Source organism: Burkholderia sp. FW306-1C-G01B, assembly GCF_058781685.1.
The window spans coordinates 1-56,889 of record NZ_JBYSWZ010000020.1; the positions used below are offsets into that span (position 1 = coordinate 1).

The 56,889-nt window shown below is 66.9% G+C and carries 51 protein-coding genes, 1 other RNA gene and 1 pseudogene (1 of these 53 only partly in view); 12 read left to right on the forward strand and 41 right to left on the reverse strand.

Annotated features, from left to right (window positions below):
* From AC3WLY_RS30985 to AC3WLY_RS31000, 4 genes are all read right to left on the reverse strand, one after another.
* Window positions 1-119 (reverse strand): thiolase family protein (locus tag AC3WLY_RS30985; protein WP_457766415.1); only part of this gene is annotated, 119 nt, incomplete at its 3' end.
* 100 nt (window positions 120-219) lie between these two features.
* A complete protein-coding gene (gene phaC / locus AC3WLY_RS30990; RefSeq protein WP_492308735.1) occupies window positions 220-2,085 on the reverse strand; it encodes a class I poly(R)-hydroxyalkanoic acid synthase in 1,866 nt (621 codons plus the stop codon).
* A gap of 359 nt (window positions 2,086-2,444) precedes the next feature.
* The gene (gene pgeF, locus AC3WLY_RS30995) at window positions 2,445-3,272 is read right to left on the reverse strand and encodes a peptidoglycan editing factor PgeF (RefSeq protein WP_175960890.1); all 828 of its coding nucleotides are present in this window, start codon (window positions 3,270-3,272) and stop codon (window positions 2,445-2,447) included.
* Window positions 3,273-3,278: 6 nt separating this feature from the next.
* Entirely contained in the window at window positions 3,279-4,487 is a 1,209-nt protein-coding gene (locus tag AC3WLY_RS31000; protein ID WP_492308736.1) for an RluA family pseudouridine synthase, read from the reverse strand.
* 41 nt (window positions 4,488-4,528) lie between these two features.
* On the opposite strand from AC3WLY_RS31000, the gene AC3WLY_RS31005 reads away from it, so the two are divergent.
* Window positions 4,529-5,353: an outer membrane protein assembly factor BamD gene (locus AC3WLY_RS31005; protein ID WP_021163132.1), complete on the forward strand. Its 825-nt coding sequence runs from the start codon at window positions 4,529-4,531 to the stop codon at window positions 5,351-5,353.
* Between the two features lie 121 nt (window positions 5,354-5,474).
* On the opposite strand, the gene yoaA is transcribed toward AC3WLY_RS31005, so the two are convergent.
* From yoaA to AC3WLY_RS31020, 3 genes are all read right to left on the reverse strand, one after another.
* Complete coding sequence (gene yoaA / locus AC3WLY_RS31010; RefSeq protein ID WP_492308737.1) at window positions 5,475-7,724, reverse strand: DNA repair helicase YoaA; 2,250 nt, start codon at window positions 7,722-7,724, stop codon at window positions 5,475-5,477.
* A gap of 55 nt (window positions 7,725-7,779) precedes the next feature.
* A complete protein-coding gene (locus tag AC3WLY_RS31015) occupies window positions 7,780-7,995 on the reverse strand; it encodes a YdcH family protein (protein WP_034181296.1) in 216 nt (71 codons plus the stop codon).
* Between the two features lie 76 nt (window positions 7,996-8,071).
* Window positions 8,072-8,821: a hypothetical protein gene (locus tag AC3WLY_RS31020; protein WP_492308738.1), complete on the reverse strand. Its 750-nt coding sequence runs from the start codon at window positions 8,819-8,821 to the stop codon at window positions 8,072-8,074.
* Between the two features lie 160 nt (window positions 8,822-8,981).
* On the opposite strand from AC3WLY_RS31020, the gene AC3WLY_RS31025 reads away from it, so the two are divergent.
* Complete coding sequence (locus AC3WLY_RS31025; RefSeq protein ID WP_072437239.1) at window positions 8,982-11,306, forward strand: Tex family protein; 2,325 nt, start codon at window positions 8,982-8,984, stop codon at window positions 11,304-11,306.
* A gap of 265 nt (window positions 11,307-11,571) precedes the next feature.
* Here AC3WLY_RS31025 and AC3WLY_RS31030 read toward each other — a convergent pair whose 3' ends face one another.
* From AC3WLY_RS31030 to ndk, 17 genes are all read right to left on the reverse strand, one after another.
* The gene (locus AC3WLY_RS31030; protein WP_034181293.1) at window positions 11,572-13,488 is read right to left on the reverse strand and encodes a potassium transporter Kup; all 1,917 of its coding nucleotides are present in this window, start codon (window positions 13,486-13,488) and stop codon (window positions 11,572-11,574) included.
* A 274-nt stretch (window positions 13,489-13,762) separates the two neighbouring features.
* Complete coding sequence (locus AC3WLY_RS31035; protein WP_175960899.1) at window positions 13,763-14,359, reverse strand: phosphoribosyltransferase; 597 nt, start codon at window positions 14,357-14,359, stop codon at window positions 13,763-13,765.
* A gap of 6 nt (window positions 14,360-14,365) precedes the next feature.
* A complete protein-coding gene (locus AC3WLY_RS31040; RefSeq protein ID WP_072437237.1) occupies window positions 14,366-15,712 on the reverse strand; it encodes an adenylosuccinate synthase in 1,347 nt (448 codons plus the stop codon).
* A gap of 113 nt (window positions 15,713-15,825) precedes the next feature.
* Window positions 15,826-16,974: an ATP phosphoribosyltransferase regulatory subunit gene (locus AC3WLY_RS31045; protein WP_175960900.1), complete on the reverse strand. Its 1,149-nt coding sequence runs from the start codon at window positions 16,972-16,974 to the stop codon at window positions 15,826-15,828.
* Window positions 16,975-17,087: 113 nt separating this feature from the next.
* Window positions 17,088-17,279 carry a DUF2065 domain-containing protein gene (locus AC3WLY_RS31050; RefSeq protein WP_006478685.1) on the reverse strand — a complete coding sequence of 64 codons (192 nt, stop codon included), beginning with the start codon at window positions 17,277-17,279 and terminating at the stop codon, window positions 17,088-17,090.
* A 36-nt stretch (window positions 17,280-17,315) separates the two neighbouring features.
* A complete protein-coding gene (gene hflC, locus AC3WLY_RS31055) occupies window positions 17,316-18,215 on the reverse strand; it encodes a protease modulator HflC (protein WP_175960901.1) in 900 nt (299 codons plus the stop codon).
* Between the two features lie 14 nt (window positions 18,216-18,229).
* The gene (gene hflK, locus AC3WLY_RS31060; protein WP_175960902.1) at window positions 18,230-19,570 is read right to left on the reverse strand and encodes an FtsH protease activity modulator HflK; all 1,341 of its coding nucleotides are present in this window, start codon (window positions 19,568-19,570) and stop codon (window positions 18,230-18,232) included.
* A 47-nt stretch (window positions 19,571-19,617) separates the two neighbouring features.
* Complete coding sequence (gene hflX, locus AC3WLY_RS31065) at window positions 19,618-20,793, reverse strand: GTPase HflX (RefSeq protein ID WP_175961293.1); 1,176 nt, start codon at window positions 20,791-20,793, stop codon at window positions 19,618-19,620.
* A 72-nt stretch (window positions 20,794-20,865) separates the two neighbouring features.
* A complete protein-coding gene (gene hfq, locus AC3WLY_RS31070) occupies window positions 20,866-21,105 on the reverse strand; it encodes an RNA chaperone Hfq (RefSeq protein WP_006399927.1) in 240 nt (79 codons plus the stop codon).
* 142 nt (window positions 21,106-21,247) lie between these two features.
* On the reverse strand, window positions 21,248-22,585 hold the full coding sequence (der, locus tag AC3WLY_RS31075; protein ID WP_051983718.1) for a ribosome biogenesis GTPase Der: 1,338 nt from the start codon (window positions 22,583-22,585) through the stop codon (window positions 21,248-21,250).
* A 246-nt stretch (window positions 22,586-22,831) separates the two neighbouring features.
* Window positions 22,832-23,977: an outer membrane protein assembly factor BamB gene (gene bamB / locus AC3WLY_RS31080; protein WP_175960903.1), complete on the reverse strand. Its 1,146-nt coding sequence runs from the start codon at window positions 23,975-23,977 to the stop codon at window positions 22,832-22,834.
* 41 nt (window positions 23,978-24,018) lie between these two features.
* Window positions 24,019-24,648, reverse strand: a complete 630-nt coding sequence (locus AC3WLY_RS31085; RefSeq protein ID WP_152857461.1) for a tetratricopeptide repeat protein — start codon at window positions 24,646-24,648, stop codon at window positions 24,019-24,021.
* A gap of 55 nt (window positions 24,649-24,703) precedes the next feature.
* Window positions 24,704-26,044: a histidine--tRNA ligase gene (gene hisS, locus AC3WLY_RS31090; RefSeq protein WP_152857462.1), complete on the reverse strand. Its 1,341-nt coding sequence runs from the start codon at window positions 26,042-26,044 to the stop codon at window positions 24,704-24,706.
* 16 nt (window positions 26,045-26,060) lie between these two features.
* On the reverse strand, window positions 26,061-27,368 hold the full coding sequence (gene ispG, locus AC3WLY_RS31095) for a flavodoxin-dependent (E)-4-hydroxy-3-methylbut-2-enyl-diphosphate synthase (RefSeq protein ID WP_072437264.1): 1,308 nt from the start codon (window positions 27,366-27,368) through the stop codon (window positions 26,061-26,063).
* A 112-nt stretch (window positions 27,369-27,480) separates the two neighbouring features.
* The gene (locus AC3WLY_RS31100; RefSeq protein ID WP_492308739.1) at window positions 27,481-28,497 is read right to left on the reverse strand and encodes a helix-turn-helix domain-containing protein; all 1,017 of its coding nucleotides are present in this window, start codon (window positions 28,495-28,497) and stop codon (window positions 27,481-27,483) included.
* A 179-nt stretch (window positions 28,498-28,676) separates the two neighbouring features.
* Window positions 28,677-29,816, reverse strand: coding sequence for a dual-specificity RNA methyltransferase RlmN (gene rlmN / locus AC3WLY_RS31105; protein WP_034181281.1), 1,140 nt, complete (start codon window positions 29,814-29,816; stop codon window positions 28,677-28,679).
* Window positions 29,817-29,871: 55 nt separating this feature from the next.
* Entirely contained in the window at window positions 29,872-30,297 is a 426-nt protein-coding gene (gene ndk, locus AC3WLY_RS31110) for a nucleoside-diphosphate kinase (protein ID WP_006478674.1), read from the reverse strand.
* 249 nt (window positions 30,298-30,546) lie between these two features.
* Here ndk and AC3WLY_RS31115 point away from each other — a divergent pair, with 249 nt between their 5' ends.
* Window positions 30,547-31,245 (forward strand): Bax inhibitor-1/YccA family protein, encoded by a 699-nt coding sequence (locus tag AC3WLY_RS31115; protein WP_006761414.1) that lies wholly within the window; start codon window positions 30,547-30,549, stop codon window positions 31,243-31,245.
* 63 nt (window positions 31,246-31,308) lie between these two features.
* Here the strand turns inward: AC3WLY_RS31115 and rlmD are convergent, their stop codons facing one another.
* Window positions 31,309-32,706, reverse strand: coding sequence for a 23S rRNA (uracil(1939)-C(5))-methyltransferase RlmD (gene rlmD, locus AC3WLY_RS31120; protein WP_175960905.1), 1,398 nt, complete (start codon window positions 32,704-32,706; stop codon window positions 31,309-31,311).
* Window positions 32,707-32,924: 218 nt separating this feature from the next.
* Between rlmD and AC3WLY_RS31125 the strand changes: the two genes are divergently transcribed.
* Window positions 32,925-33,779: an endonuclease/exonuclease/phosphatase family protein gene (locus AC3WLY_RS31125; protein ID WP_492308740.1), complete on the forward strand. Its 855-nt coding sequence runs from the start codon at window positions 32,925-32,927 to the stop codon at window positions 33,777-33,779.
* A gap of 15 nt (window positions 33,780-33,794) precedes the next feature.
* Here the strand turns inward: AC3WLY_RS31125 and AC3WLY_RS31130 are convergent, their stop codons facing one another.
* From AC3WLY_RS31130 to ffs, 10 genes are all read right to left on the reverse strand, one after another.
* Window positions 33,795-34,571, reverse strand: coding sequence for a 3'-5' exonuclease (locus AC3WLY_RS31130; RefSeq protein WP_034181277.1), 777 nt, complete (start codon window positions 34,569-34,571; stop codon window positions 33,795-33,797).
* Window positions 34,572-34,574: 3 nt separating this feature from the next.
* Window positions 34,575-35,663 (reverse strand): RNA polymerase sigma factor RpoS, encoded by a 1,089-nt coding sequence (rpoS, locus tag AC3WLY_RS31135; RefSeq protein WP_034181276.1) that lies wholly within the window; start codon window positions 35,661-35,663, stop codon window positions 34,575-34,577.
* 11 nt (window positions 35,664-35,674) lie between these two features.
* Window positions 35,675-36,565 (reverse strand): peptidoglycan DD-metalloendopeptidase family protein, encoded by an 891-nt coding sequence (locus tag AC3WLY_RS31140; RefSeq protein ID WP_310141390.1) that lies wholly within the window; start codon window positions 36,563-36,565, stop codon window positions 35,675-35,677.
* A gap of 5 nt (window positions 36,566-36,570) precedes the next feature.
* Entirely contained in the window at window positions 36,571-37,503 is a 933-nt protein-coding gene (locus AC3WLY_RS31145) for a protein-L-isoaspartate(D-aspartate) O-methyltransferase (protein ID WP_175960909.1), read from the reverse strand.
* Window positions 37,500-38,261, reverse strand: coding sequence for a 5'/3'-nucleotidase SurE (gene surE, locus AC3WLY_RS31150; RefSeq protein WP_072437226.1), 762 nt, complete (start codon window positions 38,259-38,261; stop codon window positions 37,500-37,502). The genes AC3WLY_RS31145 and surE overlap by 4 nt, the downstream gene beginning before the upstream one ends.
* Window positions 38,262-38,367: 106 nt before the next feature.
* The gene (locus tag AC3WLY_RS31155; protein WP_310141382.1) at window positions 38,368-39,573 is read right to left on the reverse strand and encodes a CoA transferase; all 1,206 of its coding nucleotides are present in this window, start codon (window positions 39,571-39,573) and stop codon (window positions 38,368-38,370) included.
* A gap of 48 nt (window positions 39,574-39,621) precedes the next feature.
* The gene (gene recR, locus AC3WLY_RS31160) at window positions 39,622-40,218 is read right to left on the reverse strand and encodes a recombination mediator RecR (protein ID WP_034181272.1); all 597 of its coding nucleotides are present in this window, start codon (window positions 40,216-40,218) and stop codon (window positions 39,622-39,624) included.
* Window positions 40,219-40,249: 31 nt separating this feature from the next.
* Window positions 40,250-40,576, reverse strand: coding sequence for a YbaB/EbfC family nucleoid-associated protein (locus tag AC3WLY_RS31165; protein ID WP_006482124.1), 327 nt, complete (start codon window positions 40,574-40,576; stop codon window positions 40,250-40,252).
* 98 nt (window positions 40,577-40,674) lie between these two features.
* On the reverse strand, window positions 40,675-43,032 hold the full coding sequence (locus tag AC3WLY_RS31170; protein ID WP_492308741.1) for a DNA polymerase III subunit gamma/tau: 2,358 nt from the start codon (window positions 43,030-43,032) through the stop codon (window positions 40,675-40,677).
* 127 nt (window positions 43,033-43,159) lie between these two features.
* Window positions 43,160-43,258: signal recognition particle sRNA small type (gene ffs, locus AC3WLY_RS31175), an RNA gene on the reverse strand.
* Window positions 43,259-43,648: 390 nt separating this feature from the next.
* Here ffs and trxA point away from each other — a divergent pair.
* From trxA to AC3WLY_RS31215, 8 genes are all read left to right on the forward strand, one after another.
* Window positions 43,649-43,975, forward strand: a complete 327-nt coding sequence (trxA, locus tag AC3WLY_RS31180; protein WP_006402348.1) for a thioredoxin TrxA — start codon at window positions 43,649-43,651, stop codon at window positions 43,973-43,975.
* Between the two features lie 194 nt (window positions 43,976-44,169).
* Window positions 44,170-45,432 (forward strand): transcription termination factor Rho, encoded by a 1,263-nt coding sequence (gene rho / locus AC3WLY_RS31185; protein WP_006753675.1) that lies wholly within the window; start codon window positions 44,170-44,172, stop codon window positions 45,430-45,432.
* A 131-nt stretch (window positions 45,433-45,563) separates the two neighbouring features.
* Window positions 45,564-46,064: a MerR family transcriptional regulator gene (locus AC3WLY_RS31190; protein ID WP_492308742.1), complete on the forward strand. Its 501-nt coding sequence runs from the start codon at window positions 45,564-45,566 to the stop codon at window positions 46,062-46,064.
* Complete coding sequence (locus AC3WLY_RS31195) at window positions 46,061-47,617, forward strand: MFS transporter (protein WP_425130751.1); 1,557 nt, start codon at window positions 46,061-46,063, stop codon at window positions 47,615-47,617. The genes AC3WLY_RS31190 and AC3WLY_RS31195 overlap by 4 nt, the downstream gene beginning before the upstream one ends.
* A 38-nt stretch (window positions 47,618-47,655) precedes the next feature.
* On the forward strand, window positions 47,656-48,489 hold the full coding sequence (locus tag AC3WLY_RS31200; protein ID WP_492308743.1) for a M90 family metallopeptidase: 834 nt from the start codon (window positions 47,656-47,658) through the stop codon (window positions 48,487-48,489).
* A gap of 157 nt (window positions 48,490-48,646) precedes the next feature.
* Window positions 48,647-48,907, forward strand: coding sequence for a type B 50S ribosomal protein L31 (locus tag AC3WLY_RS31205; protein ID WP_006753671.1), 261 nt, complete (start codon window positions 48,647-48,649; stop codon window positions 48,905-48,907).
* 145 nt (window positions 48,908-49,052) lie between these two features.
* Entirely contained in the window at window positions 49,053-50,885 is a 1,833-nt protein-coding gene (locus AC3WLY_RS31210) for an ArnT family glycosyltransferase (protein WP_175960917.1), read from the forward strand.
* Between the two features lie 2 nt (window positions 50,886-50,887).
* The gene (locus AC3WLY_RS31215; protein ID WP_492308744.1) at window positions 50,888-52,243 is read left to right on the forward strand and encodes an MATE family efflux transporter; all 1,356 of its coding nucleotides are present in this window, start codon (window positions 50,888-50,890) and stop codon (window positions 52,241-52,243) included.
* Between the two features lie 11 nt (window positions 52,244-52,254).
* On the opposite strand, the gene lipA is transcribed toward AC3WLY_RS31215, so the two are convergent.
* The 6 genes and pseudogenes from lipA to AC3WLY_RS31245 all read right to left on the reverse strand — a co-directional run.
* Window positions 52,255-53,220 (reverse strand): lipoyl synthase, encoded by a 966-nt coding sequence (gene lipA / locus AC3WLY_RS31220; protein WP_492308745.1) that lies wholly within the window; start codon window positions 53,218-53,220, stop codon window positions 52,255-52,257.
* 2 nt (window positions 53,221-53,222) lie between these two features.
* Window positions 53,223-54,338 carry an acetoin dehydrogenase dihydrolipoyllysine-residue acetyltransferase subunit gene (locus AC3WLY_RS31225; RefSeq protein WP_175960920.1) on the reverse strand — a complete coding sequence of 372 codons (1,116 nt, stop codon included), beginning with the start codon at window positions 54,336-54,338 and terminating at the stop codon, window positions 53,223-53,225.
* A 4-nt stretch (window positions 54,339-54,342) separates the two neighbouring features.
* Entirely contained in the window at window positions 54,343-55,347 is a 1,005-nt protein-coding gene (locus tag AC3WLY_RS31230; protein WP_072437216.1) for an alpha-ketoacid dehydrogenase subunit beta, read from the reverse strand.
* A 54-nt stretch (window positions 55,348-55,401) separates the two neighbouring features.
* On the reverse strand, window positions 55,402-56,385 hold the full coding sequence (locus AC3WLY_RS31235) for a thiamine pyrophosphate-dependent dehydrogenase E1 component subunit alpha (RefSeq protein ID WP_492308746.1): 984 nt from the start codon (window positions 56,383-56,385) through the stop codon (window positions 55,402-55,404).
* Window positions 56,386-56,486: 101 nt separating this feature from the next.
* Window positions 56,487-56,693, reverse strand: a pseudogene (locus AC3WLY_RS31240) (SDR family NAD(P)-dependent oxidoreductase); the annotation flags it as partial.
* Window positions 56,694-56,752: 59 nt separating this feature from the next.
* Window positions 56,753-56,889: the end of an ATP-NAD kinase family protein gene (locus AC3WLY_RS31245; protein ID WP_492308747.1), read on the reverse strand. 922 nt of this gene lie beyond the right edge of the window; 137 of the gene's 1,059 nt are visible here — the last part of the coding sequence; its start codon lies beyond the right edge, outside the window; it ends in the stop codon at window positions 56,753-56,755.

A 56,889-nucleotide genomic window follows, 5' to 3' on the forward strand; every position in this document is an offset into this window, starting at 1 on the left:
CGCTCCAGCACCGCGCGGATCACCGTCGCGCCCAGCTCGGGCGCCGCAATCTTCGCAAGCGAGCCGCCGAATTTGCCGACCGCGGTCCGCGCGGCCGATACGATCACTACGTCCGTCATTTCCCTTTCCTCCAGGCCCGCACGACACGGCGCATCGTTACCGGCCCTGTTAAAAAAAACTGCGGTGCATCGGACAGCGTGCGCCGCTGTCCGGTTTTCGTCAATCGCGCTGCAATACGTAGCGCCCCGGCGCCGGCTCGATCACCGGGAACTGGGCGGAACCCGGCTTGGCGGGCGGCGCCACCTTGCGGCCGCCGTACTGGTCGAGCCACTCGACCCAGGTCGTCCACCAGCTTCCCGGCTGCTCGGCCGCACCGGCGAACCAGTCGTCCGCGGCTTCGGGTAGGTCGCTGTCGTTGACCCAGTAGCTGCGTTTCTTCTTCGCCGGCGGATTGATCACGCCCGCGATGTGACCCGACGCGCCGAGCACGAACTTCAGCGGGCCCGACAGGATCGACGTCGACGCGTAGGCCGTCTGCCACGGCACGATGTGATCCTCGCGCGAGCCATAGATGAAGGTCGGCACGTCGATCAGCGACAGGTCGACGGATTCGCCGCACACGGTCAGCGCGCCCGGCTCGCGCAGCTTGTTCTCGAGATAGGTATTGCGCAGGTACCACGCGTACATCGGGCCCGGCAGGCTCGTCGAGTCGCTGTTCCAGTACAGCAGATCGAACGGCGCGGGCGTGCGGCCCTTCAGGTAGTTGTCGACGACGTAGTTCCACACGAGGTCGTTCGGCCGCAGGAACGAGAACGTGTTCGCGAACTCCACGCCGCGCATCAGCCCCGGTTGCGTGCCGTTCTTGCCGCCGATGGTCTGCTCACGCATCTGCACGTGCGCCTCGTCGACGAACACGTCGAGAATGCCCGTGTCGGTGAAGTCGAGCATCGCGGTGAGCAGCGTCATCGACGCGGCCGGGTGTTCGCCGCGCGCGGCGAGCACCGCCAGCGCGGTCGCGAGCATCGTGCCGCCGACGCAGAAGCCGAACGTGTTGATCTGTTCGCGGCCGCTGACCTGCTGCACGGCATCGATCGCCGCGAGCAGCCCTTCGTTCATGTAGTCGTCCCACGTCTTGTGCGCGACCGATGCATCCGCATTGCGCCACGACACGAGGAACACCTGATGGCCGCTCGACAGCGCGTGCGCGACGAGCGAATTCTCGGGCTGCAGGTCGAGGATGTAGAACTTGTTGATGCACGGCGGGACGATCAGCAGCGGCCGCTCGAACACCTTGTCCGTCTTCGGCGCGTACTGGATCAACTGGATCAGGTCGTTCTCGTAGACGACGGAGCCTTCAGTACACCCGAGGTTCTTGCCGACCACGAACTGCGATTCGTCGGTCTGCGAAATCTTGCCGCGCTGCAGGTCGCCGAGCAGGTTCATCATCCCCTGCCGCAGGCTTTCGCCCTGCGTCTCGAGAATCGATTTCTGCGCGTCGGGATTGAGTGCGAGGAAGTTGCTCGGCGCGGCGGCGGCCGTCCATTGCTGGACCGTGAACCGGATGCGCTCGCGCGTCTTCGCATCGGTCTGCAGCGCGTCGGCCAGTTCCTGCAGATAGCGCGCGTTGAGCAGATACCAGGCAGCCGCAAACGCATGCGCCGGCGACGCCTTCCACGCATCGCCGCTGAAGCGGCGGTCCTTCAGTTCGGGCGATTCGAGCTTCGCGGCGGCCGCCTGCTGCATCAGCGTCATGCAATCGCGCGCGTAGTCGGCCTGCAGCGTCTGCAGCCGTTCGGGCGGAATCGCCGCAACCGGCAGCTTCAGCCCCGCGAACGGCGACGCCATGCTGCCCAGATCGGGCATCGACGGCACCTGGAACGGAAACGAAGTCGGGAACTGGAATGTCGCGAACGGATTGACGGTGGCCGACGCAGTCGCGGCGCGCGCCGGATCTGCAAAGCCGCGCCACGCGCTCAACCACGACTCGAACATCTGCTGCATCGGCTGGGCGGCCGGATCGAAACCGGCGCTGCCTGCGGAAGTGCCCGCCTGAGCGGACGTCGACGAATTTTTCGATGCTGTCATTACCTGCCTTACCGGTGATTCGTGAGCGTCTATCGTGAAATCCTGCTCGCGCGCGGCGTGCCGGCTGCGAGCCGGGCCGTCATGCTCTGGAGAGGCGTCTCCAGATTCTGCCGCAGTGCGGTATTTTTATCATTATCGTTTTCCCCATGTGAAGTGCCATGTCAAACCGCTGAACATTTCCGCGCGGAGATAATCCGTGCGCAACAGACGGGACAAGGGTTTCGGCGAAACATAAACCATTTTGGTCGACTTGACTTCGGGATTTTTCATTCGACTGCGCATGCTACGCCGCATTGCCGTCTAAATAGCGAGATAACCGATTTCGCGACGCAACAAAACCATGCGCGCATACGTATGCGTCAATCTGCCAGCCAGATCGCCGCCGCCATGCGGCCCGTCACGCGGTCGCGACGGTACGAATAGAAGCGCGCGCGTTCGGTGACCGTACAGGCGGTCCCGCCGCTCACGTGCGCCACGCCCGCACGCGCGAGGCGCAGGCGCGCGAGCGCATGGAGATCGGCGAGAAACTTGCCGGGCACGCCGTCGATCGCGACGAACGCATGACGGGTTTCATCATGCTCCGACTGCGGGGCCGTGTCGAGAAACGCGTCGCGCACGTCGGCGCCGACCTCGAACGCCTGCGGGCCGATCGCCGGCCCGAGGTACGCATGAAGCGTGTCCGTCGCGCCGCCCGCGAGTGCCGCGACGCGCGCCGCGGTCTGCTCGACGATGCCGGCCGCGAGCCCGCGCCAGCCCGCATGCGCGGCGCCGACCGCGCGGCCCTGCGCGTCGCACAGCAGCACGGGCAGGCAGTCGGCCACCATCACGACGCAGACGGCGCCCGTCCGGTCCGTGACGCTCGCGTCGGCCTGCACCGGCACCGCGGCCGCGATTACCTCGTCGGCGCGCACGATCTGCGCGCCATGAACCTGCTCGAGCCATGCCGCGCTCGACTGGCCTGCCAGCGCGAGCAAGCGCGCGCGATTCCCGGCGACATGGGCCGGATCGTCACCGGTATGCAGGCCGAGATTCATCCCGCCCGCCATCGCGGCACCGTCCTGCCAGCGCCCGTACGGGCCTTCGCTCACACCGCCGTCGCGCGTCGTGATCAGCGCGCGCACGCGCGGCGACACCTGCCAGTCGGGCTGCACGCAGTCCTGCCACGTCAACGGCGCCAGGTTCGTCATCGGCACTCACTCCTCCTCATCGTCCAGGTACGGCTCATCGTCGTGATACTCGCCGCCGAAATCGTCATCGTCGTAGACACCGTCGTCGTCGTCGAATTCCTCGTCGCCCTGCCCGAAGCCGAGCGCCGCGACGAGTGCGTTCATGTCGTCCGGCAACGGGCAGCGCCACTGCATCGCCTTGCCCATGACCGGATGCACGAGGCCGAGCCGCCATGCATGCAGCGCCTGCCGCGCGAACCCGTCCGGCAGCGGCGCGACCGAGCGCTTGCCGCGCGCGCGTCCGTAGACGGGGTCGCCGAGCAGCGGGTGCCCGGCATGCGCGCAGTGCACGCGGATCTGATGCGTGCGGCCGGTTTCGAGGTCGCACTGGATGGCCGAAACCGGCTGACGTTGCCACACGCATGTGTCAACCGTGCGGAAATGCGTGCGCGCGGGCTTGCCCGACGCACCCGTGACGACGGCCATGCGCGTGCGCTCGCGCGGATCGCGGCCGATCGGCGCGTCGATCGTGCCTTCCTCGGGCATCGTGCCCCACACGAGCGCGAAATAGCGGCGCTTCACCGTGCGGGCCTGCAGCTGGCGCACGAGGTCCGTCTGCGCGGCCAGCGTGCGTGCCACCACCATCAGGCCGGAGGTTTCCTTGTCGAGCCGGTGGACGATCCCCGCGCGCGGCAGGCCGGCCGCCGCGTCGCCGTAACGATGCAGCAGGCCGTTCAGGATCGTGCCGCTCCAGTTGCCGGCCGCCGGGTGCACGACGAGGCCGGCCGGCTTGTTGATGACGACGAGCGCGTCGTCCTCGTAGATGACGTCGAGCGGCACGGGTTCCGGCGTGAACGCGAGCTGCTCGGGAAGCAGGTCGGGCACGAGCTCGATCTTCGCGCCGAGCGGCACCGGCTGGCGGATCTTCGCGGGCGCGCCGTCGACCAGCACGCGCTGCGCCTCGATCCAGCTCTGCAGGCGGCTGCGGGAGAATTCGGGGAACAGTTGGGCGAGCGCCTTGTCGAGGCGTTCGCCCGCGAGCGGCAGCGGCACTTCGACGACGCGCGGCGCGTCGTCGCCCGCCGCTGACGGCACTACGGGCGGTTGCAATACGTCGCCGGTCAGATCGTCATCGAGGGAATCCCCCGAGGCAGCGTCGGCGGGCCGACCGCTTGGGCTATAATCTTCGCGATTTGGTGTGCCCGGCTGGGCATTCTGCGAACTTGAACGGGTCATTTAGACTGGGTCACCGAGACTTGAAGCTAGGACATGCGAGCATGATGAATTCGACCAAACGTACGGCCAGAACCGTCGCCGCCCGGGCTGCGGCGGTAGCGGCCGCGGCCCTCATCGCCGGCTGCCACGGCTTGCCGCAGAAGCAGGACGAGACGGCTACCTGGTCGAACAACAAATTATACTCAGAGGCCCAGGATGCACTGTCCGGCGGCGACTGGGGCAAGTGCGCGAAATATTTCGAATCGCTGCAAGGTCGCGATCCGTTCGGCCATTTCGCGCAACAGGCGCAGATCAACGTTGCATACTGCAACTGGAAGGATAACGAAGCGGCAGCCGCCGACCAGGCCGTCGACCGCTTCATCCAGCTCCACCCCGATCATCCGGATATCCCGTACGCGTACTACCTGAAGGGGATGATCCACTTCAACGACGATCTGGGCCTGTTCGGCCGCTTCTCCGGCCAGGACATGAGCGAACGCGATCCGCAGGCGCTGCGCGAATCGTACGATGCGTTCAAGGTCGTCGTCGACCGCTTCCCGAAGAGCAAGTACGCGCCCGACGCAGCCGCACGGATGCGCTACATCGTCAACGCGCTCGCGTCGCACGAAGTGCACGCGGCCGACTACTACTACCGCCGTGGCGCGTATGTCGCGGCAATCAACCGCGCGCAGCTCGCGATCAAGGACTACAAGGGCGCACCGGCGATCGAGGACGCGCTGCACATCATGATCCTGTCGTACGGCAAGCTGAACCAGCCGCAACTCGCCGAGGACACGAAGCGCGTGCTCGCGGGCACGTTCCCCGACAGCCCGTACGTGACCGGCCATTCGCGCCCCGGTGCGAAGAAGTCGTGGTGGCAGTTCTAAAGCGCTGCGCGACGCAACACCAGTTGCACGAACAAAAAACCCGGCCATCGAGCCGGGTTTTTTGTTGGCGCCGCATTCCGGCGGCACAGGTGCGGTCGCGCGGCGGTCGCCGCGCGTGCCGTCACGTGCGTTTTTCCGAGCGGTGCTCGTCGAAGAAGTCCTGGACGACCGCGATCTCGCGAGTCCGCTTGAACGGCGGCAGACTCTGCCAGATCCGGCGCCCGTAAGGCTTGTCGACGAGCCGCGTGTCGCAGATCATCAGCACGCCGCGATCCGTCTCCGCACGAATCAGCCGGCCCGCGCCCTGCTTCAGCGTAATCACGGCCTGCGGCAACTGGTGCACGGCGAACGGGCTCAAGCCCTTCTTCGTCAGCGCGTCGAGCCGCGCGGCCAGCACCGGATCGTCGGGCGGCGCGAACGGCAGCTTGTCGATCACGACGAGCGACAGCGCGTCGCCGCGCACGTCGACGCCTTCCCAGAAACTCTGGCTGCCGACCAGGATCGCGTTGCCGTACGCGCGGAAGCGATCGAGCAGCTCGGTGCGGCTCGCATCGCCCTGCACGAGCAGCGGCGTATTCCAGCCGCGCGACTCGATCACGTCGCGCAGCTTCGACGCGATCCGGTCGACCGCGCGCAACGTCGTGCACAGCATGAACACGCCGCCGCCGGACGCCTCGATCGCCGGCAGCGCGGCATCGAAGACAGCATCGGTAAATGCGGGCGAAGACGGCTGCGGCAGGTTGCGCGGCACGTACAGCAGCCCCTGCGACTGGTAGTCGAACGGGCTCGCGAGCGTCATCGAACGACGCGAGCTGAGGCCCATCTGCGCCGCGTAGTGCGTGAAATCGCCGCGCACCGACAACGTGGCCGACGTGAACACCCATGCACGCGGCACGCCCGCGCGCTGCTTCGCAAAGATCGGCGCAACCGACAGCGGCGTCTCGTGCAACTGGACGGTATGCGCGAACACCTCGACCCAGCGAACCTTCTCGTTTGGATCGCCGTCGGACGCCGCCTTGTCGCCGGCCGCTGCCTCATCGGCCTTCGCGGCCGCTTCCGCCGCGCCGGGCGCGACCCAGCCGGCCAGCAGATCCTGCAATTCGCGAGCGCGCCGCAGGCATGCGCCGAGCGATTCCGCCCGCTCGGCCTGGCTCGCGAGTGCCGACGCGAGCGCGTCGAGCGCCGCTTCGAGCGCGTCGAGCGCACCGAACATCGGGTGATCGTCGCCAAGCTGGGCGAGCGACATGCGGACGATCTGGTCGTTCGCGAACGCGAGGCGCAAGTCGCGCGCCGCGCGTTCGAGATCGCCGCCGACCTTCACCCACTCGACTGCGTCACGCGCATGGCTCAGGCCTTCGGCCACCGTGTCGCGCGCGAGTTCGAGAATCTGCGTCGTAGACAGCGTCTCGCCGAAGAACAGCGTCGCCGTCTCCGGCAACTGGTGCGCTTCGTCGAAGATGATCGTGTTCGCGTTCGGCAGCAGTTCGGCCATTCCCGTGTCGCGCAGCATGATGTCCGCGAAGAACAGGTGGTGGTTGACGACGACGACGTCAGCCTGCTGTGCCTCGCGCCGCGCCTGCATCACGAAGCATTCCTTGTAGTGCGGGCACTCCTGGCCGAGGCAGTTGTCGCGCGTCGACGTGACCATCGACCATACGGGCGCCGTTTCCGGCACGCTGGCGAGTTCGGCCTTGTCGCCACTCTTCGTGAGCTTCGCGAAGCGGACGATTTCCTGCAGGTAAGCCGTGTCCTGCCGCGACGGCAGGCGGCCGTTGTCGGCCGTGCGTTGCAGGTAGTAGTGGCACAGGTAGTTTGCGCGGCCCTTGAGCATCGCGACCGTCACCGGCACCGCGAGCGCGTTGCGCACGGTCGGGATGTCGCGCTGGAACAACTGGTCCTGCAGGTGCTTCGTGCCGGTCGACACGATTACCTTGCCGCCCCACAGCATCGCGGGCACGAGATACGCATAGGTCTTGCCGGTACCCGTGCCGGCCTCGACGATCAGCGTGTTGTCGCCTGCGTCGTTATCGGACTCGGCGGCCGCGGCATCGTCCGCCGCCGGCCCGGCCGTCTTGTCGCCGTCGCCAAGGCGGCGCGCCGGCCGCTTGCGGGTTTCGAAGATCTCGGGTTCGGGCATCCGGCGCGCGGACGCTTCCATCGCGGACGCAACCGCACGCGCCATCTCGATCTGCGACGTACGCGGCCGATAGCCGTCGAGCGCGCGCGCCAGCAACCCGCCAACGCCGAAGATCGTGTCGAGTTCGTCGACGCGTTTGCGGCTCAGCTCGAAGGTGCCTTCGGGCGCACGAACGCGCCCGGCGGACGATGTGTCTCGCCGGGCATCGGGGGTGGCTTCAAGCGGTGAATTCAAGGCAAGCGTTCCTGTGTCCAGCGCCCGAGCGGCGCCGGCGCTTGCCAGGCCGCGCTCAGGCGCGCTTATCCGGTTCCAGCTGCGATTGCAGCAAAATGATTTTGTCCTTGGCTGCCAGCTTTTCCTTCTTCAGCCGGTGCAGCGTGATGTCGTCGATGTCGGAGTGCCCTTCCTTCAGCTCGATCTCCCGAGCGAGCTGCTGGTGCTGCTCCTGCAATGCAGCCAAACGGTTGTGCAATTCCTGCTGCTGTTCCGTGAGACGGTTTTGCATGTTTGCCTCCTCATCGAAGCAGCGCGCCGGCTGGCGTGCCAACGCGCACGAGACTGATCCCGATCAATCCAACACGTTACTGCCCCTGCTGTTGCTGCTTGGCCTTCTCGGCCGCTTCCTGCTGACGCCGCTCGACATCGGCCTTGTGCTGCGCGGCTTCCTTCTGCTTCTGCTCGTAGCGCACGGCGTTGTCCGCCCGCTCCTGCGCCTTCTGCGCCGCCTGCTGGTGCGCCTGGTCGAGCTTGCGCTGGAAGTCGGCCTGCTTCTGGTCGTATGCCTGCTTGCTCGCCGCGCGCTGCGGCCCTTCCGCGCCGCGCTGTGCCTGCTTCAGCGCATTCTGCTCCTGCTTGTCGCGGAACGCAGCCGCGTTCGCCGCGTCGTTCGCCGCGCGCTGCGGCGCTTCCGCCGCGTTCTGCGCCTGCTTTAGCGCCTGTTGCTGGTCGCGCTGCTGCGCGCGCACCGCGCGCTGCTCGTCGTCGAGCGCGAGCTGTTCCTGGCGGATGCTCGCGCGCTCGTCGCGCATCTGGTCGCGTGCCTTGCCGAGACAGTGATTGACGAAGAACTTGCTGTAGCAATCGTGCTCGGCCACCGCATAACGATAATCGTTTTCCGCGGAGCGCTGATTGAGCACTTTTTGACGGGCGTCGAAATCCGGTGCGGCCGTGGACGTAACGGGCGCGGTTGCTGCGGCGGCCGGCACGGTTGTGCCAGAAGCCTGCGCGAACGCACCGGAAGGCCCGGCAGACAAAGCCGCGGCGAGCGCTGCGCCGAGCGCGACGAGAGAAATGCGGGAAGTTGGCAACGTCGTAGGAAAGCTGCGGGACATGTGTCAAATTCTATCACCCCCGGCTGGACGCTCCGTCATTTATGGCAAAATGCCCCGCTTCACCCACCCGCGGCATCTGGCCCGTCGGGCCCGCCATGCAGCCCGCCGTGCCGGGCCTGCCGGCCCGCGCCGCGATTTCAGCAGGCACATCATCCACGACATGACGGAAACCGTAGCACTCAAGATCGTACAGCGCATCGCCACCGAACTGTCCGTCCAGCCGCGCCAGGTCGCGGCGGCCGTGCAACTCCTCGACGAAGGCTCGACCGTTCCGTTCATTGCCCGGTACCGCAAGGAAGTGACCGGCAACCTGGACGACACGCAGCTGCGCCAGCTCGAGGAACGCCTCCTGTATCTGCGCGAACTCGAGGATCGCCGCGCGGCGATCCTGTCGAGCATCGACGAACAGGGCAAGCTGACCGACGAACTGCGCGCCGCGATCGACGCGGCCGACAGCAAGCAGGTGCTCGAAGACCTTTATCTGCCGTACAAGCCGAAGCGCCGCACGCGCGCGCAAATCGCCCGCGAAGCCGGCCTCGAGCCGCTCGCGCAGGCGCTGCTCGCGAACCCGCTGCTCGACCCGCAGGCCGAGGCGGCCGCGTATGTCGACGCCGACAAGGGCGTCGCCGACGTGAAGGCCGCGCTCGACGGCGCGCGCGACATCCTGTCCGAACAGTTCGGCGAGACGGCCGAGCTGCTCGGCAAGCTGCGCGACTACCTGCACAACCAGGGCGTCGTGTCGTCGGCTGTCGTCGAGGGCAAGGAAAACGAGGAAGGCGAGAAATTCCGCGACTATTACGACTACGCGGAAACGATCAAGACCGTGCCGTCGCACCGCGCACTCGCGCTGTTCCGCGGCCGCAACGCGGGCGTGCTGACGGTCAAGCTCGGCCTCGGCGAAGAGCTCGACGCGCAGGTGCCGCATCCCGGCGAGGCGATGATCGCGCGCCATTTCGGCATCGCGAACCAGAACCGCCCGGCCGACAAATGGCTGTCCGACGTATGCCGCTGGTGCTGGCGCGTGAAGGTGCAGCCGCATATCGAGAACGAGCTGCTCACGCAACTGCGCGAAACGGCCGAAACCGAAGCGATCCGCGTGTTCGCGCGCAACCTGAACGACCTGCTGCTCGCGGCGCCGGCCGGCCCGAAGGCCGTGATCGGTCTCGACCCCGGCCTGCGCACCGGCGTGAAGGTCGCAGTCGTCGACCGCACCGGCAAGGTACTCGCGACCGACACGATCTACCCGCACGAGCCGCGCCGCGACTGGGACGGCTCGATCGCGAAACTCGCGCGCATCGCCGCGCAGACGCAGGCCGAACTGATCAGCATCGGCAACGGCACCGCGTCGCGCGAAACCGACAAGCTCGCGAGCGAACTGATCGCGAAACACCCCGAGCTGCGCCTGCAGAAGATCGTCGTGTCGGAAGCCGGCGCGTCGGTCTACTCGGCGTCCGAGCTCGCGGCGAAGGAATTCCCGGAGCTCGACGTGTCGCTGCGCGGCGCCGTGTCGATCGCGCGCCGCCTGCAGGATCCGCTCGCCGAACTCGTGAAGATCGAACCGAAGGCGATCGGCGTCGGCCAGTACCAGCACGACGTGAACCAGCGTGAACTCGCCCGCTCGCTCGATGCGGTCGTCGAGGATTGCGTGAACGCGGTCGGCGTCGACGCGAACACGGCATCGGCCCCGCTGCTCGCACGCGTGTCGGGCCTGAACGCGACGCTCGCGCGCAACATCGTCGACTACCGCGATGCGAACGGCCCGTTCCCGTCGCGCGAGCACCTGCGCAAGGTGCCGCGCCTCGGCGACAAGACGTTCGAACAGGCCGCCGGCTTCCTGCGCATCAACGGCGGCGAAAATCCGCTCGACCGCTCGTCGGTGCACCCGGAAGCCTATCCGGTCGTCGAGCGGATGCTCGCGAAGATCAGCAAGCGCATCGACGACGTGCTCGGCAACCGCGAAGCGCTGTCGGGCCTGTCTCCTGCGGAATTTGTCGACGAACGTTTCGGCCTGCCGACCGTGCGCGACATCCTGTCCGAACTGGAGAAGCCGGGCCGCGATCCGCGCCCGGAATTCAAGACCGCGACGTTCCGCGAAGGCGTCGAGAAGGTGTCGGATCTCGTGCCGGGCATGACGCTCGAAGGGGTCGTGACGAACGTCGCCGCGTTCGGCGCGTTCGTGGATATCGGCGTCCATCAGGACGGCCTCGTCCACGTGTCCGCGATGTCGACGAAATTCATCAAGGACCCGCACGAAGTCGTGAAGGCCGGCCAGGTCGTCAAGGTGAAGGTGCTCGACGTCGACGTGAAGCGCCAGCGCATTGCGCTGACGATGCGCCTCGACGACGATGCGGCAGCCCCCGGCATGTCGTCGCGCGGCAGCCAGGATCGCGGCAACGCGGGACGTGGCGCCGCCCGCCCGCCGCGTTCGCGCGAGCCGGAACCGGCCGGCGCGATGGCCGCGGCATTCGCGAAGCTGAAGCGCTGAGCACGCGAAAGCCGTCGACGCGAGAAAAGCCCGCCGCAAGGCGGGCTTTTCTATTGCTGCCGCGAACGCACACGGCTCGACGCTCACTGGCGTCTGCGCGCACGCAGTCGGCTATCTGATTGGATGGTTTGGCCAGTGCGGAACACGCAGCGCGATGCGGCTGCGTTGGCTCTCACGGTGACGGCCGGCGATGCGAACGATCGCGGCCAGTCCGGGCGGTCGACAGACGCGGCGTGCGGCCGTCAGGCCCGCGCGCCGCACCTGGTCAGATCTCGATCTTCGTGCCGAGCTCGACGACGCGGTTCGCCGGAATCGAGAAGAAGTCGGTCGGCTTCGCGGCATTCTGATGCATCCACGCGAACACGCGCTCGCGCCAGATCGACATCCCGGGCAGATGCGTCGGCACGACCGTTTCGCGCGCGAGGAAGAACGACGTGTCCATCAGCTCGAACGTCATGTCGTGCGCGCGGCCGAATTCCTCGAGCACGGCCTTCACGTCCGGCGTCTCGTTGAAACCGTACTCGGCCTTGACGATGTACAGCCCGCCGCCCGCATCGCGCGAGCTCAGGCGCTTGTCGTCGCGCACGTAAGGAAAGTCGCGCGTGACGAACGTCAGGAAAATGGTTCGCTCGTGCAGCACCTTGTTGTGCTTCAGGTTGTGCAGCAGGCTGACGGGCACGAGCTTGTCGTTGCCGGTCAGGTAGATCGCGGTGCCCGACACGCGATGCGGCGGATGCGCGAGCAGCCCTTGCAGGAACGGCTCGAGCGGAATGCCGTCGGCTGCCGTGCGCTCCTTGACGATGTGGCGCCCCTTGTACCAGGTCATCAGCAGGAAGAACAGCAGCGCGCCGATGCCGAGCGGCAGCCAGCCGCCCTGCGCGACCTTCAGCAGGTTTGCGCCGAAAAAGCCGAGGTCGATCGCGAGGAACACCGCGATGATCGCGCCGACCAGCAACCGGTTCCAGTTCCACACCTTCACCATCACGACGCATGCGAGCACGGTCGTGATCACCATCGTCGCCGTCACCGCAATGCCGTACGCAGCCGCGAGGTTGTCGGAGCTCTTGAAGCCGACCACGATGCAGAGGATCACGAACAGCAGCAGCCAGTTCACGACCGGCACGTAGATCTGGCCGATCGCGAGTTCCGACGTATGCAGCACCTTCATGCGCGGCACGTAGCCGAGCTGGATCGCCTGCGACGTCAGCGAATACGCACCCGAGATCACGGCCTGCGACGCGATCACGGTCGCAACCGTCGACAGCACGACGAGCGGCAGCAGCCCCCATTCGGGCGCCAGCAGGAAGAACGGGTTCTCGATCGCCTTCGGGTTCTGGATCAGCAGCGCGCCCTGGCCGAAGTAGTTCAGCACGAGCGACGGCATCACGAGCCCGTATGCAGCGAGGCGAATCGGCTTCGCGCCGAAGTGACCCATGTCCGCGTAGAGCGCTTCCGCGCCGGTCAGCACCAGCACGACCGAGCCGAGCACGACGTAGGCCTGCAGCAGGTGATCGGCCATGAACGACGCTGCGTAGTACGGATTGATTGCCGCGATGATGCCGGGCACGCGCACGATGTGGTACACGCCGAGCGCCGCGATCACGACGAACCACAGCACCATGATCGGGCCGAACAGCTTGCCGACCAACGCGGTGCCGTGGCGCTGGATCCAGAACAGCGCGATCAGGATCACGATCGTGATCGGCAGCACGAGGTGCGACAGGTGCGGCGTCGCGATTTCGAGACCTTCGACGGCCGACATCACCGAGATCGCCGGCGTGATCACCGCGTCCCCGTAGAACATGCATGCGCCGAATATCCCGAGCGCCATCAGCGCCCCCGCGACGCGGGTTTTCGAGTCGAGCGGCCGCAGCGACAGCGCCATCAGCGCGAGCACGCCGCCTTCGCCGTTGTTGTCTGCCCGCATCACGAACAGCAGGTACTTGACGCCGACCACCAGGATGATCGCCCAGAACAGCAGCGAGATCACGCCGAGAATCGAGCTTTCGGTCAGCGGAATGCCATGCGCGGGGCTGAACGCCTCCTTGAGCGAATACAGCGGGCTGGTGCCGATGTCGCCGAACACGACGCCGATGGCTGCTATCGCTAGCGCCCGCATCGAGTGTTGTTGCGTCGAGTGCGGCGCGTGTGCTGCGTCGGTCGCGTGGATCGTGTCGTTCATATGAAGCGTAATAATCGGGTCCGGGTCGGACAAAACGAGCGCTATTCTACTCGCGCCCCCGTGAAACGCCGCCCTGCTCTGTTGCCGTGAAGCCACGTGATCCACGCTGCGCATGCAATCCGGCGCGAGCTGTGGCAGGGCTGCCATCATAGCCGGGGCGACTCCGTCTGCCTACCGGATACGCAGAGAACGCCGCGGCGCGCAAACGGTGCCGCAACGAAAAACGGCGCCGCAAGCGGCGCCGTACAAGGCTTTCCTTCGATCGGCCGGCCGCTTACGCGCCCGAACCGTCGCGCTGCGCGCGACCGCGCTTGATCCATGCCGCGAGGTTGTGCGGGCGAACCGTGTCCCACTCCTCGAACGGCTGATGAATCCACGGATTCGTCGGCAGATATTGCGTGTGATAGTCGGGCTTGACCTTCGAGCAACCCTTGTACCAGAGCACGGCCGAACGCACGGCCGTCACGGCCGGATAGCGCTCCTTCAGGTGCTCCTGCACGCGCGCGAGCGTGACGCCCGAATCGACGAGATCGTCGACCAGCAGCACGTTGCCCGCGAGGTTGCCGCGCGTCATCGTGATGTACTGCGCGATGTCGAGGTCGCCCTGCTCGGTGCCGGCTGCTTCCCGGTACGAACTCGTCGCAAGGATCGCGAGCGGCACGTCGTAGATGCGCGACAGCTGATCGCCGACGCGCAGGCCGCCGCGCGCGAGACACAGGATCTGGTCGAACTTCCAGCCCGATGCGTGCACCTCGAGCGCGAGCAGCTCGATCAAACGATGATATTCGTCCCAACCTACCCACAGGTTCTTGTCGTCGTTGCGCGGATCGGTCATCAAGTCTGCCGCCGTCATCGTGATTTGCTGCGTCATCTGGGGTTACACCTTGAACGGATGGCGGAGCAGGATCGTTTCGTCGCGGTCCGGGCCCGTCGACACCATGTCGACCGGCACGCCAGCCACTTCCTGGACGCGGGTCAGGTAGGCCTGCGCGTTCGCCGGCAGTGCTTCCCACGTCTTGATGCCGACCGTGCTTTCCTTCCAGCCGGAGAAGGTTTCGTACACGGGCTCGCAACGGGCCACATCGGCCGCGCCGCGCGGCAGGATGTCCACATCCTTGCCGTCGATCTTGTAGCCGACGCACAGCTTGACTTCGTCGAGGCCGTCGAGCACATCGAGCTTCGTCATGCACAGGCCCGACACGCCGTTGATCTGGATCGAGCGGCGCAGCGCGGCCGCATCGAGCCAGCCCGTGCGGCGCGGACGGCCGGTGACGGAACCGAATTCCTTGCCGACGTTCGCGAGCGTGACGCCGACCTGGTCCTGGCGCTGCGGGTTGTCCGCATCGTACAGTTCGCTCGGGAACGGGCCCGAACCGACGCGCGTGCAATACGCCTTCGTGATGCCGAGGATGTAGTTGAGCTTCTGCGGACCGACGCCCGCGCCGGCCGACGCCGCACCCGCGACGCAGTTGCTCGACGTGACGAACGGATAGGTGCCGTGATCGATGTCGAGCAGCGTGCCTTGCGCGCCTTCGAACAGCAGGTTCTGGCCCGCGTTGTTCGCGTCGTACAGGCGGCGCGACACGTCGGCCACCATCGGCTTCAGGCGGTCGGCATAGCCGAGCATCGTGTCGAGCGTGGCCTGGAAGTCGACGGCCGCGCCACCCAGGTACTGGGTCAGCACGAAGTTGTGGAAATCGAGGTTTTCGCGCAGGCGGTCGGCGAAAGTCTTCGCGTCGAACAGGTCCTGCACGCGCAGCGCGCGACGGCCGACCTTGTCTTCGTACGCGGGGCCGATGCCGCGGCCCGTCGTGCCGATCTTGCCCGCGCCCTTGCGCGCCTCGCGCGCCTGGTCGATCGCGATGTGGTACGGCAGGATCAGCGTCGTGGCTTCGGAAATGAACAGACGGTCGCGCACGTTCACGCCGGCTTCTTCGAGCTCGCCGATTTCCTTGAACAGTGCTTCGGGGGACAGGACGACGCCGTTGCCGATGTAGCAGGCGACGCCTTCACGCATGATGCCCGACGGAATGAGGCGCAAGATCGTTTTCTTGCCGCCGATGATGAGGGTGTGGCCGGCGTTGTGGCCGCCCTGGAAACGCACGACGCCCTGAGCGTGGTCCGTCAGCCAGTCGACGATCTTGCCCTTGCCTTCATCACCCCATTGAGTTCCCACAACGACGACATTGCGCCCGGGAGTCACGTTCACTGCGCTGGCAGACATGTTGATTCGTTAGCTGGTTAAAAACGTATTCTACCTATGTTCGCGGGCGTTTCCGAATTTTTCCGTTTCGCTTCAACGATATGCACGCCGAAGCACGGCCCGCGAACGCCTGTTTATCGGGGTTCGACCACCCATGCGCCGTTGCGCTCGACGAGCGAACGGTCGCAGGCGAACTCGTCGAGCACGTGGTCGTGGCCCGGCAGTGCCTGGATCACGACCTCGCCCGCATCGCGCAGCGCCGCGACGGCCGCGCCCAGCGCGTCGTCCTGCGCCCACGGCGCGAGAATCGCGGTGCCGCGCGCCTCGACCGGCGAAATCCGCGCGAGCTCGCGCAGGTCGAGCGAGAAGCCCGTGGCCGGACGGGCACGGCCATATGCCTGGCCCACGTGGTCGTAGCGGCCGCCGCGCGCGATCGCGTTCGGCACGCCGTCGATGTACGCGCTGAACATCGCGCCGCTGTGGTATGCGTAGCCGCGCAGGTCGGCGAGGTCGATCGCCACTTCGGCGCCCTTCGCCTGCGCGGCGAGCTGCGCCAGATCGTCGAGCGCCCGCGTGATTTCGGGCAGCACCGGCAGCCGTGCGCGCGCCTCGGCGAGTACGTTCGCGTCGCCGTAAAGGTTCGGCAGCGCGCGCAGCGCTGCCCGCGTATCGGCACCGAGATCGTCGGTGAGCTCGTTCAGCAGCGGCACGTCCTTGCCCGACAGCGCGTCGTACAGGGACTCGCCGCGCTCGGCGGCCTGCGCATCGCGCGCCAGCAGCGCCGCGAGCACGCCCGCGTGGCCGAGGTCGAGACGGATGCGCGACAGGCCCGCGAGATGCAGTGCGTCGAGCATCAGTTGCTGGATCTCGAGATCGGCTTCCAGCCCGGCATGCCCGTAGATTTCGGCGCCGATCTGGATCTGCTCGCGCGTCGCATGCAGGCCGCGCGGACGCGTATGCATCACGTGGCCCGCATAGCAGAGGCGCGTCACGCCCTGACGGTTCAACAGGTGCGCGTCGATCCGCGCGACCTGCGGCGTGATGTCCGCGCGCAGGCCGAGCGTGCGGCCCGACAGCTGGTCGACCAGCTTGAAGGTGCGCAGGCGCAGATCGGCGCCGCCGCTCGTCAGCAGCGACTCGAGATACTCGAGCAGCGGCGGCATCACCATTTCGTAGCCGTACGAACGGAAACGGTCGAGCAGCCTGCGGCGCAGCTCCTCGATCTTGCGCGCTTCCGACGGCAGTACGTCGGCGATATTCTCGGGAAGTAACCAGGTCGACATCGGTACGGTCCTACGACGGGAAACAGCGCGCGACACGCGCGCCGCAATATGAATCGAAAATCCGGAATCGGGCGGAACGAACGGCGGATGCGCCGTCCGGATCAGGTCTCCGGTCAGGTGGCGAGTAGCAGCAGCACGAGCCCGAGCACCATCACGATCAGCCCGCCGATCCGGATATGATGCGGCGGCCGCTCAGCTATTCTACGAAACGTGTCGCGCCAGGCGACGGGAAACACGAAGGGAAACGCCCCCTCGATGATCAGCATCAGCGCTACTGCGAGCAACAACGAGCCAGCCAGGTCCATGCGAGCGACGGCGCCGCTCGACGCGGCGCCCCAAGGTCAGTGTTTGCGGGGAGCAGGCGCCGACGGTGCGGCACCGCCCGTCGGGCTGCGCATGAAGCGGAAGAACTCGCTGTCGGGATCGACGACGATGATGTCGTTGCGCTTGAACGTCTTCCGGTAGGCCTGCAGGCTCGCGTAGAACTGATAGAACTGCGGATCGCGGCCGAACGCATCGGCGGCAATCGTCGCGGCCTTCGCGTCGCCCTCGCCCTTGATCGTCTGCGCGGATTTGTACGCGTTCGCGAGCACGGCCTGCTGTTCGCGTTCAGCGTCGGCCTTGATCTGCTCGACGTCGGACGCGCCTTCCGCACGCACCTGTGCCGCCTGATCGCGCAGCGCGCCGATCATCCGCTGATAGACGGCATCCGCCTGCGCAGCCGGCAAGTCGACGCGCGTCAACTGGACGTCGACCACGTCGACGCCGAAACCGGACGCTTTCTCCTTCGCCGCGTCGCGGGCTGCGTCGGCGATCGCGCGCTGGCCGCCGAGGGCGTCGTCGAGCGCACGCTTGCCGAACGCGTCGCCGAGCGCGCTCTTCAGCACACCGGCCAGGCGTTCGGTAGCCGCCGCCGGATCGCCGCCCGTCACCGTGAAATATTTCAGCGGATCGCTGATCCGGTACTTCACTGCATACGCGACGAGCAGGTCGTGCTTGTCTTCCGTTGCCAGTTGCAGCGGATCGGAGGACTCGAGCGATTGCAGGCGCGTGTCGATCAGCGTGGCCGTCTGCAGTGGCGGCGGCAGCTTGAAATGGATACCGGGGCCGGCGAGTTCGGGCTGTGCGCCGTCGCGGCCCGACAGCACGGCCGTATGGCGCGGATCGACGGTCAGGACCGTCGAGGAGGCCGCGAAGGCAACGATCACGATTGCGACGACGAGCGCAATGATTCGGTTCATGTTCTGCGCTCCCGTTACTTCAGATCGTCTTCACGCGACCGGCTGCGGAAACCTTCGCGCGATCGCAGCACGTCGCCGCCCGACGCCGCGGCGGCCGATGCCGCGCTCGCGGGTACGGCTGCCGACGGCACGACAGCCGCCGGTGCGGACGCCGCATCGGGTGCGGTTGCGCCGGTGGACGTCGCGGCGTTTTGCCGCCCCTGCTCGACGAGCTTGTCGAGCGGCAGATACACGACGCTGTTGCCGCCCTTGTTGCCGACGAACACCTTCGTCGCGTTCGAATAGATTTCCTGCATCGTCTCGAGGTACATCCGCTCGCGGATCACCGCCGGCGCCTTCGAGTACTGCGCGTAGACCTGCTTGAAGCGATCGGCATCGCCTTCGGCTTCCGTGACCACGCGATCGGAATACGCCTTCGCTTCGCCGACGAGCTTCGCGGCATCGCCCTGCGCCTTCGGCAGCAGGTCGTTTGCGTACGCCTGCGCGGCGCGCTTCGCGGCCTCGCGCTCGTCGCGCGCCTTCGCGACTTCACCATAGGCGGCCTGCGTCTGCTCGGGCGCGGCGACGCTCTGCATCGTGACGGCCGTCACCTCGAGCCCCGACTGGTAGCGGTCGAGGTCGCGCTGGATCGCGGCGGAAAGCTGCTCGCGCAGCGCGTCGCGGTCCTGGTTCAGCACGTCGGCCGCGCTGCGCGTACCGACGATCGCACGCACCGCGGCCTGCGCGGCCTGCGACACGCTGCGCTCGGGATCGACGCTGCGGAACAGGTAGTCGGTTGCCGAACGAATCCGATACTGGACGATGAAGCGCACGTCGACGATGTCGGCATCGCGCGTCAGCATCGCCGCTTCCTTCACGTTCGCGAGATGCACGACGTTATTGCGGCCGATCTCGATCGATCGGACCTGCGACGTATCGACGATCTCGTGCGACGCGAACGGATACGGCGCGCGCCAGTGCACGCCCTGGCCTACCGTGCCCGACAGCTTGCCGAGCTGCAGTACGACGCCCGTCTGGCCGTCCTGCACGACGAACAGCCCGCTGCCCGCGTAGACCGCGACCAGCACGCCGATCACGATGCCGACGCCGACCCGCGCGGCCCGTCCGTTGTCGGGACGGAAGCCGTTGCCGCCCTTGCCGCCGAAAAGGCCGCTCAGGCGTCGGTTGAAGTTGCGCCACATCTCGTCGAGATCGGGCGGACCTTCGCCGTCGCCGCCTTGCGGACGCTTCGATTCGTTCGCACGGGGACGGGATCCGTCTTTGCCATTGCCTTCGCCGCGTCCCCAGCGGGGATCGTTGATCGACAGCAAGGCGCGCATCCGCCGCCAGGTACTCCGCTCGTTGTATTCGTTCACCAGAGTTTGTTCACCAGATTAGACGCCGGCGAACCGGCCGGGACCGGTTAGCGCCCGTGTTCGGAAATCGTGCGGTCTTCGTGTGATTCAGCGGACGCGCCGTCGAGTGCGCCGTTGGGTAACATCGCGCTGGGAAGGTGTTCCGCGGAGGCAATCTCGGCGATGGCGGCACGCAACGCGTCAAGCCCCTGACCGGTGCGTGCGCTCAAAAAGACGCGCGAAATATTACCATACTCGTCCCGCTCGACCGCGTCGCCGCGGGCCGCCAGCTCGGGCACCGCGTCGATCTTGTTGAACACCAGCACCTGCCGGATCGTGTCCGCGCCGATCTCGTGCAGCACGCCGTTGACCTGCTCGATCTGCTCGAGCCTGACCGCACTCGATGCATCGACCACGTGCAGCAGCAGATCCGCATGGATCGTTTCCTCGAGGGTCGCGCGGAACGCCGCGACGAGCTGGTGAGGCAGCTCGCGGATGAACCCGACCGTATCCGACACGACGATCTGGCCGACCTCGTCGCCGAGGTACACGCGCCGCGACGTCGTATCGAGCGTCGCGAACAGCTGGTCGGCCGCGTAGGCCTGCGCCTTCGTCAGCGCATTGAACAGCGTCGACTTGCCCGCGTTCGTATAGCCGACCAGCGACACCGACATCGTGCCGCTGCGCGCGCGCTGCCGGCGTTGCGTGCTGTGTTGCCGGCGCAGCCGGTCGAGCCGCGACTTCAGCATCTTGATACGCTCGCCGATCAGCCGGCGGTCGGTTTCGAGCTGGGTTTCGCCGGGGCCGCGCAGGCCGATACCACCCTTTTGCCGTTCGAGGTGGGTCCATGCGCGAATGAGCCGCGTCGACAGGTATTGAAGCTGCGCGAGCTCGACCTGCAGCTTGCCTTCATGGCTACGGGCGCGCTGCGCGAAGATATCGAGGATGAGGCTCGTGCGATCGACGACCCGCCTGTTAAGTGCCCGCTCCAGATTGCGTTGCTGGGCCGGCGCCAGTGCGTGGTTGAAGATGACGATTTCGACGTTGTGCGTGTCGCAGGCAAGCCGCAGTTCATCGGCTTTGCCGCTGCCGATGAACATCGCGGCATCGGGACTGGCGCGACGACCTGTGAGGGTGACGGCGGGACGGGCCCCCGCGCTGGAGGCGAGAAGACTGAGTTCTTCGAGACTGGCTTCGAAATCGGTCTTGCCGAAATCGATGCCGACGAGCGCTGCGTTGATCAAATTATCGGGTGTCAAGATAAGGCGGCTGGCATCGGTCGCTCGCGGCGACCGGATGCCGGCCGCTGCGATAGGTTAGGACGAAGCTTCCGCGTCCGGGTGGAAATTCACCGGGCGCGCCGGCACGACCGTCGAGATGGCGTGCTTGTAGACCATCTGGGTCACCGTATTACGGAGCAACACGACGTACTGGTCGAACGATTCAATGTTCCCTTGGAGCTTGATGCCGTTGACGAGGTAGATCGAAACGGGAACGTGCTCTTTGCGCAGTGCGTTCAAAAACGGGTCTTGTAACAATTGCCCTTTGTTGCTCATGGCGTACTCCATCTTTTTTTGCAGGTTGATCTGGATTGGCGGGGAAGAAAAAGAGATCCGGCGCCAATCGCTACACTATAGCCGATTTTGCCTGCCCCGCCCGGGGCATAGGCCTTGCGGCCTATCCCTTGCGGGGCGTGCTTCAGCCCTTGTCCGCGTACGGATTGTTCGACGAACGGAACTCTATGCGCAATGGAGTCCCGGTCAGCGAGAAAGTTTCGCGGAACCGGTTTTCCAGGTAGCGCTTGTACGTTTCCGTCACGGCGTCGAGCGCGTTGCCGTGGATCACGATGATCGGCGGATTCTGGCCGCCCTGGTGCGCGTAGCGCAGCTTCGGACGCACCGGGCCGCGACGGCGCGGCTGCTGGAACTCGACGGCCTCGATCAGCGCGCGCGTGAGCTTCGGCGTCGGCAGCTTCGCCATCGCCGCCGCGTACGCGTCGTCTACCGAGCGCATCAGCGTGCCGATGCCCGTCTTCTTCGCGGCCGAAATGAAGTGCGATTTCGCGAAGTCGAGGAATTTCAGCTTGCGGGTCAAATCCGCTTTCGCGCGATCGCGCGCGTGCTCGTCGAGCCCGTCCCACTTGTTGACGCCGATCACGAGCGCGCGGCCCTGCTCGACGACGAAGCCGGCGATGTGCGCGTCCTGGTCGGAAATGTCCTGCTGCGCATCCAGCAGAAGAATGACGACATTTGCGTCGGAAATCGACTGCAGCGTCTTCACGACCGAGAACTTTTCGATCGCCTCGAACACCTTGCCGCGGCGCCGCAGGCCGGCCGTGTCGATCAGCGTGTATTTCTTGCCGTTGCGCTCGAAGTCGACGTAGATCGAATCGCGCGTGGTGCCCGGCATGTCGAACGCGATCACGCGGTCCTCGCCGATCAGCGCGTTCACGAGCGTCGACTTGCCGACGTTCGGCCGGCCGACGATCGCGATCTTGATGCCGCGCGACGGGTCGTTCTCGTCTTCCTCTTCGGGCTGGTCCCTGTATGCGACTTCCAGCGCCTCGTTGATCATGTCGGTCACGCCGTCGCCGTGCGCGGCCGAGATCGCGCGCGGGTCGCCGAGCCCGAGCTCGTAGAAGTCGGTCGCGACCGCCGTGTACTTCATCCCCTCGGCCTTGTTGACGACGAGGAAGATCGGCCGGCCGGTCTTGCGCAGGTAGTCGGCGATCGACTTGTCCTGCGGCGCGAGCCCGTTGCGGCCGTCGACGATGAACACGACGACGTCGGCCTCTTCAACCGCCTGCCGCGTCTGGCGCGCCATCTCGTGCAGGATGCCGTCCTTCGCGACGGGCTCGAAGCCGCCCGTATCGACGACCAGGTACGGCCGTTCGCCGACGCGCCCTTCGCCGTAATGGCGATCGCGCGTCAGGCCCGGCAGGTCGGCAACCAGCGCATCGCGCGAGCGCGTGAGCCGGTTGAACAGCGTGGATTTCCCCACATTGGGGCGCCCAACGAGGGCAATGACCGGTTTCATCTGTGTTTTCTACGGTGAAGCGCAGCAGCGGGAGGCCCGCTGCTGCGGGCGGCTGCGCTGAATGAAAATATCACGAATTCGCGCCGCGCCCGATGCGCGCGCCAGGCGCGCGTTGCGCGCCGTCGTCTTTCGTCTCAACTGCCTTTCAAATACCGAGCGGCCGGGAACACCGGCCGCCTTCATGTCGCGCGGCCAAGGCGCGCGGGACAAGCCCGTCGCACCGCGGCCGCGCATGTTTCCTGCGCGTCAGCGCGGACGGAACCCGTACAGGCCGCCGTCCTTCGTCTGCACGACGAGCGTATTGCCCGCGAGGACCGGTGCGGCCGTAATCGCGCTGCCATCGGTCTTCATGCGCGCGATGAAGCTGCCGTCTTCGCGCGACAGGAAGTGCACGACGCCCTGGTAGTCGCCCATCACGACCGCATGCCCGAGCAGGTACGGCACACCGACGTCGCGACTCTTGAGCTTGTCGTTGCGCCAGAGCTGATTGCCCGACGCCGCATCGTACGCCGTCACGACCGACCAGTCGTCGCCGCCGGCGACCACCGAATCGTCCTGTGCGAGGCCGCTGCGGCTCGAGAACGGCTTTTCCCACAGCGGGCGGCCCGAATTCGCATCGAAGCAGCCGAGCTGACCCTGGAACGTCACCGCGCAGGCTTCGGCACCAACGAGCGTCGGCGGACCGCTGACGTCGTTGATGCGCTCGACCTCGGTCACGCCCTTCGGGAACGACACGGGCGTCTGCCAGAACGGCTCGCCCGTCTGCAGGTTGATCGCGACGAGACCGCCGCCGGGGAAGCCCGCCAGCACCGCCGCGTCGCCCGCGAACGTCATGCCGGCCGACACGCGCAGGTTCAGCGGCACCGCACGGTTGCGGTAGTTCCACTTCTGTTCGCCCGTCTGCGCGTTGAAGGCGATCACCTGCCCGTCGATCGTGCGGACGACCACGAGGCCATTGCCGACGAGCGGCGGCGAGAAGATCTCGCCCTGCACGCTGGTCTTCCACAGTTGCTTGCCGTCCGGGCCCAGCACGAACACGCCGCCCTTCAGCGCACCGACCGCGGTCAGGTTACCGTCGCTGCCGACGCCGGCCGACAGGTCCGAATCGACCTTCGAGCGCCAGATCGTCTGGCCCGTCTTCGCGTCGATCTTCTCGACCGAACCGTTTTCGCCCGCCGCATAGACGGCGTCGCCCACGGCCACCGGCGAGAACAGGTAGCGTCCGCCCTTGCCGACGCTCGCCTTCCAGACCTGTTGCACGTCCATCACGGGCTTGAACTCGGTGAGCGGCGTCGGCACGCGGCGCGCATCCTTCGACGACGAGCAGGCCGCCAATGCCAGGACAGCCGCCGCGCAGGCAACGGGCACAGCGTAACGTTTCAGCAAATTCATCGGTTAGCGAAGCAGAGTTAAGAGGTTGAGGGGACCGGGGTTCAGCCGCCGAGCGCGTCCAGCTTGAACTGCACGAGCTGGCGCGCGGACTGGTCGTCCTTCGACAGGCCGTCGAGCGCCAGCTTGTAAGCGGCGCGCGCATCGTCGGTCTTGCCTTGCGCGGCAAGCAGATCGCCGCGGCGATCGGCCACGAGGCCCTTGAATGCATCGAGCGGCGTACCCGACAGCAGCGCGAGGCCCGCGTCGTACGCCTTCTCGTCGAGCAGCAGCGACGCGAGACGCAGCTTCGCGATCTGCTTGTACTCGTCGTCCTTGGCGTGATCGACGGCCCATTGCAGCTGCGTCTTCGCGCCTGCGGAGTCGCCGGCCGCGTACAGCACCTTCGCGGCCGCCAGCGCCGTCATCTGCGCATACGGCGTGCTGCCGAACTTGTCTTCCATGTCGGCGGCCGCGCGAGCCATCGTCGCCTTGTCGTTCGCGGCGGCGGCCTTCTGGACCTGCTCGTACAGCCCGGACGCCTCGGCAGCCTGACGGCGCTGCCAGTAGTTCCAGCCGTTGAAACCGGCCGCGACGACGAGCGCCGCCAGCACGATCCACGTGGTGAGGTTGCCCCAGCGGGCCCACCACGCCTTGACACTTTCAATCGATTCTTGTTCGTCGTGATAACTCATCGGCGAGCGATTCCTTCCTGTTCAGGCCTTTCTTGTCGAGCGATTGCCAGCGCGATCAGTCGTCGCCGTCTTCGGCGGATGCAACCATCGCATTGATTAGGAATTCGGTCAAGCTTTCGACCGGTACGGTCTGCTGAACGTTCTTTTCCCCGTCTTCGCCTGCACCGCGCAGCGCTTTCACGCCCACCGTGCCGTTCGCGACCTCTTCTTCGCCGAAGATCACCGCGAATGCCGCGCCGCTTGCATCGGCCCGCTTCATCTGCGACTTGAAGCTCGCCGGCGCGCCGTCGGCGCTGCAGTGGAAGATCACGTCGAGGCCCGTGTCGCGCAGGCGCTCGGCCGCGATGAACGCCTGTTCGCGGGCGGTCTCGCCCTGGTGCACGACGTACACGTCGACGCCTTCCTGCTCGGGCGCCAGATCCTCTTCCTTCAGCAGTTCGAGGATGCGCTCGATGCCCATCGCCCAGCCGCACGCGGCGGTCGGCTTGCCGCCGAGCTGCTCGATCAGCGGATCGTAGCGGCCGCCGGCCGCGACCGTGCCCTGCGCGCCGAGCTTGTCCGTCACCCACTCGAACACGGTCAGGTTGTAGTAGTCGAGGCCGCGCACGAGACGCGGGTTGATCTTGAACGGAATGTTGTTCGCGAGCAGCAGGCGCTGCAGCCCCTCGAAGTGCGCGCGCGATTCGTCGCCGAGGAAATCGATCAGCTTCGGCGCATTCTGCGCGATCTCCTGCAGCGCGGGATTCTTCGTGTCGAGCACGCGCAGCGGGTTCGTATACAGGCGGCGCTTCGCGTCCTCGTCGAGCACGTCGGCGAACTGCTCGAGGTACTTGATCAGTTCGACGCGGTGCGCGGCGCGCTCTTCGGCGAGGCCGAGCGAGTTGATCTCGAGCTTGATGCCGGTCAGGCCGAGGTCGTCCCACAGGCGCTGGCACATCATGATGATCTCGGCATCCGCATCGGGCCCCGCGAAGCCGAGCGCCTCGACGCCGACCTGGTGGAACTGGCGGTAGCGGCCGCGCTGCGGACGCTCGTGACGGAACATCGGGCCGATGTACCACAGGCGCTTCGGGCCGTCGTACAGCATGTTGTGCTCGATCGACGCGCGCACGACGGCCGCGGTGTTTTCCGGGCGCATCGTCAGGTTCTCGCCGTTCAGCGCGTCGGTGAAGCTGTACATCTCCTTCTCGACGATGTCGGTGACTTCGCCGATGCCGCGCGTGAAGAGCTGCGTGTGTTCGACGATCGGCGTGCGGATGTTCTGGTAGCCGTATGCGCGCAGCAGCGATTTCACGGTGGCCTCGAAAAATTCCCACAGGCCGGCATCCTGCGGAAGGATGTCGTTCATGCCCTTGACGCCGGTGAGTTTCTCGATCTTGCGTTTCTGTTCAGTCATCGTGTGTGTTGACGAATTAGTTCACTGCCGCGTCGGCGCGGCCATAGTTGCGTGCGACGTAGTCGCTGACGATCTGCTGGAATTCCTCGGCGATCCGCTCGCCGCGCAGCGTCTTGACCTTCTCGCCGTCGATGAAGACGGGCGCGGCCGGGTTTTCGCCCGAACCCGGCAGGCTGATGCCGATGTTCGCGTGCTTCGATTCGCCCGGGCCGTTGACGATGCAGCCCATCACCGCGACGTTCATCTTCTCGACGCCCGGGTACTCCTTGCGCCAGACCGGCATCTGCTCGCGCAGGTAGGTCTGGATCTGCATCGCGAGTTCCTGGAACAGCGTGCTCGTCGTACGGCCGCAGCCCGGGCACGCGATCACCATCGGCGCGAACGAGCGCAGGCCCATCGTCTGGAGGATTTCCTGGCCGACGATCACCTCGCCCGTGCGCGACGCGCCCGGTTCCGGCGTCAGCGAGATGCGGATCGTGTCGCCGATCCCTTCCTGCAGCAGCACGCCGAGCGCGGCCGTCGATGCGACGATGCCCTTCGAGCCCATGCCTGCCTCGGTCAGCCCGAGATGCAGCGCGAAGCCGCAGCGGCGGCCGAGTTCGCGGTACACGGCAATCAGGTCCTGCACGCCGCTGACCTTGCACGACAGCACGATGCGATCGCGGCCGAGACCCAGCTCGACTGCGCGCTCGGCCGAGCCGATCGCCGACTGGATCAGCGCCTCGTACATCACGCTTTGCGCGTCCCACGGCTGCGAACGCGCGCCGTTCTCGTCCATCATGCGCGCGAGCAGGTCCTGGTCGAGACTGCCCCAGTTCACGCCGATCCGCACCGGCTTGTCGTACTTGGCCGCGGCCTCGATCATCTGCGCGAACTGCGTATCGCGCTTCGCGCCCTGACCGACGTTGCCGGGGTTGATCCGGTACTTCGACAGCGACTCCGCGCAGCCCGGGTAGTCGCGCAGCAGCAGGTGGCCGTTGTAGTGGAAATCGCCGACGAGCGGCACGGTCACGCCCATCCGGTCGAGCTGCTCGCGGATCGCCGGCACGGCGGCCGCGGCCTCCGGCGTGTTCACCGTGATGCGCACCAGCTCGGAGCCCGCGTTCGCGAGTTCCTTGATCTGGATCGCGGTGCCGATCGCGTCGGCCGTGTCGGTATTCGTCATCGACTGCACGCGCACCGGCGCGGCGCCGCCGATCGTCACGAGCTGCCCGCCCCAGCGGACATCCACCGCATGCGACACGCGGCGCGGCTGATGCCCGCCGAACACCGGCTCGGTTGAACAAATCTGACTGCTGCGTGGGGATTGAGCTTCGGATTGCATCGATAGATCCATTTACGCGGAATGCGCCGCAACGCGGCGCATGAATTGAAAAAGCGCCGTGTCCTCACGGCCTGCCGATATCGACGACAGGCCTTCGCCACGGCGCTTGACGTCAGGGCAACGTGAACCGCGCCACATTACCCCGCGCTGCCGAATATTTTGCCGGATCGACAGGTTTTCCGTCGAACGCAACCGCGTCGAGGCCTGCCTTGTTGCCGATCGTGACCTTGAACGGCCCGTCGCCGGCGACCTGCTTCGTCTCGCCGGCCCGCACCAGTGCCGAGAACAGCTCCTTGCCGTTCTTGTCGCGCACGCTGAACCAGCAATCCTGCTTGACCTTCAGTTCCACCATCGACTGGCCTGCCGCGACCACGACGCTCGCCGGCTCGGCCGGCGTAGCGGCACTCGCGGCCGTCGTTGCCACGACGGGCTGCGATGCAGCCGCCGCGACCGGGGCCACGGGCGCCGGGACAGCAGACGCAATCGCCTGTGCCGGGGCGGCAGATGCAGCGGCCGGGGCCGGAACCTCATTAGCGGCTACGGCCGACGCGCCGCTCGCAGCCGCCTCTTCGACGGAAGACGACGATGCCGCCGACGCGCTCGCAGCCGACGCATGTTCCGCGTCGCCGCCCTTGAAGCGCGCGAGCAGGCTCGACGAATCGCCGCCAGTGTGCCACATCAGTACGGCAACCACTGCGACGACGACGATCGCCGTTCCCCACAGCCACGGGTGGTGGTGCGACGAGCCGCCCAGCGGAATCGACACTCGGCCGCGCGGCAGATCCGTCCCCGACGATGCGGGCATCGACAGATCGACTTCCGGCACCCCGCGCTCGCGACGCAGCGCCTGCGCGAACGGTTCCGGATCGACGCCGAGCATCTTCGCGTAGCTGCGCACGACACCGAGCGCGAACGTCACGCCAGGCAAATGACTGATGTCGCCGGCCTCGAGCGCCCGAAGCTTCTGCGGTGCGACCTTGAGCCGCGCCGATACGTCGTCGACCGTCCAGCCCTTCGTCTCCCGAAGCTGCGCCAGCCGGCTGCCGACCGCCGACAGCGATTCCAGTCCCGCCGGTGCCGGTTTTGCGGCATTCGTCTCTGCGCCGTTAGTCGGCTGCGGCTCACTCATCCTTGTCCTCGCGTCGATTCTTCTTCACTGGCGGCCGCCGCCGGCTCCCCGCCGGCCGGCACCCGCAACTGTTCATACCATGCGCGGCGCCGTGGCGCCGCGACCGATCGCTATTCGCGTGTTGTACCGCCAAGAGGTTCGGGCATCCTCGGCTAGGCACCCCCAGCTTAGGCGCCCCGTCAAACCGCCCGAACTTCGATGATTTTTGCTGCTGCGCCCGTTCGTTCCGCGAGGCGCGTGCGGTCCTTCACCGCGCCGGCCAGCTGGCCGCACGCGGCATCGATATCGTCGCCGCGCGTCTTTCGCACGGTCGTGACGACACCCGCGTCGATGAGGACCTGTGCAAAACGCTTGATCTGCTCCGGCTTCGAGCGGATGAGGCCCGATTCCGGAAACGGATTGAACGGGATCAGATTGAACTTGCACGGCACGTCACGCGTGACGGCCAGCAGTTCGCGCGCATGCGCTTCGGTGTCGTTGACGCCGTCGAGCATGCAGTATTCGAACGTAATGAAATCGCGCGGCGCGACTTTCAGATAACGCTGGCACGCGGCCATCAGCTCGCGAAGCGGATACTTCTTGTTGAGCGGCACCAGCTCGTCGCGCAGCGCATCGTTCGGCGCGTGCAGCGAAACGGCCAGCGCGACCGGCAGCTCGGCGCCGAGGCGGTCCATCATCGGCACCACGCCGGACGTCGACAGCGTGACGCGGCGGCGCGACAGGCCGTACGCGTTGTCGTCGAGCATCAGCCGCATCGCGGGCACGACCGCGCTGTAATTCAGGAGCGGCTCGCCCATGCCCATCATCACCACGTTGGTGACGACCCGTTCGGCCTTGCCGTTCGGGCCGGGCGCGCGGCCCAGCGACGCTCGCAATGCAAATTCGGCCATCCGCAGCTGGCCAATGATTTCGGCTGTCGACAGGTTGCGGGAAAAGCCCTGCTTGCCCGTCGAACAGAAGCGGCAGTTGACCGCGCACCCGGCCTGCGACGACACGCACAGCGTGCCGCGCGTCTCTTCCGGGATGAACACGGTTTCGACCGCATTGCCGTTTCCGACGTCGATCAGCCACTTGCGCGTGCCGTCGGTGGAAACGTGATCGCTGGCGATATCCGGCATCACGATCGACGCGCGGCCCTTGAGTTTCTCCCTCAGGGACTTCGCGAGATCGGTCATGCCGTCGAAATCGCCGGCGTTGTACTGATGGATCCAGCGCTGCAACTGCTTGGCGCGGAACGGCTTCTCGCCGAGGCTGCCGCAGTACGCGACAAGACCCTCGGCATCGAAGTCGAGAAGATTGACGGAAGTTTCGCTCGTCATGATGTGCTGCCTTGCCGCGTGCGCTGAATCCTGCCTACCTGCTGCCAGCCAGAGCTTAACGCGAGTAAACGTTCATTTCCGGGAAGAAGAACGCGATTTCGACAGCAGCCGTTTCAGCTGCGTCCGAGCCGTGCACGGCGTTCGCGTCGATGCTGTCGGCGAAGTCGGCGCGGATCGTGCCCTTTTCCGCCTTCTTCGGATCCGTTGCGCCCATCAGGTCGCGGTTCTTCAGGATCGCGCCTTCACCTTCCAGAACCTGGATCATCACCGGGCCCGAGATCATGAAATCGACGAGATCCTTGAAGAACGGACGCGCTGCGTGAACCGCGTAGAACTTCTCTGCGTCAGCACGCGACAGGTGCGCCATGCGCGATGCGACGATCTTCAGGCCGGCGCCTTCGAAACGGCTGTAGATCTGGCCGATCACGTTCTTTGCCACCGCATCCGGCTTGATGATCGACAGGGTGCGCTCGATTGCCATAAAAACTCCAAGAAATTAAGAAGTTACAGGTTCAAATGAATCCGCTATTGTAGCACGATCCCGTGTATCATTGCGATTGAACCCTTACACACGTGAAAGGTTCCGAATCCATATGTTTCGCGCCGCGCAGCCATTGAAACCTCGCGGCGCGGAACGTATCTTAGCCATAGCTGCTCCGGTTTGCTGCGCCGCACACCGCGCGCGCCGAACCGGCCCCGGACGCCCACGCGTTCCATGTTAGGAGAAACCATGAACGACTATCCGTACAATTTCGGTCGCGGCGGTTCCGTCAGCACCGCCGAGGTTCGCAACCGCGTGCTGCGGAACACGTACTGGCTGCTCGCGCTATCGATGGTGCCGACCGTGCTGGGCGCCTGGGTCGGCGTCGCGACGGGCTTCTCGCTGTTCGCGGCCACGAGCCCGATGATGAGCCTGCTCGCGTTCTTCGCGATCGCGTTCGGCTTCATGTTCGCGATCGAGCGGACGAAGAACAGCGCGGCCGGCGTGTTCGTGCTGCTCGGCTTCACGTTCTTCATGGGCCTGATGCTGTCGCGGCTGTTGAGCTTCATCCTCGGTTTCTCGAACGGCCCGTCGCTGATCATGCTTGCGTTCGGCGGCACCGGCATCATCTTCGCCGCGATGGCGACGATCGCCACCGTCAGCAAGCGCGATTTCTCGGGGCTCGGCAAATGGCTGTTCATGGGCGTGATCGTGATCCTGCTCGCGTCGGTCGCGAACATCTTCCTGCAGTTGCCGGCACTGATGCTCACCGTGTCGGTGCTCGCGATCGCGATCTTCTCGGCGTACATGCTGTTCGACGTCCAGCGCGTCGTGAACGGCGGCGAGACGAACTACATCTCGGCGACGCTCGCGATCTACCTCGACCTGTACAACGTGTTCACGAATCTGCTCGCGCTGCTCGGCATCTTCGGCGGCAACCGCAACTGACGTTCGCCACGCACCATGAAAAAACCGGCCCGAGGGCCGGTTTTTTTACGTCCACCGCCCGGCTCAGTCGCGCTCGAACAGCGCGATCGATTCGACGTGCGACGTATTCGGGAACATGTTCACGACACCGGCGCCCTTCAGCCGGTAGCCGGCCTCGTGCACGAGCAGGCCCGCGTCGCGCGCAAGCGTCGACGGGTTGCACGACACGTAGACGATCCGCTTCGGCAGCGGGCCTTCGCCGCTTTGCGCAATCTCGGCCAGCGCCTTCGACACCGCGAGCGCGCCTTCGCGCGGCGGATCGATCAGGAACTTGTCGAATGCGCCGAGCGCGCGGATGTCGTCGCCCGTCACTTCGAACAGGTTCCGGCACGCGAACGTCGTATGGCCGTCGACACCGTTCTCGCGCGCATTCGCGAGCGCGCGCGTCGTCAGCGTTTCGCTGCCCTCGATGCCCATCACCTCGCGCGACAGGCGCGCGAGCGGCAGCGTGAAGTTGCCGATCCCGCAGAACAGGTCGAGCACGCGGTCGTCGCGCGACGGCGCGAGCAGGCGCAGCGCGCGGCCCACCAGCACGCGGTTGATCTGATGGTTGACCTGCGTGAAGTCGGTCGGCTTGAACGGCATGCGGATGCCGAACTCCGGCAGCGTGTAGTCGAGCGACACGTCGAGCGGATAGAACGGCGTCACCGTGTCGGGGCCCTTCGGCTGCAGCCAGAACTGCACCTTGTGCTCGTCCGCGAACGCGCGCAGCAACGCTTCGTCGTCCGCGTTGATCGGCTCCAGCACGCGCAGCACGAGCGCCGTGACCTCCGAGCCGACCGCGAGCTCGATCTGCGGCATCCGATCGCGGATCGACAGCCCCTCGACGAGCCGGCGCAGCGGCACGAGCATCGCCGACACGTGCGGCGGCAGCACCTCGCAGCTCGTCATGTCGGCAACGTAGCTGCTCTTCTTCTCGTGGAACCCTACCAGCACGCCGCCCTTCTTCGCCACGTTGCGCACAGTCAGGCGCGCCCGGTAGCGATAACCCCACGACGGGCCGTGGATCGGCGCGAACATCGTTTCCGCACGCAGCTTCGCCAGGTGCCACAGGTTGTCTTCGAGCACGCGCTGCTTGACCGCCACCTGCGCGCGCATGTCGAGATGCTGCATCGAGCAGCCGCCGCAGGTGCCGAAGAACTTGCATTTCGGCTGCGTGCGCATCACGCTCGGGCGCAGAATATCGACAACCGTCGCCTGCTCGTAGCTCGGCTTGCGGCGGTAGCTCGAATAGGTCACGCGCTCGCCGGGCAGCGCGCCCTCGACGAAGATGACCTTGCCCGGCTCGCCGCCCTCGGTCATCGTGCGGCCGACACCGCGCGCTTCCATGTCGAGCGATTCGATCTCGAGAACCGGGGCGATCCCGGGCGCGACGGGCGCATTTTTCGATTTGCGCGCAGAAGTGGGGACGGCTTCGGACACCAGCTTTTCCTGACAAACGTTGAAGAAGGCGAGATTGTAGACGACGAAGGCCCGCATCGGCCGCTTTGCATCGGGCAAGCGCCGACACTTAAGCATAGACGGCCACGCATTGCGCCGGGACGGCCCGGCGAATAGCCCAGGAACGCCCGCAGCCGGCGGGATGCGAACCAGTCAGGAGAGGCCGGGAACCAGAGATCCGCCCGACAGGAGATTCGACCATGCAACTGATCGACTGGAACATCCAATGGGGTCGGGACGCCAACGGCGTTGTCGACCTTTCGCGCACCGTCGCGGCGATCCGCCGGCTCGGCGATTTCGACGTGCTGTGCCTGCAGGAAGTCACGCGCGGCTTCGGCGCACTGCCCGGCAGGCCCGGCCCCGACCAGTTCGTCGAACTCGCGGCACTGCTGCCCGGCTATACGATCGTCGAAGCCATCGGCGCGGACCTGCCGGCCCTCGAACCGGGCGTACCGCGCCGCCAGTTCGGTAATGCGATCGCGACCCGGCTGCCGGTCGGGCGCGTGCTGCGCCAGTTACTGCCGTGGCCGGCCGACGCCGGCGCGCCGTCGATGCCGCGCATCGCGCTCGACGTCGAGCTGCACGCGCCGTTCGGCCCGCTGCGCGTGGTTACCACGCACCTCGAATACTATTCGGCGCGCCAGCGGCTTGCGCAGGTCGACGCGCTGCGCGCCCGGCATCGCGAGGCCTGCGCGCACGCGGAACGGCCCGCGCCCGCCGAAACTGCCGAGGGACCGTTCAGCGCGACCGGCCAGCCGCGCGATGCGATCGTCTGCGGCGATTTCAACAGCGCGTTCGGCAGCGATGCGTACCGGCGCTTCCTGGAGCCGATCGCCGACGCCCCGCGCTTCGTCGACGCATGGGTCGCGCGGCATCCCGGCAGCACGCCGCCGCCGACAGCCGGCGTCTACGATACGGTGCAATGGTCGGAGGGGCCGCTCGCGTGCGACTTCGTGTTCGTGACGGATACGCTGCTGCCGCGCGTCATGCGCTGCGAGATCGACGGCGACGTGCGCGCGTCGGATCACCAGCCGGCGCTGCTCGAACTCGCTTGATCGCGCCCGCCCGCGCTACGCGGCGAAGCCGGCCAGGTATTCGGCCCAGTGCGACGCCGGTTCCTGCGCGAGCGCGTTCTTCACGAGCAGGATCTCGTCCGCATACTCGCTCTGCGTCAGGCCGCCGCGCATCAACTGGAACCGGCAATACAGCAGGTACGTATTGACGACGTCGGTCTCGCAATAATTACGAATTTCCTCGATCCGCCCGTCCTGGAACGCCGGCCACACCTGGCTGCCGTCCATCCCGAGCTTGCCCGGAAAGCCGCACATCTTCGCGAGCGCGTCGAGCGGCGCGTTCGCGCGCGCCTGATACATCGCGAGCACATCCATCAGGTCGGTATGCCGCGAGTGATAGCGCGAGATGTAGTTGTTCCACTTGAACTCGCGGTCGTCCTCGCCGAGATCCCAATAGCGGGTCGCGGGGATACCGTGCACGAGCGCGCGGTAATGGAGCACCGGAAGATCGAAGCCGCCGCCGTTCCACGACACGAGCTGCGGCGTGTATTTCTCGATCACGCGGTAAAACGACTGGATCAGCGTCGCTTCGTTGTCCTGCGGCGTGCCGAGCGAGCGGACGCGAAAGCCGTTGTTGTCGCGGAACACGCACGAGATCGCCGCGATACGCTGCAGGTGATGCGGCAGGAAATCGCCGCCGGTCTTCTCGCGCCGTGCGGCGAACGCATGTTCGGCCACCGCGGCATCGTCGAGCGTCGCGGGCAGGTCTTCCAGACGGCGAATGCCGTCGACATCGGGAATCGTCTCGATGTCAAAAACAAGAATCGGAGTCATCGGTTACAGAACGGCGTCCTTGCGCACGCCGTTGGAGGCGAAAAACCGCTTGAGGCGCACCAGCGCTTCCTGCTGGATCTGCCGCACGCGCTCGCGCGTGAGCCCCATCTCGTCGGCGAGCTCTTCGAGCGTCGCCGGTTCAATGTGGTTCAGGCCGAAGCGGCGCTCGATCACATGCCGATGCTTGTCGGACAGCCGCGACAGCCACGCGCGCGTCAGCGTCTCGAGCTCGCGGTGCTGCACCTCGGCGTCGGGCGACTGGCTCTGGTCGTCGGGCAGCAGGTCGAGCAGGCTGCTCGCGGGATCGAGGTCGAGCGGTGCGTCGAGCGACGCCGTGTGCTCGTTGAGCGCGAGGATGTCGGTGACTTCCTCGGCGGTCTTGCCGGTGAGATAGGCGATGTCGTCGATGCTGGCTTCGCGGCGCTCGGCCGCCTCGCCCGTCGACATCGAATTCTTTTCGAGGTGGCGCTTCGCGCGCAGCACCTGGTTCAGTTCGCGGATCACGTGCACGGGCAGGCGCACCGTGCGGGCCTGGTTCATGATCGCCCGCTCGATGCTCTGCCGGATCCACCAGGTCGCATAGGTCGAGAAGCGGAAACCGCGCGTCGGGTCGAATTTCTCGATCGCGTGCATCAGGCCGAGGTTGCCCTCCTCGATCAGGTCGAGCAGCGGCACGCCGCGGTTCAGATACCCCTTGGCGATGCTGACGACGAGACGCAGGTTGCGCTCGATCATCACCTGCCGCGCCTCGAATTCGCCAGCCTTGGCGAGCCGGGAATAGCGCTGCTCTTCCTCGACGGTCAGCAGCGGCTTCACGCTGATGCGGTTCAGGTAATGCTGGATCGTGTCGGCCGTGAGCTCGGCCTGCAGCAGCGTGCGGAAATCGTCGACGTCGGGCGCGGCTTCCGCGCGGCCTTCGCGCTCGTCGTCGCCACCGTCCGCCTCGGCGTCGCGTGCCTCGAGATCTCGTTCGTTTTCCGCGACGTCGTCGTCATCGTCCGTCGAAGCGCCAGCTCGCCCCGCCGATGCTTGCGTGGCACGACTGATCTTCTCAGACTCGGCTTGCGGCTCGTGGCGCTTCGATTTCGGCATGGTCGTCTCGGTTATTGAGGCGGCAAATACTTCAGCGGATCGACAGGCTTACCCTGCCGGCGAACCTCGAAATGCAGCATCACGCGGTCGGCATCGCTGTTACCCATCTCGGCGATCTTCTGCCCCTTCGTTACCGCGTCCCCCTCTTTTACCATCAAAGCGCGATTGTGTGCATACGCCGTGAGGTAAGTTGCATCGTGTTTGATGATAATGAGGTTGCCGTAGCCACGCAGGCCGTTGCCCGAATAGACGACGCGGCCGTCGGCCGCCGCCTTCACGGCCTCGCCGGCCGTGCCGCCGATGTTGACACCCTTGTTCTTCGCGTCGTCGAACCCGTTCAGCACGGGGCCGCGCGCGGGCCACGCGAACGTCACGGGGCCGCTCGGGGCCGCCGCCGTGTCGCTCGACCCGGTGGCCGCAGCCGGCGGCGTTGCGAGCGTGGACGACGTGCCGGCGGCCGGCGTCGCGGGACCGCTGCTGAGCGGCGCAGTCGCAACGGCGGCGCCCGCGATCGGAGCGGCGGCCGGTGCGCCCGCAACCGCGCCAGCGCCGCCCGGCGGCGCAACGCGCAGTAACTGGTCGACTTCGATCTGGTTCGGGTTCGTCAGGTTGTTCCACGACGCGATGTCGCGATAGTTCTGCCCGTTCTCGAGCGCGATCCGGTACAGCGTGTCGCCCGGCTTCACCCGGTAGTAACCAGGCGGCGGCGGCCCGAGCGGCACCGCGGGCTGCGCGGCGGCCGTCGTGCCGAGCGACCCGGAGCGGTCGACGACGGGCGCGTTGTCGAGCCGCGTCGCACAGGCGGCCAGTAGCGTGGAGAACGCAGCCACACAGATCGCGCGCTGGGCGAACGTGAGCGGTTCCCTGGATCGGTTGTTTTGCATCGCGCGCAACATACTCATCGGTTTCAAATCACTCCGGATTTTAAAGGGACAAAGAAAACGCGATCAAGCCGGGACTCTCGCCATTGCGCGTGCGCGACGCGCTCGACGAGCGTGAGCACCTGGTGCTGCCCGCTCTGCGCGCCGACCGGCGCGACGAGCCGCCCGCCGATCGCAAGCTGCTCGAGCAGCGCCTGCGGCACGTCGAGCCCCGCCGCCGCGATCACGATCGCGTCGAACGGGGCCGCGGACGGCAGGCCGACACGCCCGTCGCCGTAGTGCAGACGGATGTTCGGCACGCGCAGCGGGCGCAGGTTCAGCTTCGCGCGCTCGTAGAGCGGCTTGATGCGTTCAATCGAATACACGTCGCGTGCCACGTGGCTCAACACGGCTGCCTGGTAGCCGCAGCCCGTGCCGATCTCGAGGACGCGCTCGAGCGTGCGGCCGGCCATCGCGAGCTCGATCATGCGCGCGACGACCGACGGCTTTGAAATTGTTTGCTGATGGCCGATCGGCAACGCCGAATCTTCATAGGCCTGCGTCGCAAGCCCAGGATCCACGAACATGTGGCGCGGCACCGCGGCCATCGCCTCCAGCACGCGCGCGTCGGTCACGCCGTTCGCGCGCAGCCGTTCGACCATCCGCTCGCGCACACGTTCCGACGTGAGCGCGAACGCGCCGGCCGGCGCGACGCTCGGCGCGGCCGGCTTCGGCAGCGCAGGCTTCAACGCGGTCGGCTTCGGCGCGGTCGCAGGCTTCGCGGCGGCGGAACCGGACAGCGGCGCCCGGCCGGCAGCCGGCTTTACCGCAACCGGTTTCAGCACGGCCGCGGGCTTGTCGGTGGCCTTCGGCGCCGCGACCGCCGCATGGCGTTCACCGGCCCGACCTTCCGATTTGCGTGGCGCTCGCTTGAGATCTTCGAGCGCGAGCGGGAACCGCTTCGCGCGCTCGCCGCTCATGAAGCCCGCCCTCCGGCGCGCGCCCATTCGCGCGTCGCGGGCAGCATCTGCGTATGCGTGAGGTCGAGCTGCAGCGGCGTGATCGAAACGAAACCGTTTGCGACGGCGTGGAAATCGGTGCCCTCGCTCGCGTCCAGCGCCGCGCCCGCCGCCCCGATCCAGTAGACCGGCTCGCCGCGCGGGTCGGTCTGGCGAATCACCGGCTGCGACGGATGACGCTTGCCGAGGCGCGTGACCTTCCAGCCCTTCAGTTCGTCGTAAGGCAGGTTCGGAATATTGACGTTCAGCAGCGGCTGGCCCGGCAGCGGATTCGCGAGGAAGTGCTCGACGATTTCCGCGGCGACACGCGCGGCGTCCGCCAGATGGGTCCAGCCCTTGTCGGCCAGCGAGAATGCGATGGCGGGAACGCCGAACATGATGCCTTCGGTGGCCGCTGCAACTGTCCCCGAATAGAGCGTGTCTTCGCCCATGTTCTGGCCGTTGTTGATCCCCGACACGACGAGGTCAGGCTTCGCGTCGGCCATCCCCGTCAACGCGACGTGCACCGAATCGGTCGGCGTGCCGTTCACGTAGAAGAAACCCGTACCCGTCGCGCGCTGCACCGACAGCGGCCGCCACAACGTGAGGGAATTCGATGCGCCGCTGCAGTTCTGCTCGGGCGCGATCACCGTGAGTTCGGCCAGCGGCTGCAGCGCTTCGCTGAGCGCGGCGAGACCGGGGGCGAGATAGCCGTCGTCGTTGCTGAGTAGGATTCGCATCCGGCGATTGTAACCGAGGAAAGATGGCGCGAGAGCGACAGTCCGGCGGCCGCGGACGGGCGATTGCGCACGGTGCGCCGCCGCATCGAGCGGCGGCGTTCTGCGCTCAGATCGCGCCCGCGTCGCGCAGTGCGGCAATCGCCTGCGCGTCGTAGCCGAGGCCGCGCAGCACCTCGTCCGTATGCTCGCCGAGCTCGGGCCCGAGCCAGCGCGTTTCGCCCGGCGTGTCCGACAGCTTCGGCGTGATGTTCGGCAGCGGAATATCGGTGCCGTCGGCGAGCTTGAAGCGCTGGATCATCTGCCGCGCGACGAACTGCGGATCGGTGAACATGTCCGCGGCACTGTAGATGCGCCCGGCCGGCACGTCGGCCGCGTTGAGCACGACGAGCGCATCGTCGATCGTGCGCGGCGCGAGCCACTCGGCAATCGCGTCGTCGATTTCCTGCGTACGCGGCACGCGCCCGTCGTTGCGCGCGAGCGCGGGATCGTCGGCGAGGTCGTCGCGCTCGATCGCCTTCATCAGCCGCTTGAAGATCGGGTCGCTGTTGCCGCCGATCACGATGCTGCCGTCGCGGCACGCATAGGTATTAGACGGAACGATGCCCGGCAGCGACGCGCCGGTGCGCTCGCGCACCATCCCGTACACGCCGTATTCGGGCACGACGCTTTCCATCATGTTGAATACGGCTTCATACAGTGCAACGTCGACCACCTGCCCCGCGCCGCCGTTGACCTTGCGGTGATGGAGCGCCATCAGCGCGCCGATCACGCCGTGCAGCGCGGCGATCGAATCGCCGATCGAGATGCCGATGCGCGGCGGCGGCAGGTCGGGATAGCCGGTGATGTGGCGCAGCCCGCCCATCGATTCGGCGATCGCGCCGAAGCCGGGCCGGTCGCGGTACGGGCCCGTCTGCCCGTAGCCGGACAGGCGCACCATCACGAGGCCCGGGTTGTCGGCCGACAGCACGTCGTAACCGAGCCCGAGCTTTTCGAGCAGGCCCGGACGGAAGTTCTCGATCACGATGTCGGCCTCGCTCGCGAGCTGCCGCGCGACCGCCTTGCCGGCATCGGATTTCAGGTTGAGCGTGACCGATTTCTTGTTGCGCGCCTGGACGGACCACCACAGCGACGTGCCGCCCTGCTCCGGATGGAGCTTGCGCCACTTGCGCAGCGGGTCGCCGCCGTTCGGATCCTCGATCTTGATCACTTCCGCGCCGAATTCGGCGAACAGCCGCGACGCGAACGGCCCCGCGATCAGCGTTCCGAATTCGAGCACTTTGACGCCCGCGAGCGGGCCCTGGCTGGTGCTCATGTGTCTCCCTGGCATGAGGAACGGCGCCGCCGGCAGGCGGCGCCCGGCTTACATCGTGCGGCGGTCGAGCATCGCGCGGGCGATGGTGCCCGCGTCGACGTATTCGAGCTCGCCACCCACCGGCACGCCGCGCGCGAGGCGCGTGACCGCCAGGCCGCGCGCCTTCAGCGTCTGGCCGAGGTAGTGTGCGGTAGCTTCGCCCTCGTTCGTGAAGTTGGTCGCGAGCACGACTTCCTTCACGATTCCGTCGGACGCGCGCCGCACGAGGCGGTCGAAATGGATTTCCTTCGGACCGATCCCGTCGAGCGGGCTCAGTCGCCCCATCAGCACGAAATACAGCCCGCGGTAAGTCATCGTCTGCTCGAGCATGATCTGGTCGGCAGGCGTCTCGACGACGCACAGCAGCGTCGGATCACGCTCTTCGTCGCTGCAGACCTCGCAGATCTGCGCTTCGGTGAACGTGTTGCACTTCTCGCAGTGCTGCAGGTGCTCGGTCGCGAACAGCAGCGACCGGCCGAGCCGCTCCGCGCCCTCGCGGTCGTGCTGCATCAGGTGGACCGCCATGCGCTGCGCGGATTTCGGCCCGACGCCGGGCAGCACGCGTAGTGCTTCGACGAGAGCGGACAGGGCGGACGGCTGTTTCATACGGCGGCAAACAGTGGCAAGGACGCCGCGCTCAGAACGGCAGCTTGAAGCCCGGGGGCAGCGGCAGGCCCGACGTCATGCCGCTCATCTTTTCCTGCGACGTCGCTTCTGCCTTGCGCACTGCGTCGTTGAACGCAGCCGCGACGAGATCCTCGAGCATGTCCTTGTCGTCCGCGAGCAGGCTCGGGTCGATCGACACGCGACGCACTTCGTTGCGGCACGTCATCGTCACCTTGACGAGGCCCGCCCCCGACTGCCCTTCGACTTCGATCAGCGCAAGCTGCTCCTGCATCTTCTTCATGTTTTCCTGCATTTGCTGCGCTTGCTTCATCAGTCCGGCGAGGTTGCCTTTCAACATGGGAATACTCCTTCTTTCTTGATCGTGTGAAAACCGGCACGCCGAGCGTGCCGGCCAGTGTGTGCGGGCGTGATTGTGCCTGTCGCGGTGCGGTCAGTTCAATGCAGCGTCGGCGGCGGGCCGTCCGGCGCCGAATCGGCGAGCGGACGCACCGAGCCCTCGACGATGCGCGCACCGAAGTCGTGCACGAGCTGCTGGACGAACGGGTCGCCATGAATCTCCTGCTCGGCCTCGCGCTGGCGAGCCGCGCGCGCGGCCGCGTCGAGCGCCGCCGCCGTGCGTCGTGCAGGCCCGACCTCGACCGCCACTTCGACCGGCTTGCCGAGCGCATCGGCCAGCGTGGCCTTCAGCTTCGCGACCTGCGCGGCGTCCGCGTACTGCGGCACCGGCACGGAAAGTTTCAATGTCGTCGCATCGACGGCCGTCAGTTCGCTGTTGAACGCGAGTTGGTATGCGACGCCCTTGAGCGGCAGCCGCGCGGCCAGCGCCGGCCATTCGCCGTCGAAACCGACCGGATCAAGCGCGATCGCGGGCGGCAACGGACGCGTGTCGACCGGCGCGGCCGGACGCGCTTCCGCCAGTTGCGGCGCCACGCGCACATCGTCGGGACCGCTGTCGAACACGGGGACGAAGCCATCGTCGGGCCCGCCGAACATCTCGTCGGCGCTGAGCGGCACGTAGTCGTCCGGCGGGATGTCCTCCCACGGCGGCGAAGCCTGGCGCGAATCGGCCGCCTGCGGCGCACGGGCGGCAGCGCGCGGCGTCGGCACCTGCACGGCAGGACGCGGCGCGGCCGGCTTCTCGGCGGCCGGCTGGACCGCCGGCTTCGGGGCGGCGCCTGCCCGCGCACGGTCGGACGACACACGCATCCCCGCGTTGCGCAGCACGTCGAGCGCGGCGGCGGCACCACCTGCGCGCGATGCCGGACGCGCGGCGGGCTCGGGCGGCGCAGCACGCGGCACCGGTTCGGCCGGCGCAGCCGGTTCGTCGTTTCGTTGCGCAACGGCGGCAGCGGCAGGCGGCTCGGGTTCCTTGCGGGCCGGTGGCGGCATATCGCCGGCCGGCGCCGCATTCGCTTCCGGCTGCGGCGCCTCGACAATTTGTGCATCAACCGGAGCCGGCGCGGATGCCTGAGCTGCAGCCGGCTTCACGGCCGGCCGGCTCGCTTCGGCGCCGGACTGCGCCGGCGCTGAACGCACGACCGGCGCGACCGGCGCAACGGGGGCAGCCGGCGCGGCAGCCTGTGGACGCACTGCGTCGGCGGCGGCAGCCAATACCGGCTTCGCCGCAGCGGCCGAAGCCGCGGCAGCGCGCGGGCCCGGCACTGCACGCGGCACGGACGGCTGGCCGCCCGGCGCACTGCCGGCGGCAACGGCCGGCTCGAACGCGAGCATCCGCAGCAGCGTCATCGTGAAACCGGCGTACTCGTCCGGCGCGAGGCCGAGCTCCGCGCGGCCGACCGTCGCGATCTGATAGAACAACTGCACCTGCTCGGGGCTCAGCGTCTCCGCGAAGCGGCGCAGATCGGCCGCTTCCGGCCATTCGTCGAGCACCGAGCCCGGCGCGAACTGCGCCCATGCGATCCGGTGCAGCAGGCTCGCGAGATCCTGCAGCGCGGTCGAGAACGACAGGCTGCGCAGCGACATCTCGTCGGCGATCGCGAGGATTTCCGGGCCGCCGCCGGCCGCGAGCGCGTCGAGCAGGCGCACCATGTAAGTCTGGTCGAGCGCGCCGAGCATGCCCGACACGGCCGACTCGGTCACCTCGTTCGCCGAATAGGCGATCGCCTGGTCGGTGAGCGACAGCGCGTCGCGCATGCTGCCCTGCGCGGCACGCGCGAGCAGGCGCAGCGCCTGCGGCTCGAACGTGATCCGCTCTTCGCCGAGGATCCGTTCGAGATGCGACACGATGTGCCCGGCCGGCATCTGCTTCAGGTTGAACTGCAGGCAGCGCGACAGCACGGTGACGGGAATTTTCTGCGGATCGGTCGTCGCGAGGATGAACTTGACGTGCGGCGGCGGCTCTTCGAGCGTCTTCAGCATCGCGTTGAACGCGTGGTTCGTCAGCATGTGCACTTCGTCGATCATGTAGACCTTGAAGCGCGCATCGACAGGCGCGTACACCGCGCGCTCGAGCAGCGCGGCCATTTCGTCGACGCCGCGGTTGCTCGCGGCATCCATCTCCACGTAATCGACGAAACGCCCCTCGTCGATCTCGCGACAGGCACGGCACACGCCGCACGGCTGCGACGTGACGCCGGTTTCACAGTTGAGTGCCTTCGCGAAGATCCGCGACAGCGTCGTCTTGCCGACACCGCGGGTTCCGGTAAACAGATAGGCGTGATGGAGACGCCCGCCGTCGAGCGCGTGCGTGAGCGCCCTGACGACGTGCTCCTGGCCGACGAGCGAAGCGAAATCCTTCGGACGCCACTTGCGTGCGAGAACTTGATAGGTCATCGGGAAATTGTATCAGTAACGCTGCGTTGCGCCGACACGCGAAACGGTGCGAAAGACGGGCAAAGTGCAGGTAAAACGGACTGTGACGCGGAAATAAAAAACGCCCTGCGAACGGGGCGAGAAGGAAGGTGACGAGCCCGACCCTCGGCACTGGCGGAAAACGATTGTGGCTGCTTCGTTCCCGACCTGACCAGGTTCACCGCCCCACCATGCGAGGAGGCCCGTCACGGCATATTCTATCACCGCTTGCGGATGAATGCGACCGTTTGTTCGCACCAATGCGAACAACCCTGCCAGCCGGCGCGTGTCCGGCGCCCCGAATCGCTACATATATGCCACCCCCTTGTAATTCGCGAGCCGGCCTCCACCTGCGGGGCACAACGGTCGAACGTCGCGTCGTACCCCTACTCGCGTAGCGGCTACTATCGCTGCCCGCAGCAGATAGCAATTTAGGCTAATATGACGCCCGAACGACCCGCGAGCCGCGGCATGCAGCGCTTACGCCCCCTCCTTTCCGGGAGCGGAGTGACCTGCCGCAGCGGCCGGCAGCCTACGGCGGCCGGTACGCCGCAACGCGCAAGCAGGCAGTCCCCGAACCGTAAGAGGTATTGACCCAATGAGCGAACAGATCAAACACATCAGCGACGCATCGTTCGAACAGGACGTCGTCAAGTCCGACAAGCCCGTGCTCGTCGATTTCTGGGCCGAATGGTGCGGCCCGTGCAAAATGATCGCCCCGATCCTCGACGAAGTCGCGAAGGACTACGGCGACAAGCTGCAGATCGCGAAGATCAACGTCGACGACAACCAGGCCACGCCCGCGAAGTTCGGCGTGCGCGGCATCCCGACGCTGATCCTGTTCAAGAACGGCGCGGCCGCCGCGCAGAAGGTCGGCGCGCTGTCGAAGTCGCAGCTCACCGCATTCCTGGACAGCCACCTGTAATACCGGCAGTTCCGCGGACGTGTTGTCAACCGGCAACACGTCCGTCGTCAAGCCGCCGATCGGCCGCTCAAGCGCGAATCGGCCTATGCTAGAATTAAAAAACGTCTACAAGACGCATTTAAGTCTCTGAGCGCTTCCGCTCGCCCTCCTCCCTTATTTCTTTCGTCGCTTCTCCTCCCTGGCGGGTTCTCCGTATGCATTTATCCGAGCTCAAGTCTCTGCACGTGTCCGAACTGATCGAAATGGCCAATGGCCTCGAGATCGAAAACGCGAACCGCCTGCGCAAGCAGGAGTTGATGTTCGCCATTCTTAAAAAGCGCGCCAAGACGGGAGAGACGATCTTCGGCGACGGTACGCTCGAAGTGCTGCCGGACGGCTTCGGCTTCCTGCGCTCGCCGGAAATGTCGTACCTCGCGAGCACCGACGACATCTATATCAGCCCGTCGCAGATCCGCCGCTTCAACCTGCACACCGGCGACACCATCGAAGGTGAAGTCCGCACGCCGAAGGACGGCGAGCGCTACTTCGCGCTGGTGAAGGTCGACAAAGTCAACGGGCAGCCGCCCGAGGCCTCGAAACACAAGATCATGTTCGAGAACCTCACGCCGCTGCACCCGAACAAGCCGCTGGCGCTCGAACGCGAGATGCGCGGCGAAGAGAACGTCACGGGCCGCATCATCGACATGATCGCGCCGATCGGCAAGGGCCAGCGCGGCCTGCTGGTCGCGTCGCCGAAGTCGGGCAAGACCGTGATGCTCCAGCACATCGCACACGCGATCAAGCAGAATCACCCGGACGTCGTCCTGTTCGTGCTGCTGATCGACGAGCGCCCCGAAGAAGTGACCGAAATGCAGCGCTCGGTCGCCGGCGAAGTCATCGCGTCGACGTTCGACGAACCGGCCACGCGTCACGTGCAGGTCGCCGAAATGGTGATCGAGAAGGCCAAGCGCCTCGTCGAAATGAAGCACGACGTCGTGATTCTGCTCGACTCGATCACGCGTCTCGCACGCGCATACAACACCGTGATCCCGGCATCGGGCAAGGTGCTGACGGGCGGTGTCGACGCGAACGCACTGCAGCGTCCGAAGCGCTTCTTCGGCGCGGCGCGCAACATCGAGGAAGGCGGCTCGCTGACGATCATCGGCACCGCGCTGATCGAAACCGGCAGCCGCATGGACGACGTGATCTACGAAGAGTTCAAGGGCACCGGCAACATGGAAGTGCACCTCGAGCGCCGCCTCGCGGAAAAGCGCGTCTATCCGTCGATCAACCTGAACAAGTCGGGCACGCGTCGCGAGGAAATGCTGATCAAGCCCGAGATCCTTCAAAAGATCTGGGTGCTGCGCAAGTTCATCCACGACATGGACGAAGTCGAGGCAATGGAATTCCTGCTCGACAAGATTCGCCAGACGAAGAGCAATTCCGAGTTCTTCGACCTGATGCGTCGCGGCGGCTGATCGCCCCGCCCCGCAACGAACGGCCGCCCGCGCATCCTGCCCGGCGGCCGTTTTTCGGCCCCAACCTGAACGTGAACGTACAGGTTGATCTATAATCGCGTCATCGCCCCGATCGAATCCCCCGCCTCCCGATGCCGAACGACGCCTCCACCCCGCTGCTGACCGTGAGCGACGCCTCGTCGCGGCTCGGCGTCACGCCGCGCACGCTGAAGTATTACGAAGAGCGCGGGCTCGTCACGCCGTCGCGCAGCGAAGGCCGCTACCGCCTCTACGACGAAGCCGACCTCGAACGCTTCGCGCGCATCCTGCGGCTGCGTGCGCTCGGCTTCTCGCTGCACGGCATCACCGAAATGCTGAAGCGCCCGCTGGAAGAAACGGGCGACGGACGACGCCGCTATTCGGATGCGTCGCTGCGCGACATCCGCACCGGCCTCGCCGAGCAGATCGACACGCTCGACCGGCGAATCGCGGCCGTCCAGCGCGAACTGAAGGAAGCCGTCGCGCTGCGCAAGGAACTGCAGCACGACATCGATTACGTCGAGCGGCGTCTCGCCGGCGAAAACCCCGATGCGCTGATCGCGCAGCGGCGGGCCGAAGCCGCCACGCGGCGCACTCGCAAGGATCGCGAATGAACGCGGTGCCCGGCCGCTCGCCGCTGTGGAGCCGCGCGAACCTGCGCGCGGACCTGTTCCCGTGGGCGCTCGCGCTCGTCACCGGCATCGACTACTTCGACAACGCGGCCTTCTCGTTCTTCGCGAGCTACATCGCGGGCGGCATCAACGCATCGCCCGACGAACTCGTGTGGTCGTCGAGCGCGTACGCGGTCACGGCCGTGCTCGGCATCCTGCAGCAGCAATGGTGGGTCGACCGGCTCGGGCATCGCCGCTACGTCGCGGGCTGCATGCTGATGTTCTCGTTCGGCGCGATCGCGGCCGCGCTCGCCGACACGTCGCTGGAACTCGCGTTCGCGCGAGGTTTCCAGGGCTACTTCATCGGCCCGATGATGGGCGCGTGCCGGATCATGATCCAGATCAGCTTCAAGCCGCGGGAACGGCCGCCCGCGACGCGCGCGTTCCTGATCATGATCCTGCTCGGCAGCGCGCTCGCGCCGATCGTCGGCGGGCTGCTCGTCGCGCATTCGACGTGGCGCGCGCTGTTCGCGTGCACGGCGCCCGCCGGCATCGCGTTCGCGATCCTCGCACTGCTCACGCTGCCCGATTCGGGCAGGACGCCCGACGACGAACGCGGCTCCGGGCACTTCTGGCCGTATGTCGTGTTCGCGCTCGCGCAAGGAGCGCTGCAGATCGTGCTGCAGCAGGTGCATTACCAGCTCTACAGCGGCTCGCCGACGCTGATCCTGCTGACGATCCTGGGGATCGGCGCACTCGCATGGTTCGCGTATCACCAGTGGCATCACCCGACGCCGCTCGTGCGGCTGCATGCGTTCCGCGAAAGGACGTTCCAGGTCGGGCTGCTGCTCTACATGTTCTATTACTACGAGACGACGGGCTTCAGTTACCTGACATCGCGGTTCCTCGAAGGCGGGCTCGGCTATCCGGTCGAGAACGCCGGGCGCCTGGTCGGCACGATGTCGCTGATCTCGGCCACCGCGCTGTTCGCGTACCTGCGCTACGCGAAATTCGTCACGCACAAGAAGTGGTTCGTCGTGCCGGGGTTCGCGATCGCCGTCACGGCCGCGCTGTGGATGACGCGGATGACGCCGCAGGTCGGCGAAGCCGCGTTGATCGTCCCGCTGCTGCTGCGCGGGCTGCTGCTGCTCTTCATCGTGCTGCCGGTGGCCAACCTGACGTTCCGGATCTTCGCGATCGACGAGTACACGCACGGCTACCGGCTGAAGAACATCGTGCGGCAACTGACGATCTCGTTCGCGACGTCGTCGGTGATCATCGTCGAGCAGCATCGCGTGGCCGTGCACCAGACGCGGCTCGTCGAGCGCGCGAACGTGTTCGACCCGATGTTCCAGCAGACCGTCGACGCCCTGACGCGCAGCTATGCGGCCGCCGGGCACGCGCTGAACGAAGCGCACGGCCTCGCGATCGCCGCCATCGCCCGCATGGTCGCGCAACAGGCATCGTTCCTCGCGTCGCTCGACGGCTTTTACTTCCTGGCGGGGGTCGCGCTCGTCGGCGGCCTCTTCGCGGCATGGCAAAAAGAGATCGATTGAGTTAAAAGACAGGCTTTGGATTTCCGTCCGCAGCCTCCATGCTCTCGAAACTGACCCGCTGGTTCGACGACCGCCGCCGCGACCGCGCGCTGCGCAGCCACCCGATCCCCGACGCGCTGTGGCAGGACACCGTCGCGCGCCTGCCGTTCCTCGCGACGCTGGCGCCCGACGCGCTCGGCCGGCTGCGCGAGCTGACGAGCCTGTTCATCGCGAAGAAATCGTTTTCGACCGCGCACGGGCTCGAACTGACCGACGCGATGATCGTCGCGATCGCCGCGCAAGCCTGCCTGCCGGTGCTGAATCTCGACCTGTCGCTGTACGACGGCTGGGTCGGCGTCGTCGTGTATCCGGGCGAATTCGTGATCCGCAAGACCGTGCAGGACGAGGACGGCGTCGTCCACGAAGTCGAACAGGATGCGAGCGGCGAGGCATGGGAAGGCGGCCCCGTGATCCTGTCGTGGGAAGACGCGCAGATGACGGACGGCCATGACGCGTACAACGTCGTGATCCACGAGTTCGCGCACAAGATCGACATGGTCAACGGCGCGGCCGACGGCTATCCGCCCCTTTTTCGCCGCTGGCACGCGCCGCACCTCGACGCGCAGGCGTGGGCCGACGTGTTCGAGCATGCGTACGACCAGTTCTGCGCACGCGTCGACGCGGTGCCGGACCGCGCGTGGGCGCGCTTCGAGCGGGAATCGCTGATAGATCCGTATGCGGCCGACCACCCGTCGGAATTCTTCGCGGTATGCAGCGAAGCGCTGTTCGTGCGGCCGAAAGCGTTCGAGTCCGAATTTCCGGAGCTGTACCGGCTGCTCGCCCGCTATTACCGGCAGGATCCGGCGGGCACCGGCGCGCTCGACACACCGTGAAAATTATTCGTCAACCATCTGATTTTCTGGCATAATCGCCGTTTTTCGACCTTAGGCAAGTGGCTCGCGCCGGGCTTGGCGTCGTCCGGTATGCGCAATGTGCGCGCTCCGGCACGGCAAGCGGCGGGTTGGCTACCGCTCTCACCAAGGAAAGACCATGAAAGAAGGCATCCACCCGAACTACCGCGAAGTCGTCTTCCAAGACATGTCGAACGGCTTCAAGTTCATCACGCGCTCGACGATCCAGACGCGCGAAAACATCGAACTCGACGGCAAGACCTACCCGCTCGCCAAGATCGAAGTGTCGTCGGAATCGCACTCGTTCTACACGGGTCAGCAAAAGATCATGGACACGGCAGGCCGTGTCGAGAAGTTCAAGAACAAGTTCGGCGTACGCGCCAGCGGCAAGGCGAAGTAAGCTTCGCACCGCATCCGGTGGTTGCAACGCACCGGTATCGCACAAAAAGGGCAGCCCAGGCTGCCCTTTTTTGTCTCTGCTCGCCGGAAAAGCGCCGGCCGGCGTCCGGGCAACGACCTGACGCGCAACAGCCGGCGCGTCTACAATGCCGGATGCTCGAAACCGGCTCGACCGTGCGCACCCGCGCCGGCCGCCCGCCCATAACAAAACGCTCATCTGCATGAAGCCTGTCGTCCGTCTCACCGCCTCCGCCACGCGTGCGCTGCCGCGCTGGCTGCTGCTCACGCTCTGCTTCGTCTACGCCGCGTTCGGCCTGTTCGGCCGCGACCCGTGGAAGAACGAGGACGCGGCGGGCTTCGGCGTGATGTGGACGATGGCCAAGGGCGGCTGGCACGACTGGCTGCTGCCGAACCTGGTCGGCAAGTTCATCACGACCGACGGGCCGCTCGGCTACTGGCTCGGCGCGCTGTCGATCCGCGGCCTCGGCCCATGGGTCGATGCGAGCAACGCGTCGCGCGTCGACACGGGCGTGCTGTTCTGCGTCGCGTGCGCGTTCGTCTGGTACGCGGCCTACCTGCTCGGCCGGCGCGCCGAGGTCCAGCCGTTCAAGTACGCATTCGGCGGCGAGCCGGAACCGCGCGACTACGGCCGCACGCTCGCCGACGGCGCGCTGCTGGTCCTCGTCGCGTGCTTCGGCCTCGCGGAACGCGGGCACGAGACGACGCCGCAGCTCGCGCAGTTCGCGTGGATCGCGATGCTCGTCTATGGGATCGTGCGCGGCATCGACAAGCCGATGCAGGGCGCGCTGTGGTGGGGCCTCGCGATCGGCCTCGTCGCGCTGTCCGGCAACCCCGTGCTGGTCGTCGCGCTGCTCGCCGGCACCGCCGCGCTGTGGCTCGTCACGCCCGAGATGCGCAACCTGCGCCTGCCGCTGGTCGGCGTGCCGCTCGCGGCCGCGATCTTCGCGCTGTGGCCGCTTGCCGCGTTCGTCGCGGCGCCCGACGACGCCGCGTGGTTCTTCAACCAGTGGATCCACGGCAGCCTGATGCGCTTTTCGGGCCCGCCGACCGCCGTGCTCGCGTATGCGGCGAAGAACCTGCCGCTGTTCACGTGGCCCGCGTGGCCGCTCGCGATCTGGGCGTGGTGGAGCTGGGCCGGCATGCGCCGCCGCGCGCACATCGCGATTCCGCTGTCGGTCGCCGTGCCGCTCGTCGCGCTCGTGATCCTGCAGAGCCAGCAGTCGAACCGCATGTACATGCTGCTGCTGCCGCCGCTCGCGGTGCTCGCGACGTTCGCGCTGCCGACCCTCAAGCGCGGCGCAATCAACGCGTTCGACTGGTTCGCGGTACTGAGCTTCACGATCCTCGGCACCTTCGTATGGCTCGTATGGCTCGCGTCGCTTACGGGTTTCCCGCATCCGCTCGCGCGCAACCTCGCGCGCCTCGTGCCGGGCTACGAACCGCATTTCAAGATCCTGTCGTTCATCTGCGCGGTGATCGTCACCGTGTGCTGGTGCGTGCTCGTGCGCTGGCGCGTCTCGCGGCAGCCGAAGGTGCTGTGGCGCAGCGTCGTGCTGTCGGGCGCCGGCACCACGCTGATGTGGGTGCTGCTGATGACGCTGTGGCTGCCGATCGTCAACTACGGCCGGACCTATCGCGATGTCGCGCAACAGATCGCGCTGCACCTGCCGTCCGACTACGAGTGCATCTCGCCGGTGCGGCTTGGCGATGCGCAGATCGCGACCTTCGCGTACTTCGGCAACATGCACTTCGATTTCTCAGGCGACTGCGACGTGATCCTGCGTCAGGACCGTTCCGACTTCGGCGAGCCGAGCGCGATGTCGCAATACGTGTGGCGTCTCGTGTGGGAAGGCCGCCGCGTCGCCGACCGCGACGAACGTTTCCGCCTGTACGAGCGCATCGAACGGCCGAAGACGCCCGTCAAGCGGCGCCCGCCGCGCCGCCAGGCAGCCGATTGACGATGTTCGGCGACATCCGCCGGATCGTCGGTCTCGCGTGGCCGGTGCTGGTCGGCCAGCTCGCGATCATCGCGTTCGGCGTGATCGACACGGCGATGGTCGGCCGCTACTCGGCCACCGATCTCGCCGCGCTCGGGCTCGGCTCGTCGATCTACGTGTCGATCTACATCGGCCTGACGGGCATCCTGTCCGCGCTGCAGCCGATCACCGGGCAACTGTACGGCGCGCGGCGCTATGCCGAGATCGGCGAGGACGTCCGCCAGGCGCTGTGGCTCGCGCTGCTGCTCGCGGTACCCGGCTTCCTGCTGCTGCATTTTCCCGAGCCGCTGCTGCGCGTCGCGCACGCGCCCGCCGCGCTGCACGAGCGCACCGTCGACTACCTGCGCATCCTGTCGTACGGGCTGCCCGCCAGCCTCGTCTTCCGCATCTACAACGCGCTGACCAACGCGGCCGGCAAGCCGCGGCTCGCGATGACCCTGCAGATCGGCGCGCTGCTGCTCAAGTTTCCGCTCAACGTGTGGTTCATCTTCGGCGGGTTCGGCGTGCCGGCGCTCGGCGGCCCCGGCTGCGGGCTTGCCAGCACGCTGATCAACTGGGCGCTCGCGCTGATCGGCTATACGCTGCTCGCGAAGCTCGACGTGTTCGCGCCGCTCGCGATCTTCTCGCGCTTCTGCTGGCCAGTCTGGGAACGCCAGAAGGCGATCCTGAAACTCGGCGTGCCGATGGGCCTGTCGTACCTGATCGAGGTCACGTCGTACACCTGCATGGCGCTGTTCATCGCGCAGTTCGGCACGACGACGCTCGCCGGCCACCAGATCGCCGGCAACATCGGCGCGGTGCTGTACATGACGCCGCTGTCGATCGGCGTGGCGGCCTCGACGCTGGTCGCGCGCGCGCTCGGCGCCGGACGCCCCGAAGAAGCACGGCTGCTCGGCCGGCACAGCGTGATTTTCGCGTGCGGCGTTGCCGCGACATACGGCGTGCTCGTCTTTACGCTGCGCCCACTGATCGTCAGCGGCTATACGCCGAACCCGGCCGTCGCCGCGGCAGCGATGCCGCTCGTCGCGATCGTCGCGTGCTACCACGTGTTCGATGCGCTGCAGGTCACGTCGGCGTTCGTGCTGCGCGCGTACAAGGTCGCGATCGTGCCGACCGTGATCTATGCGGTCGCGCTGTGGGGCGTCGGGCTCAGCGGCGGCTACGTGCTCGGCTTCGACGTCGGCGGCATCGCGCCCGCATGGCTGACCGGCGCGCGCGGCTTCTGGTTCGCGAACACGGTCAGCCTGATGCTCGCGGGCGCCGGGCTCGTGTTCTACCTGCGCCACGTAAGCCGCGCACACGTATCGGCCCAGGCCTGACGCACCGCCCGCTACGCATCCGCCAGCACGTCGGCCGCGTGATAGGACGACCGCACGAGCGGACCGGCAACGACTTCCCTGAAACCGAGCGCCAGCGCCTCGTCGCGCCATGCGGCGAATGCATCCGGGCTCACGTAGCGCCGCACCGGCAGATGGTGCTCGGACGGCGCCAGATACTGGCCGAGCGTCAGTACGTCGACTTCGTGCGCGCGCAGGTCGCGCAACGTGTCGCGCACCTCGTCGTCGCGCTCGCCGAGCCCGAGCATCAGCCCCGACTTCGTCACGAGCGTCGGCCGCGCGGCCTTCGCCTGCGCGAGCAGTTCGAGCGAGCCGCGATAGTCGGCGCCCGGCCGCGCCGCGCGATACAGCGACGGCACCGTCTCGATGTTGTGGTTGAACACGTCCGGCCAGGCCGACGACAGCGCGTCGAGCGCGCGCGCCACACGGCCGCGGAAGTCAGGCGTCAGCACTTCGACGCCGATACCCGGCACGCTCGCGCGCACCGCCGCGATGCACGCGGCGAAATGCGCGGCGCCGCCGTCGCGCAGGTCGTCGCGGTCGACCGACGTGATCACGACGTAGCGCAGCCCGAGCGCCGCGGCCGCATCGGCCAGCCGCGCGGGCTCGTCGGGATCGAGCGGCTCGGGACGGCCGTGCGCGACGTCGCAGAACGGGCAGCGCCGCGTGCACAGCCCGCCCATGATCATGAAGGTCGCGGTGCGCTGCGCGAAGCATTCGCCGATGTTCGGGCACATCGCCTCCTCGCAGACGGAATGCAGCCGATGGTCGCGCAGCACGGCCGCCATGTCGGCCACCGCCGCGCTCATCATCGGCCGCGCGCGCAGCCACGGCGGCTTCGGCAGCGCCGCGCCGGCCGCGGGCTCGACGCGCACCGGAATGCGCGCGAGCTTGTCGCGGCTTCTCGCGCCCGGCTGGCCGAGCGCCGTGAGGCTGGGTCGTTCGAACGCGGCGGCCATCGTCAGTCTCCGAGAAACGCGACGATCAGGCGGTTCACGTCGGCGGCCGCCTCCATCTGCACCATGTGCCCGCTGCCGGCGATCACCTCGGCGCGCACGCCGTCCGGCAAGCCCCGCGCGTGCTGCGCGGGGATCACCTGGTCGCGCTCGCCCCAGATCACGAGCGTGCGCGGCGCGAGCGACGCGAGCCGGTCGCGGAACACGCGCCGCTGCGCCGCGCCGTCGAACGCGGCGTTCGCGATTTTCTCCAGCGCGGCCTGCACGCCTTCGAGCCGCTTGTACTTGACGAGATCCTCGACGAGCTGCCGCGTCACGAGCGCGTTGTCCGCGAACAGCGCACCGAGGTGCGGCTTCAGCGTGTTGCGGCTGTTGCCGGCGACGAAGCCGTCGATATAGACGCGGTTGATGTCGGTGCCGAGCCCGGCGCTCGCGATCAGCGTCAGCGACGCAACGCGCTGCGGCGCGCGTTCGGCCGCAGCCATCGCGACCGCGCCGCCCATCGAATGGCCGATCAGGTGCGCGCGGTCGATGTGCTGCGCATCGAGCAGCGCGAGCACCGCGTCGGCCAGCTCGTCGAGGCTGCCCGTGTCGACCGCCTTGCCCGACTCGCCATGACCGGGCAAGTCGAGCGCCCATACGGGCCGGTGCGCGGCGAGATCCGCGTGATTGAACAGCCAGTTGTTCAGGTCGCCGCCGAAGCCGTGGATCAGCACGGCGGGCGTGCCCGCGCCGTCGCCGAGCTTCAGGAAGCGCACCGTACGGCCGCCGATCTGCGCCTTCTCGGGCTGCGGGCCCGCCGCTTCGTCTGATGCCGCGCTCGGCACGAAATCGCGCTGGAACTCGGCGATCGCCGCATCGATGTCGGCATCGCTCGCGTCGGCCGCCGCGACGACGCCGAGCAGCGCGCCGACCGGCAGCGTTTCGCCTTCCTGCGCGACCTGCCGGCGCAGCGTGCCGTCGAACGCGCATTCGACGCCCGACGAGATCTTGTCGGTCTCGACGTCGAGCACTTCGTCGCCCTTCGTCACGCGTTCGCCGATCGCCTTCAGCCAGCCGTTGACCTGCCCCTGCTCCATCGACAGCCCCCACTTGGGCATCGTGATCATGTGAATCGACATCGTGTCAGCTCCTCGTCTTCAGGACCGCCTGCGCAATCGCATCGGCGGACGGGATATACAGGTCTTCCAGCACGCTCGCGAACGGCGCGGGCGTATGCGGCGCGGTCACGAGCTCGATCGGCGCCTTAAGCGTTCGGAACGCGCGCTGTGCGACGAGCGCGGCGATGTCGGTCGCGATCGAGCAGCGCGGGTTCGCTTCGTCGACGACCACCACGCGCCCGGTGCGCGCCGCGCTTTCGAGAATCGTTTCCTCGTCGAGCGGCGACGTCGTGCGCAGGTCGATCACGTCGACCTGGATACCGTCCTTCGCGAGCTTCGCGGCCGCATCCATCGCGAGATGCACCATCCTGCCGTACGTGACGATGGTCGCGTCGTCGCCGTCGCGCATCACGTTCGCCTCGCCGAACGGAATCGCATAGGACTCCTCCGGCACGTCGCCCTCGCGCGTGTAAAGCAGCTTGTGCTCGAGGAAGATCACGGGATCGTCGTCACGGATCGCCTGGATCAGCAGCCCCTTCGCGTCGTACGGCGTCGACGGGCACACGACCTTCAGCCCCGGGATGTGCGTGAACAGCGACGTGAGCATCTGCGAGTGCTGCGCGGCCGCGCGCAGCCCGGCGCCGTACATCGCGCGGATCACGACCGGCGTCACCGCCTTGCCGCCGAACATGTAGCGGAATTTCGCGGCCTGGTTGAAGATCTGGTCGAAGCACACGCCCATGAAATCGATGAACATCAGTTCCGCGACGGGCCGCATCCCGCACGCGGCCGCGCCGACCGCCGCGCCGATGTAGCCGCCTTCGGACAGCGGCGTATCGAGCACGCGCCCCGGAAACTTGTGGAACAGCCCCTTCGTCACGCCGAGCACGCCGCCCCACGCGTCGTCCTCGCCCGGCGCGCCCGCGCCGCCCGCATTGTCCTCGCCCATCACGATCACGCTGTCGTCGCGCGCCATCTCCTGCGCGAGCGCCTCGTTGATCGCCTGCGAATAAGTAATCTTCCTTGCCATGTCTGTCTCCTGGAATGTTCGGTTCGCCGTGCCGGCTGCGGTGTCAGGCCGCGCTCACGGATACGACACGTAGACGTCGGTCAGCAGGTCGGCCGCGTCGGGCAGCGGCGCGGCCTTCGCCTGCGCGACCGCGTCGTCGATCAGCGCCTTCACCTGGGCGTCGACCGCGCGCAGGTCGTCGGTCGCCAGCGCTTCGGCGCGCACGACGCGCGTCTCGAAATGCTTCAGGCAGTCCTTCTCGTCGCGCAGCTTCTGCACCTCGCCGGGTGCGCGGTAGGTCTGCGCATCGCCCTCGAAATGGCCGAAATAGCGCGTGAACTTCACCTCGACGAGCGTCGGGCCGCCGCCGTTGCGCGCACGCTCGACGGCCTCGCCGAGCGCTTCGTGCACCGCGAAGAAGTCGAAGCCGTCGACGATCACGCCCGGCATCCCGAACCCGTTCGCGCGATCGGCGATGTTGTCGGTCGCGACCGACCAGCTCGACGACGTCGCTTCCGCATAGCCGTTGTTTTCGGCTACGAAGATCGCAGGCAGCCGCCACACCGACGCGAGGTTCATCGATTCGAAGATCACGCCCTGGTTCGACGCACCGTCGCCGAAGAAGCACACGCCGACGCCGCCGGTCTTCCGGTGCTTCGCCGCGAGCGCCGCGCCGCACACGAGCGGGCCGCCCGCGCCGACGATCCCGTTCGCGCCGAGCATCCCCATCGACAGGTCGGCGATGTGCATCGAGCCGCCCTTGCCGTGGCAGACGCCGGTCTTCTTGCCATAGATCTCGGCCATCATCCCGCGCACGTCGACGCCCTTCGCGATGCAATGGCCGTGGCCGCGGTGCGTGGTCGCGACGTAGTCGGCGAGGCCGAGGTGCAGCATCGTGCCGACCGCGGACGCCTCCTCGCCCGCGTACAGGTGAACGAAGCCGGGGATTTCTCCGGTCGCGAATTCGACGTGCAGGCGCTCCTCGAATTCGCGGATCGTGCGCATCAGCCGGTATGCGTCCAGCAGCTTGTCCCTGCTGAGCTGGGTCGAAACGGTCATGTGTGTCTCCTGGGTAGGTCTGACTGCGAATGCCGCCGCGGCCGTGCCGTGGCGACGGATTGCACGGCCTGCGGCCGTCAGTGGAACGTGAAGCCGCCGTCGGCGGCCTGCGTGACGTCGACCTTCGCGACCGCCGCCCGGCGGCCGGACGCGCGCACCTCGCGCGCGGTGGCGTCGAGCGCGTCGTCGAGCAGGTCGGCCAGCAGGATGTCGGCGCCCGCGCCGGCGAGCGTCAGCGCAATGCCGCGGCCGATGCAGCGCGCGCCGCCCGTGACAATGGCGACCAGTCCTTCGAGTGGGGCTGTCATGGCAATGTCTCCTTGATGTTCGTTATGGATGTCGAAATGTCGTTCGGAAAAACGGAGGCTCAGTTGCGCCATGCGCCGGCATCGCGCAGCAATTGCCGCGAAGACGCGTAGCGCAGCGTGCGGCCGACATCGACCGTCAGCGGCCCGCGCCAGTCGAGCGAAATCTCGTAGCGATCGCCGCGCGCAACCTCGATCT

Excerpts from the sequence above, each read along its gene's own strand:
- phaC (WP_492308735.1), bottom strand. The coding sequence starts at position 2,085 with ATGACAGCATCGAAAAATTCGTCGACGTCCGCTCAGGCGGGCACTTCC.
- pgeF (WP_175960890.1), bottom strand. The coding sequence starts at position 3,272 with ATGACGAACCTGGCGCCGTTGACGTGGCAGGACTGCGTGCAGCCCGAC.
- AC3WLY_RS31000 (WP_492308736.1), bottom strand. The coding sequence starts at position 4,487 with ATGACCCGTTCAAGTTCGCAGAATGCCCAGCCGGGCACACCAAATCGC.
- AC3WLY_RS31005 (WP_021163132.1), top strand. The coding sequence starts at position 4,529 with ATGATGAATTCGACCAAACGTACGGCCAGAACCGTCGCCGCCCGGGCT.
- AC3WLY_RS31015 (WP_034181296.1), bottom strand. The coding sequence starts at position 7,995 with ATGCAAAACCGTCTCACGGAACAGCAGCAGGAATTGCACAACCGTTTG.
- AC3WLY_RS31020 (WP_492308738.1), bottom strand. The coding sequence starts at position 8,821 with ATGTCCCGCAGCTTTCCTACGACGTTGCCAACTTCCCGCATTTCTCTC.
- AC3WLY_RS31025 (WP_072437239.1), top strand. The coding sequence starts at position 8,982 with ATGACGGAAACCGTAGCACTCAAGATCGTACAGCGCATCGCCACCGAA.
- AC3WLY_RS31030 (WP_034181293.1), bottom strand. The coding sequence starts at position 13,488 with ATGAACGACACGATCCACGCGACCGACGCAGCACACGCGCCGCACTCG.
- AC3WLY_RS31035 (WP_175960899.1), bottom strand. The coding sequence starts at position 14,359 with ATGACGCAGCAAATCACGATGACGGCGGCAGACTTGATGACCGATCCG.
- AC3WLY_RS31040 (WP_072437237.1), bottom strand. The coding sequence starts at position 15,712 with ATGTCTGCCAGCGCAGTGAACGTGACTCCCGGGCGCAATGTCGTCGTT.
- AC3WLY_RS31045 (WP_175960900.1), bottom strand. The coding sequence starts at position 16,974 with ATGTCGACCTGGTTACTTCCCGAGAATATCGCCGACGTACTGCCGTCG.
- AC3WLY_RS31050 (WP_006478685.1), bottom strand. The coding sequence starts at position 17,279 with ATGGACCTGGCTGGCTCGTTGTTGCTCGCAGTAGCGCTGATGCTGATC.
- hflC (WP_175960901.1), bottom strand. The coding sequence starts at position 18,215 with ATGAACCGAATCATTGCGCTCGTCGTCGCAATCGTGATCGTTGCCTTC.
- hfq (WP_006399927.1), bottom strand. The coding sequence starts at position 21,105 with ATGAGCAACAAAGGGCAATTGTTACAAGACCCGTTTTTGAACGCACTG.
- der (WP_051983718.1), bottom strand. The coding sequence starts at position 22,585 with ATGAAACCGGTCATTGCCCTCGTTGGGCGCCCCAATGTGGGGAAATCC.
- bamB (WP_175960903.1), bottom strand. The coding sequence starts at position 23,977 with ATGAATTTGCTGAAACGTTACGCTGTGCCCGTTGCCTGCGCGGCGGCT.
- AC3WLY_RS31085 (WP_152857461.1), bottom strand. The coding sequence starts at position 24,648 with ATGAGTTATCACGACGAACAAGAATCGATTGAAAGTGTCAAGGCGTGG.
- hisS (WP_152857462.1), bottom strand. The coding sequence starts at position 26,044 with ATGACTGAACAGAAACGCAAGATCGAGAAACTCACCGGCGTCAAGGGC.
- ispG (WP_072437264.1), bottom strand. The coding sequence starts at position 27,368 with ATGCAATCCGAAGCTCAATCCCCACGCAGCAGTCAGATTTGTTCAACC.
- AC3WLY_RS31100 (WP_492308739.1), bottom strand. The coding sequence starts at position 28,497 with ATGAGTGAGCCGCAGCCGACTAACGGCGCAGAGACGAATGCCGCAAAA.
- rlmN (WP_034181281.1), bottom strand. The coding sequence starts at position 29,816 with ATGACGAGCGAAACTTCCGTCAATCTTCTCGACTTCGATGCCGAGGGT.
- ndk (WP_006478674.1), bottom strand. The coding sequence starts at position 30,297 with ATGGCAATCGAGCGCACCCTGTCGATCATCAAGCCGGATGCGGTGGCA.
- AC3WLY_RS31115 (WP_006761414.1), top strand. The coding sequence starts at position 30,547 with ATGAACGACTATCCGTACAATTTCGGTCGCGGCGGTTCCGTCAGCACC.
- AC3WLY_RS31125 (WP_492308740.1), top strand. The coding sequence starts at position 32,925 with ATGCAACTGATCGACTGGAACATCCAATGGGGTCGGGACGCCAACGGC.
- AC3WLY_RS31130 (WP_034181277.1), bottom strand. The coding sequence starts at position 34,571 with ATGACTCCGATTCTTGTTTTTGACATCGAGACGATTCCCGATGTCGAC.
- rpoS (WP_034181276.1), bottom strand. The coding sequence starts at position 35,663 with ATGCCGAAATCGAAGCGCCACGAGCCGCAAGCCGAGTCTGAGAAGATC.
- AC3WLY_RS31140 (WP_310141390.1), bottom strand. The coding sequence starts at position 36,565 with ATGAGTATGTTGCGCGCGATGCAAAACAACCGATCCAGGGAACCGCTC.
- AC3WLY_RS31145 (WP_175960909.1), bottom strand. The coding sequence starts at position 37,503 with ATGAGCGGCGAGCGCGCGAAGCGGTTCCCGCTCGCGCTCGAAGATCTC.
- surE (WP_072437226.1), bottom strand. The coding sequence starts at position 38,261 with ATGCGAATCCTACTCAGCAACGACGACGGCTATCTCGCCCCCGGTCTC.
- AC3WLY_RS31155 (WP_310141382.1), bottom strand. The coding sequence starts at position 39,573 with ATGAGCACCAGCCAGGGCCCGCTCGCGGGCGTCAAAGTGCTCGAATTC.
- recR (WP_034181272.1), bottom strand. The coding sequence starts at position 40,218 with ATGAAACAGCCGTCCGCCCTGTCCGCTCTCGTCGAAGCACTACGCGTG.
- AC3WLY_RS31165 (WP_006482124.1), bottom strand. The coding sequence starts at position 40,576 with ATGTTGAAAGGCAACCTCGCCGGACTGATGAAGCAAGCGCAGCAAATG.
- AC3WLY_RS31170 (WP_492308741.1), bottom strand. The coding sequence starts at position 43,032 with ATGACCTATCAAGTTCTCGCACGCAAGTGGCGTCCGAAGGATTTCGCT.
- trxA (WP_006402348.1), top strand. The coding sequence starts at position 43,649 with ATGAGCGAACAGATCAAACACATCAGCGACGCATCGTTCGAACAGGAC.
- rho (WP_006753675.1), top strand. The coding sequence starts at position 44,170 with ATGCATTTATCCGAGCTCAAGTCTCTGCACGTGTCCGAACTGATCGAA.
- AC3WLY_RS31190 (WP_492308742.1), top strand. The coding sequence starts at position 45,564 with ATGCCGAACGACGCCTCCACCCCGCTGCTGACCGTGAGCGACGCCTCG.
- AC3WLY_RS31195 (WP_425130751.1), top strand. The coding sequence starts at position 46,061 with ATGAACGCGGTGCCCGGCCGCTCGCCGCTGTGGAGCCGCGCGAACCTG.
- AC3WLY_RS31200 (WP_492308743.1), top strand. The coding sequence starts at position 47,656 with ATGCTCTCGAAACTGACCCGCTGGTTCGACGACCGCCGCCGCGACCGC.
- AC3WLY_RS31205 (WP_006753671.1), top strand. The coding sequence starts at position 48,647 with ATGAAAGAAGGCATCCACCCGAACTACCGCGAAGTCGTCTTCCAAGAC.
- AC3WLY_RS31210 (WP_175960917.1), top strand. The coding sequence starts at position 49,053 with ATGCCGGATGCTCGAAACCGGCTCGACCGTGCGCACCCGCGCCGGCCG.
- AC3WLY_RS31215 (WP_492308744.1), top strand. The coding sequence starts at position 50,888 with ATGTTCGGCGACATCCGCCGGATCGTCGGTCTCGCGTGGCCGGTGCTG.
- lipA (WP_492308745.1), bottom strand. The coding sequence starts at position 53,220 with ATGGCCGCCGCGTTCGAACGACCCAGCCTCACGGCGCTCGGCCAGCCG.
- AC3WLY_RS31225 (WP_175960920.1), bottom strand. The coding sequence starts at position 54,338 with ATGTCGATTCACATGATCACGATGCCCAAGTGGGGGCTGTCGATGGAG.
- AC3WLY_RS31230 (WP_072437216.1), bottom strand. The coding sequence starts at position 55,347 with ATGGCAAGGAAGATTACTTATTCGCAGGCGATCAACGAGGCGCTCGCG.
- AC3WLY_RS31235 (WP_492308746.1), bottom strand. The coding sequence starts at position 56,385 with ATGACCGTTTCGACCCAGCTCAGCAGGGACAAGCTGCTGGACGCATAC.